A 57,020-nucleotide genomic window follows, 5' to 3' on the forward strand; every position below is an offset into this window, starting at 1 on the left:
TTTTAAATGAGTTGACACGCCCCGATTTTGCCGATTGCCGCCACCGGGCGTGCGAGGGAAACGATTGGGCTGTTGACTTTGATTTCAAAATGCACTGACGCCGTTGGATGCGCTTTCAACGTAAAGTAGAGGGAAATGGAAGAGAGGGACAAAAGCAATGGACGGGGAAACAGAAGCGGGGCCAAAAGCAAAGGGCGGCTTCAGGGCGTCTGCCAGCCTGCCGATGCCGGCACAGACGACGCGGAAGCCGCACGCATCATTCGGCCGGTCCGCCGCCTGCCATTCCGGACAAGCGGGAACGGGCCTCGTCGGCGATTTCGCGCACGATGTGCGCGGCCGGCGTATCGCGGGTGAGCAGACGCAGCGCTTGACCTGCCCAAAGCGACATATATTGGGCATCGTTCCGCTCGGCCGCCGCTTGTCGAATCGGACCGGTGGCGGTATTCTGGCTCGGGAACGGCAGCGGCTCCAGACCAGACTGTTCCGCCGCCTCGATGAAGCGATTGCGAAGACCACGGGCCGGACGGCCGGAAAACCAGCGGGTAATGACCGTGTCGTCCTCGGATGCCGCCAACAGCGCTTCCTTGTATGCGGGATGGGCGCCCGATTCGGCCGCTGTCAGAAAGCGCGTTCCGAGCTGAACGCCTTGCGCGCCGAGCAGCAGCGCGGCCGCGAGGCCGCGGCCGTCCATGACGCCGCCGGCGGCGACGACCGGCGCCTTGACCCGGTCGGCGATCTGCGGCACGAGCGAGAACGTGCCGACAAGCGCGCCGTACGGGCGCCGGCTCGTATCGAACGTGCCCCGATGGCCTCCGGCGTCGCAGCCTTGGGCGACGAGAATCTCGCTGCCCGCCGCTTCGGCGGTCAGCGCTTCCTCGACCGTCGTCACCATCGTGGCGACGATCCGTCCCGCTTCGCGGGCGGCCCGCCCGAGCGGTTCGGGAAGCGGACCGAAGGCCGTGCTGATGACCGGCACGCCTTCTTCCAGCAGTACGGCGAATTGCCGTTCCAGCCTGTCGGGCGTGGCGGGCGGCGAGATGCCGGCCCGCGGCGCCAGATCGAGCTCCGCGCCGATCCGATCGAGTACCGGCTGCACTTCGGCATACCGCGAATAATCATCGCGCATCGGCGCGACAAACAGGTTGGCGGCAAACGGCTTGTCCGTCAGCCGCCTGACCGCGCGCACCGCTTCGCGGATCGCTTCGGGCTCCATGTAGGCCGCGCCAAGCGTACCGAGTCCGCCTGCCGCGGACACGGCGGCGACCAGCGAAGGGGTGGCCGGTCCTCCGGCCATGCCGGCTTGTATGATGGGCAGATCGATTCCGAGAAGCTCGCATAATGGGGTGTGCAGCGGGTCGCGTTTCAATTTGTCCAGTTCCTCCCTTGCCGCCATCGTTTCCTTCTATCGTATAAAACTCCGGCCGATAATGGAAATGTCGGATTCGCATAACGGATCATGCACGGCGGTTATATGTGCGAAACGGCCGTTTTCCGCCGGTACAGCTTGCGGTACCGGCCCGGCGGGATGCCGACTTCGCGCTTGAACGCCACGCTCAAATACTCGGCATGCCGAAAGCCGGCTCTGTCCGCGATCTCGGCAAGGGTCAGGTCGGTGTCGGCCAACAGCCGTTTGACATAGTTCAGCCGGGCGGAAATGATTTTTTTGTGCGGCGTTACGCCAACCGCTTTGCGGAACCGGTGTTCGAGCATTCTGCGGGATAGCGGAATTTCGTTCAGCAAGTCCTTGACCGTTATGCCTTCGCAGGCGTTGTTATGGATGAAGTCAAGCGCTTCCGATACGATTTGGTCTTCTTCGATAGAAGGGTCGGCTGGCGGACGTCCGTCCGGGCCAACCGGGCGGTCGTCATCCCGGAGTTCGCTTTGCCCGGCTATGATTCGGTCGAGCAGCAGCGCGGCGTTGTAACCGGCTTTCACGCTGTCCGGCATGACGGAAGAAGAGGGAGGGACAAGGTTTTCGCGCGCGTTTCGCTCCTGCAGGCCGCCGTCTGGCGCCTCTGTCTCCGGCACCGGAATCCGTGCCAGTTTACAAGCTTCCAGCAGCACGTCCGCAAGCGAAAAGACGAACCAGTGGGGATGCTCCCGTGCATACTGCCGGAGCCCTTGCAGCATTGCGGCATGCTGGTCTTTCGAGGCGTCGATCAACACGGCGACTGCCTTGTCGGAACAGAACGAAGAATCACCTTGCATCATGTGCCCGCGACCACCTTTACTGGATTGGTGTTGCCATACGGCCATTTTTGCCTGCGCGCGGATGAGGAATCGTAGGTGTAAAGTCATTCGTTCGGAGCGGACCGGTTTGGGAACCGGTTTACTAAATCGGTTAACCGAATTCTATCAAATCGGATTCCGGAAATCAAGGCAATTCCGGTTCGCCGTCATCCGGCACCATCACCGGCAGCCGCCGCGGAAAGCGGCGATGTAAAAAAACTCAATTTTTTAAGCGCAAAATCTCATTGACCTTGGAAACCGATTCCCAATATAATCGCGTTACAAATTGCTCCGGCTCTTTTGAGAGAAAACGGGATGCCGATCGAAAGACCCGATTCGAAATGATGCAGGAGAGCGGAGCTTATAACCAATAACGGAGGGATGCCCATGAAGAAAATGAAAGCGCTTATTATGCCGCTCGTTTTCCTTTCGGTTCTCATCGGGTTGCCGGCTTGCAGCGGAGGGGGGACGAAGACGACACCGGCGGGTTCCGCGGAGAATCCGGATCAGGGGGAGAAAATCGCGATCAGCTTCGCCTGGTGGGGAGACGCGAAACGTCATGAGAAGTACAACGCGATTGCGGATATGTACGAGAAAGAGCATCCGAACGTCAAAATCGAAAGGCAGTACGGCAGCTTCAACGACTACTGGGACAAGCTGGCGACCCAGACCGCGGGAGGCAACGCGCCCGACGTGATCGGCATGCACGCGACGTATGTGGCCGACTATGCGCAAAGAGGCGCGCTGCTCGAACTCGATCCGTATCTCGAGAACAAGACGATCGATTTGAGCGATTTTCCCGAAGCGGTACGGGAAGTCGGCAAAGTCGACGGGAAAACGGTCATGGTCGCGCAAGGCGTCACGATGACGGGGTGGGCGTACAATGCCGGAACGCTGGATAAGCTTGGCGTTCAGGCGCCGGATTTCAACTGGACCTGGGATGACTTCCACGCCAAGGCGGCCGAAATTCAAAAGGCGATCGGCGCAAGCGACGACCCGGACCGGTGGGCGGTGGTCGATGCCGGCGGCGATATTACGGGGCTGCAAGTGTTCGCTCGGCAGCGCGGCAAAGAACTGTTCGATGCCGACGGCAAGCTGGGCGTGACGAAAGAGGATGTGGCCGCCTGGTTCGCCATATGGGACCGGCTCCGCAAAGACAAGATGGCTCCGGATGCGGCAACGAGCGAGCAATATGCCAACGTCTCGCTCGATCAAAGTCTGTTCGTCAAAGGAAAAGTGATACTGGCCATATTCCCGTTCAATCAGATTCCGCTATACCAGCATTATGTGGACGGAGACGTTCAGGCGCTGCGCAGACCGGGTGATCCGGCAGGCCGGGAGGGCGAATTTGTGGAAGGCGCTTATCTTGCCGTTTCCGCCCGCTCGAAGCATCCGCAGGAAGCGGCCGATTTTATCAACTTTTTCGTCAACCGCGAAGAAGCGCAGAAGGTTTTCAAGCTGGAGCAAGGCGCGCTCGGTTCGACGAAAGGCAATGAAGCGATCAAATCGGAGCTGTCGCCGGCGGAACAGCGAACCCTCGACGCGATCCAGACCAGTCTGAAGACGGCCGGTACGATTCCGCTGCCGCCCAAAGGGCAGGGCGAGGTTCGCACGCTGCTGAGCGAAACGGCCCAGGAAATCGCCTTCGGGCAAAAGACGGTCGATCAGGGGGCGCAAAATTTCGTCGAGAAGGCCGCGGCCATTTTGAACCGATGACGGCTTTCGGGAGTGAAACGATGCAAACGATCAAAACGTTCTGGAAAAACAATTGGGTCGGTTATCTGTTCTTGTCGCCGTGGCTGCTCGGATTGCTCTGTCTGACCGCTTTTCCCATGGCCTTTTCGTTATATCTTTCCTTTACGAGATATGATTTGCTGACCGCTCCGCAATGGATCGGCTTTCAGAACTTTGCGGAAATGTTTCGCGACGCGAAATATATCAAAAGCGTGACGGTCACGCTGACGTATGTGCTGCTTGCCGTTCCGCTGTCTCTCAGCTTCGCGCTCGCCATCGCGCTGCTTTTAAATAAGGGGATCAGGGGGCTGAACGTTTACCGCGCGATTTATTACGTGCCTTCCCTGTTCGGCGGCAGCGTCGCCATCGGCCTGCTGTGGCGCCAAATTTTCGGCGGGGACGGCTTGATCAACGGCCTTCTCGGGCGGCTCGGCATCGAAGGAACGAACTGGATCGCTTCGCCGGGCACGGCGTTATATACGCTTATTGTGTTGTCGGTATGGCAGTTCGGCTCCTCGATGGTCATTTTTTTGGCCGGTCTGAAGCAAATTCCGTCCGATCTGTACGAGTCGGCGAGAATCGACGGGGCGGGCGCGGCAAGGCAGTTTGCGCATGTGACGTTTCCGCTGTTGACCCCGATCGTTTTTTTCAATCTGGTCATGCAGATCATCCATGCCTTTCAGGCTTTCACCCCGGCCTATGTGGTGAGCGGCGGGAGCGGAGGACCGCTTCATTCCACCTTGTTCTACACGCTCTATTTGTACCAGAAAGGCTTTACGCAGTTCGATATGGGCTACGCCGCCGCCATGGCCTGGGTGCTGCTGCTTGCGATCGCATTTATCACATGCCTGGTCTTCGTGACATCCGGTAAGTGGGTTCACTATCAGGAATAGAGGTGTTGCCAGTTGGTCATGAGCAGGACGTCAAAGCTGCTGCTGCATGTCGTGATTTTGGCCGGTTGTGTGCTTATGGCGTATCCGCTGGTGTGGATGTTCGTCAGCTCGTTCAAGCCGAACGCCGATATTTTCGCCAATCCGTCGCTGATCCCCCGGACCGTCACCTTCGAGCATTACAAGACGGGCTGGGCCGGACTTTCCGGCTATACGTTCGGCACGTTTTTCGTCAATACGTTCATCGTCGTCGCCTTCAGCGTGATCGGCACGCTTCTTTCCTGCTCCATGGCCGCATACGCCTTCGCGAGGCTGGAGTTCGCACTGAAAAAGACGTTTTTCGCGGTCATGCTGATGACGCTTATGCTGCCGTTTCACGTTACCGTCATTCCGCAATACATCATGTTCAACCGGTTCGGCTGGATCAATACCTATTTGCCGCTGACGGTTCCCAAATTTTTCGCCGTCGAAGCGTTCTTTGTTTTTCTCATCGTGCAGTTCATCCGCTCCTTGCCCAAGGAACTGGACCAGGCGGCGAAAATCGACGGCTGCGGACCGATCCGCATGTACGGGTATCTGATCGTCCCGCTTACGTTGCCGGCGCTGATCACGACCGCGATTTTCACGTTCATCTGGACGTGGAACGATTTCTTCAGCCAGCTGCTCTATATAAGCGGAATTCAACTGTATACGGTAGCGCTTGGGCTGCGGATGTTTACCGATTCGTCCGGCGAAAGTTCGTGGGGAGCCTTGTTCGCGATGTCCATTTTGACGCTCGTGCCGGTGTTCGTCATGTTCATCTTCGCCCAGCGGTATTTGATCGAAGGCATCGCCGCAGGAGGAATCAAAGGGTAGCCGCGCTGGAAGCGGCATATTCCGCCAAGGGGGTGAACGCCGATTTCGGTTAACCGTTCATGAAAGTTCGCCTGGCGTCTTGATGCAGTCGTCTTTTCCGAATAACGATGATGAAAAGGAGTCGATGATCGATGGAACGTCAGCAGGATGACCGCAAGCAGCTGCTTGAGCTGTACAAAGATTTGCGCGTAACGGATGTGCGCGACGGGATGGACTGGGTAGGCTACCACGGCTTCGGTACCGTGCATCACGACGTGAAGCCGCTCTGGCGGACGAGAATCGTCGGTATAGCCCGCACGGTGCGCTACCTTCCTTACGAGGGTCCCATGCCGGGAAAAACGCCGGAAGAATATACGGCCTGGGTGAAATGGTATTACCGTGAAGTATGCCACGATCCGTGGCAAGCGGATATTGTGGACGGCGATATTATGGTGATGGATGTCAGCGGTTGCGATGTCGGCATTCTCGGTTCCAATAACACGCTTGCGGCGCTCAAGAAAGGATGCAGAGGCTACATTACGAACGGCGGCGGGATTCGGGATACGGACGAAGTGATCATGCAGAAAATTCCGGTATGGTCGAAATTCGTTTCCCAGGGGATGGATCAGACGCGCATTCGCTTCGATGCCAAGGACGTTCCGGTCGCGATCGGCGGAGTGGCCGTTTATCCGGGTGACATCGTCGTGGCCGATGGCGACGGCGTCGTCGTCGTCCCGCGCAAAATCGCCTACGACGTCGCCAAGTACGCGCATCAGGAGCTGTCCGGCGACAAAGCCGGACGCAGAAGGCTGTACGAGGAGCTGGGCTGGGAACTGGACGCTACCGTGCTGTAAATCGCGGGCAAGCAGCGAGAGCTAATAGCCGTCTATTAGCTCTCATGCTTTGCGCGAAGGGAGAGGCGATGAAATTGAAACGTGTCGGATTTATCGGCTTGGGCGCCATGGGATTGCCGATGGCCCGAAATTTGCTGAAGCATGGTTACGAGGTGCAGGTGGCGGTTCACCGCAATCCGCGTCCGGTCGAAGAGCTGCGAAGCCTGGGCGCCGCGGTTCATCCTCATCTGGAACATGTCGCCTTGAACAGCGAGGCGTTGATCAGTATATTGCCTGCCGACCGGGAAATGGAGCAGGTGCTTCTGGACGAAAGCATCGCGGGCGCGTTGCCGGCGGACTGCATCCTGATCGAAATGACGTCCGGATCTCCGGCGACGATGAAAGCGATCCATGCGGCGTACAGCGAAAGAGGCATCCGCGTGCTCGACGCTCCCGTAAGCGGCGGGACGGCCGGAGCGGAGAACGGTACGCTTACCGTCATGGCCGGCGGCGACGAAGACGTGCTCGACGAGGTCCGTCCGCTGCTGGCAGCGATGGCCGGGAACATTTGGCGGGTCGGTCCCGTCGGCGCCGGCAAGGCGGTCAAAGCGATCAACCAGATGCTGGCCGGCATTCATATGATCGCTTCCGCCGAAGCGCTGGCTCTGGCCGGGAAGCTCGAGATCGACCCGGAAACGCTGGTACGGGTCATCGGCAGCAGCTCGGGCGCGTCCTGGATGCTGCTGAACAAGTGGGAGACGATCGTCAAGCGGGACTTCAAGCCGGGATTCAAACAGCGCTTGATGAAGAAGGATGTGCAAATCGCCGTCGAGGAAGGAAGGGACCTGCCTTTGCCGCTGGCCCATCTCGCCTTGCAGCTGTACAACATGACGGGGAAGCAAATCGGGGAACAGGATTTCTCCGCGATTGCCGGCTATATTCTGGGGGATGAATAAGGCTATGGAAAATCTCGGATTTCGCATTTTTCCGCTGGAAAACCGGCCGCCGGCAACCGTGCTGGAACGGTTCAAGGCTGCCACCGCTTCTCTGATCAGCGATAACATGAACCGCATGCACGGCGCCGGTGCCGATCTGCGTCCTTGCCATGCCGGCGGCATTCTGCTCGGGCCGGCCTTTACCGTCAGGACGCGGTCGGGAGACAATTTGATGGTGCATAAGGCGATCGACATGGCGGAGCCGGGCGATGTCATCGTCGTCGATGCGGGCGGCGATACGACGCAGGCGATTGTCGGGGAAATTATGCTGCGGCTCGCCAGGAAGAAAGGAGTGGCGGGCTTTGTTATCGACGGGGCGATACGCGATTCGAAGGCGTTCCTCTCGCACAATTACCCGTGCTACGCCAGGGGCGTGACGCATCGCGGCCCGTTCAAGGAGGGACCGGGGGAAATCAACGTGCCCGTCACGGTCGGCTGTATGGTCGTGCACCCGGGAGACATTATATTCGGCGACGAGGACGGGGTCGTCGCGGTGCCGCAAGCGCACGCGGAGCGGCTGATGGACAAAGTCGAAGAGCAGCTGCGGCGCGAGCGGGAGACGATGCTCGCGATTGAGAACGGAACGGCGGACCGCGCATGGGTGAACGAAACGATTCGGCGCAAAGGATGCAGGCTGCCATGATCCGCCGTTACGATTGGCAGAAGCTTGCGCAGTATTGCGCCGGTTTGTTCACGGCTGCGGGCGTTTCCCGGGAGCATGCGGACATTATCGCGGAATCGCTCGTGCAAGCGGATCTCCGGGGAATCGATTCCCACGGCGTCGTACGGGCGGATATTTACCTGAAGCGGCTGGAAGCGGGCATGATGAACGCCGACGGGCAGATGTTCGCAAGGACGACGGGCACCGTTACGCTGCTGGACGGGAACAACAATCCGGGAGCCGTCGTCGGAACGAGGGCGCTCGAATTGGCGCTTGAAGGCGCCAGGCGCAACGGCAGCGCGGTCGTCGGCGTCAAGCGGTCCAATCATTTCGGCACCTGCGCCTATTACTTGCTGAAAGCCGTTCAGCGGGATACGATTATGATCATTATGTCGAATGCGTCGCAAACGATGCCGCCGACCGGCGGGCTGCGCCCGTTCATCGGCACCAATCCGTTGGCCGTAGGCGTGCCGGCCGGCCGCCGGCTTCCGTTTATTCTCGACATGGCCACAAGCGTCGTGGCTAGAGGCAAAATTATTGTCGCCGCCCAAAAGGGCGAGAGCATCCCGCCCGGCTGGGCGATTGACAAATACGGCAATCCGACCACCGACGCCAACGCTGCGCTGGAAGGATCGGTTTTGCCGATGGGGGGCGCGAAAGGATACGGCATCTCCCTGTTTATCGATCTGTTGTGCGGCGTATTGACCGGTGCGGGCTTCGGCCGTTATGTGAACAATATGTACGAAAATTGGGACGAGCCGCAAAATGTGGGGCATATGTTCATCGCGTTCGATATCGGCAAGTTTATGCCGACCGAGCTGTTCAAGGAGCGGGTGGACCGCTATATCGAGGAAATCAAGGCCGAGCCGCGGGCGCCGGGCGTTAGCGAAATTTTGATTCCCGGAGAGCTGGAGCACCGCAAGACGCTGGAGCGGAAGAGCTGCGGGATCGCCCTGCCGGCTTCCGTCGAGACGGAACTGCAAGGCTGGGGGGAGCGTTTCGGTCTCGACTTGTCCTCGGCGCTTCTGGAAGAAAGTCCATATTCGCGATAGAGGGAGAAGATGCGGCATGTTGTGGAATCGGATATTCCGGTACGAGCTTCCGACGGCGATCGAATTCGGCAACGGAGCGGTAAGGGAGCTTGCTTCACACGTGAAACGGCTGAACGGGACGAAGGTTCTGCTGGTCAGCGATCCGGGCGTGCAGAAGGCGGGTATGACCGACCGTCTGACGGACGTGCTGGCGGATGCCGGCATTCCCTATACGATCTTTAACGATATCGAAGCGGATCCGGACATTGAGGGGGTGATGCGGGCGAAAGAGGCTGCCGCCGCCACGGGCTGCGACTGCGTCGTCGGGCTCGGTGGCGGCAGCGCTCTCGATACGGCCAAAGCGGCCGCCCTCATGCTCGGCAACCGCGGTCATATCCGCGATTATGTCGGCATCGGCAAGGTGCCGGGGAAGGGCGCGCCGATGATCGCCGTTCCGACGACGGCGGGGACGGGAAGCGAGCTGACCGTCTGGTCGGTGCTTTCCGACAAGCAAGCGAAGGCGAAGCTTAGCGTCGGCAGCACGTACAACTGCCCGGACGTCGCATTGTGCGACCCGGAGCTTACGGTATCGCTGCCCGCCCATATTACGGCGGCCACCGGTATGGACGCCTTGACGCATGCGCTGGAATCGTTCGTCAACAAAGCGACGCAGCCCATATCCGAAGGGCTGTCCATCCAATCGATGAAGCTGATCGCGCGCAGTCTCCGCACCGCGGTCGCGCAAGGGGAAAATCTCGAGGCGCGGTACGACATGCTGATGGCCAGCCTGATCGCGGCGATGGCGTTCAATCCGACGAGGCTCGGTCTGGCTCATGCGCTGGCCATTCCGCTCGGCGCCCATTTTCATATTCCGCACGGGCTGGTCAATGCCATTCTTCTTCCGGTCGTGATGCAGTACAACCTGATCGGCAATCTGGCGAAATTCAAGGAAATCGCGCAAATTTTCGGCATGCCGGTCGAAGGCATGTCGCCGCGGGAAGCGGCCGAGCAGGCGGTCGTCGCCGTACGCGAGCTGAAGCGGGACGTGGGCATTCATCAGACGTTGGCGGATTTCGGCGTGACGGAGCAAGATCTGGACACGATCGCGGCGGAAGCGATGACTTCGGGCAATGTCCCGGTCAACCCGCGCAGGCCGACGCTGGAAGATCTGAAGCAAATTTGCCGCGATGCGATGGCATAACGCGAAGGGGAGGGGAGCCGAAATGAACGGAAATCCGATGAAAAGCTGGCTTGACGCGAATGGCGGCCGCACTTACCGCAATTATATTGACGGCGCCTGGACGGAGAGCGCCGGCGGCCTTACGTATCCGGTATACGAAGCGGCTCGTCCGTCCCGGCGAATCGGCGATTTTCCGGACTCGAACGGGGAGGATGTGAATCGGGCAGTGCTGTCCGCACATCGGGCGTTCGCTTCATGGCGCAATACGCCGGCTCCGGTACGGGCCGGCATTTTGAACCGTTTTGCCGATTTGCTGGAAAGCGACCGGGAGGAGCTCGCCTACAGGATTTCCGCCGAGCAGGGGAAGGCGCTGGCCGAATCGCTCGGCGAGGTGCGGCGGGCCGCGAATGAGGCGCGCTTCTCCGCAGGCGAGGCGTTTCGCGTCGAAGGATACCGTATGCCGAGCGAGGACGGGCAGATCGGCGTCAGCGTCATCCGCTATCCGATCGGTGTCGTGGCGGCGATCGCGCCGTGGAATTTTCCGGTCGTTACGCCGGTCCGCAAAATTGCGCCGGCGCTCGCCTACGGATGCACGGTCGTGTTCAAGCCGGCTTCGGCCACGCCATGGTCCGCCGTGCGCTTGATGGAGCTGCTGGCCGAAGCCGGCCTGCCCGGAGGGGTCGTCAATATGATACTGGGCGCCGGCGGCAAGGTCGGCGATCCGCTCGTCTCCCATCCTCTCGTGAGCGGCATCAGCTTTACCGGCTCGACCGCTCTCGGCCTGCGCATTAACGGCATCGCCGCTTCGCGTCTGGCGAAGACGCAGCTCGAGCTGGGCGGGAAAAATGCGGCGATCGTGCTGGATGACGGCAATCTGGCTTACGCCGCGGAGCAAATCGTCCAGGCCGCATTTGCCTGCTCGGGACAGCGCTGCACGGCGATCAGCCGGGTGATCGCGCTCAAGGACATTGCGGCCAGACTGACCGATTATATTATGGAACGGATGAGGGAGATCCGCGTCGGGCCGGCCTGGAAGGACGGCGTGACGATGGGACCGCTCATCGACCGCCGGCATTTCGAATCGGTCATGCGCTATATCGAAACAGGGAAGCGCGAAGGAGCGGTTCTCGCCTGCGGCGGCGATCGCCTCGCCATCGAGAGTGAAGACGGGGACGAGGCCGGTTATTATGTGGCTCCGACGCTGTTTACCGGCGTGACCGGGCAGATGACGATCGCCAGGGAGGAAATATTCGGTCCCGTGCTGTCCGTCCTGGAAGTCGACGATTGGCAGGAAGCGGTCGATACGGCCAACGGCACCGACTACGGGCTTGCCGCATCCGTCTTTACGAATCGCCCCGACGTTGCGCTGGCGATGACGGAGCTGCTCGAGTGCGGCATGGTTCACCTGAACCACGGTACCGCGAGCCAGGCTCATGTGCCGTTCGGCGGCGTGAAAAAATCGGGGTTCGGTCCGTACTCGATCGGTCATACGAATCAGGAATTTTTCACGAATATGAAAGCCGTATACGCCAAATCGGAACATTTACGTTGACGAAAGCCCGGCGTGAAGTGTAATTTAGTTGTGAAAGCGAAAGTAAACCGTTTTCCAAACGAATGTCGTATCCGCGCGATTCTATCTTGTAGGAATGGTGATGATGAAAGTTACAATTACGGATGTGGCGAAAAAAGCCGGCGTTTCCAAAACGACCGTCTCGAGAATTATTAATCACAACTACGCTCATACGACGGAAGAGACGCGGCAAAGAGTGCTCGACGTCATCAAGGAACTGGACTACCGGCCGAACGCGCTTGCCAAAGGGCTGAAGTCGTCGCAAACGAACGTTATCGGAATGGTACTGTCCAATCTGAAAAATCCGTTCTGGACTTCGGTTCTGGAAGGCGTCGAGGACGCCACCCGCAATCAGGGCTTTCACCTTATGATATGCAATTCGGACGAGGAGCCGGAGAAAGAGGAGCAATATATCCGCGAGTTCCGGATGCGGCAAGTGGACGGCATTGTGATCAACCCTACCGTTCGGAATCCGGATTTTTTCCGGCAGCTGGTCGATTCCCGCTACCCGCTTGTCGTGATCAACCGCAAGCTTCCGGGCCTGAACGTGAACAATGTCGTCATCAATAACGTGAAAGGCGCCTCGATGGCCGTCCGGCATCTGCTGAACAACGGCAAGCGGAACATCGCCGCCGTCACGTACCGGAACGAGCATGTCAGCACCTGGAAGGAACGGATTCAAGGCTACCGGACAGCGCTGCTGGACAGCGGGTATGCCGCCGAAGACCTTCGGATCGTCGAAGCCGAGCAGGACAGCGGCAAGATCAAGGAAGCGACGCTCCGCTTCCTGCGCGAGCATCCGGACACCGATGCCGTATTTTCCACCAACAACATGATTACGCTGGAAGTGATGGATGCGATACGCGAGCTCGGACTCAGCATTCCCGAGCGGATAGCGGTCGTCGGCTACGACGAAACCGTCTGGGCGAAGCATCTGAATCCGCCGCTGACCACCATTCGGCAGCCCGGCTATCAAATGGGGCAAATCGCCACGAACATGCTGATCGAAGCGATCAGGACGAAAAACGAGACGGAACCGAAGCAGATCGTGCTGGAGCCGGAACTCATCGTTCGCCGATCGAGCGGCGCGGCCGAATAAGCCGGAAAGGGGGAGAAGGATGGATACCGGAAAGCAAGGAGCGATCGCGCCGACTGTGCTCGTGGAAGCGGACGGCAGAAAATGGTACCGGAGAAAGCGAAATATCGCGCGGATCGGCATCGTGCTGTTCTGGCTCGCATCGAGCGCCGTCATATTCGCAATGTACGAATCGATCGAACGGACCGTATTGTGGAGCGAGATCAGCATGGCCTGCGCTGCGCTGCTCATCTTCAGTTTCTTCGTGTCCTACGCGTATCGGATCGCCCGAACGACACGACTCGTCAAATCCCGATTCCTCTGGCTGTTGGCCGTCGTTCTCGGCGTCATGGTGCTCTACATATTGCTGATGGCGGGGCAAGCGCTGCTGGACATCGCCGCAGGGCCGGTCGAGAAGCAAATTACGGTGGCCGACCGGTGGGATCCGAGGCGGGGAGGAGACAACATTACGACAACGGACGGCGGCCGCTACGAACTGTTTTCGGAGAAGGTGGAGATGAGAATAGGCGGCACCTACAAGGTGATCATATTCCGTTACAGCCGCAAAATGGTCGGGTTGGAGCAGGTTGCGCCGTAATTTCATAATCGGGTTTTAACCGCAGCGTTTCGGTATGCTGCGGTATTTTTTTTCGGCTTTTCACGTTTTTCATGTAGCGGATTCGGAAATCGGACCGTCTATAGGGTATGGAGGTGGTCAACAGATGGCGAGGCCGGCCGGCCCAACTGACAAAACCCGATTTCCCGCGGAACCCTCCTTGGCGCTTGAGCGAATGATGAACGAATACGGCTCTTCCGTGCTGCGTACGGCCTATTTTTACTTGGGCGACCGGCATCTGGCCGAAGATATCAGCCAGGAAGTTTTCCTCCGGGCTTATCGCAACTGGACGTCATTCCGCGGCGACAGCAGCGTGAAAACATGGCTGACCGCCATTGCGATCAACGCATGCCGGGACAAACTCGGATTGAAAATGACGCGGGAGCAGCCGACGGATCCGGTTTTGATGCCCGGTGCCGCCCTGCGCAGCGTCGAGGAAGAAGCGCTGGAGCGACTGGATCAAACGACCATTTTGAAATATATCGTCAAACTGCCCGCACATTATCACGAGGTCATTTACTTGTACTACTACCTTGACCTGGGAACCCGGGAAATCGCCGAAGCGACCGGCACGCCGGAAGGCACCGTCCGCGGCAGGCTGCACCGGGCAAGGGAGCTTCTGAGCGAATGCCTGGCAAAGGAGGGGCTCGCATAATGACACGACAGGACAGGGAGATCCGGATGCGGGTGAAACTGGAAGCTGACGATATGCTTTTCGCGAATCTCCATTTCGACGAGGAGATGAAGGCGAAGGTGAGGCGTATTGCCGCCCTGGATAAGGAAACGTCCGTTCCGACTCAAGAGCGGCGGCCTTGGAAGCGCAACGCATGGATGGCGGGAGCGATCGCCGCGGCCATCATCGGGTTACTGCTCGTTGTCGCGCCGATGCTCGTCGATGGGCCGGCGGGCGGCAAGACGCCGGGCGAACCGCAGACGCCGGGCACCTTCATCGGCGGTGCGGACGGCGGCGACGGGCCGACAGGCCCTTCCGCAAACGAACCGCGGGTGGTGAATGGCTACGAAGAAGCCGGCCGCGCATTCGGCGAAGGGCTGCTCATCCCTTCCTATATTCCGGACGGGTTCTCTCTTTACGAGATCAGCGTAACGGGACCGGAAGACGGGGAGGCGACGGATGCCGTATTCAGCTACGTGGCGGGAAATCGTTCGTTCGGCGTATTCGCGCAAAAGAACAATGAAGATATGCCGGCTGCCTACGATGAGGAGATCGACGTGAACGGCTCCGCCGGATATTTGATTGCCGGGCCGCCGATGTCGGATGAAGGGCAGTCGGTGCCGAACGTCGAGCTTCACTGGCGCTTGAACGGCGTTCATTACATGCTCTCCGGAAATTTGACCGGCGAAGAAGCCGCCGCGGTAGCCCGATCGATGGAACCGTATGGCGAAAAGCCGGAAAAATAAACCAGAAGAAAAATGAGGAGGTCTATCATCATGAAACAAGAGATGAAGAAACGTTGGGCTAAAGTGATCGTATCGGCGGGCTGCATGTTCGTGTTGGCTGCCGGTTCCGTATGGGCCGTCCCGGAAAACGCCGCTTCCCCGCGAGCTTCGGTCGCGGCGGCGACCGAGGACGAACTTTCGGCGAAGCAAGCCGAGATCGATGCGTACGTTTTTGGAACGGGACAGGAAGACATCGCCGAGCAAGGGTTCTCGATTACGCATACCGGCGTGGTCGGCGGCATGGTGGAGGTCGGCATTACGCCTTACGACGAGACGTATGCGGATTTCCTCTATGAGAAGTTCGGCCGGGAATCGGTCGTAGTCGTAGAAGGAGAGCAGGCGGTTCTGTTCGGAGCGGCCGGCGGTACGGCGCAGGCCGGCGATGCAGGTGCCGCGGGCGCCGCAGGGCAAGCTGCGGCCGGTACGGCGCAGATTGACGATACGGCCGACGCCGTCCAAGCCGCCGCCGCTGCCGACGCCGGCGCCGGCGATTCGGGGCAATCGCCGAACGTCATACTGCTGGCGCTGGTCGCCGCTGCCGCGCTCGTTGCCGGCCTGCTCTTTGCCGCCCGCAAGAAGCTGTTCACGCGCGGCTCTTAACCGGTTCGGCCCGAAACCATAACGGCATCAAGCCTTCTGATCAGTCGGATAACGGCTGATCGAAGGCTTTTCGTTATTTTCACATTCCAGCAGGCAGGAACGGCGTTTATCATGGCGAATGATGAGTACGTTGGGCCATTAGCCATTATGCGAAGGAGGAATTACCGGCATGCTCGTTCATTTTCTCGGTACGGCTGCTTTTGAAGGGATACCGTCCCTGTTCTGCACCTGTGAACTGTGCGTCAAGGCGAAAGCGGCAGGAGGCAAAAATATCCGTACCCGCACCTCCGTCTTGTTCGACAATGAATTGAAGGTCGACTTCCCTCCGGATACGCTGCTGCATATGCTGCGGGACGGGATCGACATGGAGGACATGAAGGATCTCATCATCACGCATACCCACTCCGACCATCTGTATCCGGACGATCTGGTGGCGCGACTTCCGGGTTACGCGCAGGCGAAGGATCATACGATTCATGTGTACGGCAACGATGCGGCGATCCGCATCATTCACGATACGCTCGTCCTGAACGGCGGCGATCACGGCAAATTCGAATTGCACCGCGTCAGGCCGTTCGAACGGACCGAGCTGCGGACGGCCGTCGTGACAGCGCTTCCCGCCTCGCATAATCCGATGGAAACCTGCTACGTTTATTACATAGAGAAAAACGGCAAAACGGTATTTTACGGTCACGACAGCGGAAGATTTCCCGAGGAAACGTGGCGCTGGCTGGAAGGGAAGCCGGTCGATCTGGCCATACTGGAATGTACGATGGGGAATATTCCGTACGATGTCGGCCATATGAACGTCGATGCCGTTTTGGACGCGCAGAAGCGGATGGCGGAGACCGGCATGCTGCGAGCCGGCGCCAAAATTGCCGTGACCCATTTTTCGCATAATGCGCATCTGCTTCATGAGGACCTGACCGATATTTTTGCGCCGCACGGCATCGAAGTCGCCTTCGACGGCATGCGTCTTGAAATTTAGAGCGGCATTTGCGGTGCCGGCGCCCGCTGGTCGGCACCGATTCCGTTCATAAGGAGTGACTAAAAATGAAGCAAGAGATTATCGAGCGGTTTATCCGTTATGTCCGGGTGGATACCCAGTCGGATGACAACAGCCAGACCGTTCCGTCCACACCGGGACAGCTTGAGCTTGGCCGGCTGCTCGCGGAGGAGCTGGCCGCGATCGGCCTGTCGGACGTCACGATGGATGCGAACGGCTATGTCATGGCGACCTTGCCCGCCAATACGGACAAGAATGTGCCGGTCATCGGCTTTCTGGCCCATCTGGATACGTCCCCGGCGATGACCGGCCGCAATGTGAATCCGCAAATTCATCATGATTACGACGGCAAGCCGATTGTGCTGAACGAGCGGCTAGGCGTCGTCCTGTCGCCGGAGCAATTTCCCGAGCTGTCCTCGTATAAAGGCCATACGCTTATTACGACCGACGGCACGACGCTGCTCGGCGCGGACGACAAGGCGGGCATTGCGGAAATTATGACCGCGATGGCGTATTTGCGGAGCCACCCGGAAATCCGGCACGGCACGATCAGAGTGGCGTTCACACCCGACGAGGAAATCGGCCGCGGCCCCGCGCATTTCGACGTGCAAGCTTTCGGCGCGGCCTATGCCTACACGGTCGACGGCGGTCCGCTGGGAGGACTGGAATATGAAAGCTTCAACGCGGCGATCGCCAAATTGACCTTTCAAGGAACGAGCACGCATCCCGGAACGGCCAAAGGGAAGATGGTCAATGCCTGCAAGCTGGCGATGGAATTCCACGGGCAGCTGCCGGAGCTGGAGTCGCCGGAATATACGGAAGGCTACGAAGGCTTCTACCATCTTGTGGCGATGGGCGGCGATGTCGAGCGGGCCGCATCCGAATATATAATCCGCGACTTCGATCATGACAATTTCGAAGCCCGCAAGCGAACGTTCAAGGCGATTGCCGAGAGAATGCGGCAAAAATACGGCGACAACCGGATAAATCTGGAGATGCGGGACCAGTACTACAATATGCTGGCCAAGATCGAGCCGGTCAGGGAAATTGTCGACATCGCCTGCGAGGCGATGGAAAACGTCGGGATCAAGCCGCACATTCAGCCGATACGCGGCGGAACGGACGGCTCGCAGCTGTCCTATATGGGGCTACCGACGCCGAACCTGTTTACCGGCGGCGAAAACTATCACGGGAAGTTCGAATATATTTCGGCGGACAATATGGAGAAAGCGGTCCGGGTCATTGTGGAAATCGCGCGTCTGTTCGAGGAAAAGGCAACCTGAATGCAGCGGCGGCAGGCGGATCGGCGGACACGGTCTTCACCGTAACCTCCGCGGGTTGGGCGGCATACGGTAATAAAAACGCCTATACGCTGGAGGATTTCCAATGTCCATCAAACCGCCGATACTAAGACCCGGCGCCACGGTCGGCATCGTCACGCTGGGAAGCCCGCTTCGCGCGGACATTATCGATGCCCGGATCCGAACGCTCGAGGAGATGGGCTTTCGCGTTGTGCTGGGAAATTATGTGTATGCGGCAGACGGATTTCTGGCCGGGACCGACCGCGAGCGCGCTTCCGATTTTATGATGATGATCGAAGATCCCGATGTGGATCTGATTCTTCCAGTGCGCGGCGGGGTCGGAGTGGCCGGCATATTGCCGTATCTGGACTACAACGCGATTGCCCGGAACCCGAAAATCGTGACGGGCTACAGCGATATTACGGTGCTGCTCAACGCACTTTATCAAATAACCGGCTTGATCACGTTTCACAGCCTGCTGCTTATCAGCTTTACGGCGGCCGAGCCCGCTTACAATTTCAATCAATTTTTCGAGGCGACATCGGTCGAAGCGGCTGTCAGACCGATTACCAATCCGCCCGGAATGCCGCTAATCGGCCGAGTTCCCGGCAATGTGACCGGTCCGATCGTCGGGGGAAATTTGAGGTCGCTGACCGACACGCTCGGCACACCGTACGAAATCGATACGCGCGGCAAAATTTTGCTGCTCGAAGAAACGCATGAACCGATCAACGCGGTGTACCGCATGATCAATCAGCTGAAGCTGGCCGGAAAATTTCGCGACTGCCTCGGCATCGTCATGGGCGAATGCACGGGCTGCGAAGTCGCGTACGGCAAAACGTACGACGATCTGATCACGGAGTTCATCGTTCCGCTCGGCAAGCCGTTATTAACGAATCTCGCTTCGGGACACGGCTACTACAAGGCTGCCATTCCGATCGGAGCGGTCGTGCGGCTGGACGCGGCGGCCGGCGAGCTTACCGTTGTCGAGACTGTCGTGAGCTCGTCGTAACGGGGGAGATAAGGCGCTATGAGTTTACGGATCGTCATGCGCGGTCAGCAGCTTCGCATCGACCATATTTCGACCGACAGGCAGACCGGCCGGAAAGGGATGATCGCGCCGCTTCACCGGCATCCGGTTTTTCATCTGATGTACATTGCCGGAGGGGCGGGCCGCTTCGTCGTCAACGGCCGTGAATCCGAAGCTTCGGAAGGATTGCTCTATATTATTAATCCGAACGAATGGCATCAATTTGTCGGCAGCGAGCAGCAGCCGCTGGACAATCTGGAATGCACGTTCCTGCTCCGGAACGAGGACGACGAGCCGGAGGCGGCGAACTTCTTCGACTGGCTGGAGGAGAAGCGGGGCATTGCGTTTCCCGAAACGATCCGGAACGGCCCGATCCGCGTGCCCGACCGCTATCGGCCGTTTCTGCTCGAAGGGTATCGCAGACTGCTCGATCCGGCGAGCCGGTATATGATGTCGGACGAGCATATGTCGCTTATGGTTGCGGACCTGCTGCTCCGGATCGAGGAAACGGTATGGCAGATCGGCCGCGCGGATCGGCATGAACATGCAGGCGTGCGGGGCGGGAAGGAAGTCGACTTGCTGAAAGGCTATATGCGCGCCCATCTTGCCGACGCCTTGACGCTGGAGCGGCTGGCGCAGCTCGTTCATTGGTCTCCGAACTACTTGTGCCGCGTTTTCAAGGAGCATACCGGCATGGCGCCGATGGCGTATTTGCAATCGCTGCGCATGGCCGAAGCCGAGAAGCTGCTGCTGTATACCGATCTGCCCGTCTATGCCATATCCGACATGCTCGGTTATACGGACGCTTCCTACTTCGCCCGCGTCTTTCGCAGGCATCGCGGACGGCCGCCTGCCTCATATCGGATAAAATAGTCCGCATTTACCGCATGATCCTCCCTTCTGGCTGCGGGCACGCCCTGTTACAATGGGGGCAAATACGGCGAACCGGCCGCAAAGGGGAGGAAGGCAAGGCCATGAAACTGACGGTTGACCAAATTATCCGCTATCAGACGGAAGGCTATCTGATCGTCGAAGACGCGATCCCGCATGACGAGCTTAAGCCGGTTATGAACGAGCTGGCGCAGGAAATCGACAGAAGAAGCCGGATGCTTCACGCCGAAGGAAAATTGGCGAATCTGTACGAGGACGAGCCGTTCGAACGGCGCTATGCGCTCTTGTACGAACAATGCGCCGAGATCGGCCGGGGCTTCGATATTTCCGATTATCTGGGGGAGCAAATATTTCGTTTTATGAGCAGCGACAGTCTGCTCGATCTGGCCGAATGTTTGCTCGGCAGTGAGCTGAGCTGCAATCCGATCCAGCATGTCCGCGCCAAGCTGCCGTGGAAGCCCTCGGCGAACGCGTTCGAGAACGTGCCCTGGCATCAGGATTGCGCCGTGACGTCGGAAGATTCCGAAGCGTCGGACATCATTACATTCTGGGTGCCGCTCGTCGACGCGACGGCGGATACCGGCTGCATGGAGCTGATGCCCGGCGTGTTCAAGCAAGGGTATCTGCGGCACCAGGCGTCGGGCGGAACGACGATCGTTCCCGAGCTGCTGCCGGACGTCGAGCCGGTTCTGGCGGAATGCCGCAAGGGCGGGGTCGTCATCATGAACAAATATACGCCGCACAGAGGCATTCCGAACCGCTCCGGCATCGTGCGCTGGTCGATCGATCTCCGTTATCACAAGACGGGAGCGCGTTCCGGCAGGGACGGCCACCCTTCCTTTGTCGCAAGAAGCCGCGTCCGGCCGGATACGGTGTTAACGGACGTCGGGACATGGCGGACGATGTGGAGGGACGCGAAGCAACAGTCGTCCGAAGCGAAGCTTCATCGGGTATAGTCAGGCGCATCCTTAAGCTTGTCTCCTTGTCGCTGCGGCGGCGGCGGAGACAAGCTTTTTGACATTAAGCTAAATCGCCAGCGCATTCCGCATCATGAGCGCCGCGCCGGTCGCCACGGCGTCCTCCTGCAAAACGCCTTTGGAAAAGGACGGTTGATATTCGGGGTAATAGTACGTGTTGTTCCGGGCAATCCGAATCGCGGTATCATAAAACTGTTCGTGCGAGTTCAGGAGCGCGCCGCCCAAAATAATTTTTTCGGGGTGGAACATATTGATCAGATTCGCCAGCCCGATGCCGAAATAGGCGGCCGACTGCAGGAACAGCTCGCTGACATAGACGTTTCCGTGCGACAATGCGCGAAGCAGCAGATCGTAATTGATCTGTTCGGGCGTGACGTTGTAGGCGCTAAGCAGCTCGTCCCGGCCCATCTTGGCGTGCGAGCGCGCCTGCTTCTCCAGCGCCTGAACGGATACGAACGCTTCCAGCGCTCCGTAATTGCCGCTGTCATGAAGACGCGGTCCGTCCGTCTGAATGATCATCTGGCCGATGGAGCCTTCCATATCGAGCGATCCGTGGACGATCCGTCCGTTCGACATCATCGCGGAACGGAGGCCGACGCCGGCGTGGACATAAAGCATATGCTGCAGATTTTCGCTGCGCATCGCCCAATGCTCGCCCATCAGCGCCGTGTTCGCGCCATTCTCGAGGCGGGACGGGATGCCGGTCGCTTGCTCCAGAAGGCTGCAAATCGGAACGTTCGTCCACCCTTTGGCCGGATAATTGAGCGGGCGAAGAATAACGCCTTTCTCCCGGTCCAGCGGGCCGACGGCGCCGACGCCGATCCCGAGAACCTGCCGTCTTTCGATCTGATGATCGTTCAGAATCGACCGGATGTTGTTCGCCGCATGTTCGACGAACTGGGTCGGCGTCATCGCCTCGTCCATGCGCCAGCGCGTAAACGACATCGGATTGAGGCGCATATCGAAAAAGCCGAGCGCCGAATACCGCCGCGATATTTCCAGTCCGAAAAAATAACCGTAAGCCGGATTAATTTCGTAAAGAATCGGCCGCCGCCCGCCGCTCGAAGGTCCGAGCCCGGACGTAAGCAGCAGCCGGTCCGTCACCATTTCGTCCAGCAGCCGGGAAAGCGTGCTGCTCGTAAAAGAGAAAACCGCCATCAGCTCCGCCTTCGAGACGACGCCCTGCTCCGCTATGCGGTTGTAAATCAGCTTTTTGGCTGAAGGCACCTCGTTCATCCGCTGCTTCTCCATTGCAGAATCCCCATTTAACCGATATTTGGTCGAGCCATATTCGAATGCCCTCATTATATCGCAAACCTGACAGCAGCTGCCACTTGACAGGAAGATCGCCAAGTTAATTTCAATATAGAATAAAGTACATCATTCCGATACCCTAAACAGGATTAATATCCTATAGTCCCGTTGCCAAAATGGCTGGAATTTATATTGATAAGCGGAATAATTGAAGCGTATAAGCAAAAGTAATATAAATTGGACGAAGACATAATTTCAAAATGACAAAAAGGTGGTATAATGGATGTACAACATATAGCAGCGCCCACAGAAGGAGGCGGCGTAATGAAGCTGCATACCGACAATCGGCTCGTACAACTTTTTGTCTCGTTTCTCAAATGGAGTCCGGTATCGTTCGGCGGAGGATACGCCTTGATTCCCGCAATCGAGAAGGAAGTCGTAGATAAAAAGAAATGGCTGTCGGCGGAAGAGTTGGCCGATATTTTCGGGTTGGCCGGTTCGTTTCCGGGCGCGATCGGCATCAATTCGGCCATGCTCATCGGCTACCGGATCGGCGGCGTTGCCGGCGCGATTGCCGCCATGACCGGCATGCTGCTGCCGACGTTCCTCGTCGTCATCATGCTGTCGGTTTTTTACTGGCAATTGCACGACAATCCGAAAATCGAAGCCGCCTTTATGTCGATCCGGGCAACCGTCGTAGCCTTGATCGTCTATGCCGCTTGCAAGATCGGGAAGACGGCGATCGTCGACAAACCGGCGGCGCTGCTGGTCGGCATAACGCTCGCTCTGCTTTATTTCGGCCGAAATATTATACATCCGGCGCTGCTCATTGCAGCCGGCGCGCTGGCGGGCATCGTGATCGGCAAATTCCGCAAACCGGACAGCCGCCATCGGCCCCCGGCAAAGAAGGAAGAACCGGTATACGACTATATGATATAGACGGAGAGAAGCCATGCTTATTCAAATGTTCGTGCTGTTCTTCATCGTCGGTCTCGTCTCGTTCGGCGGCGGCTATGCGATGGTACCGCTCATTCAGCGGGAGGTCGTGGAACGGTACCAGTGGATGGACGTCCGCCACTTCACCGATCTTGTCGCGATGGCCGGCATGTCCCCGGGACCGATCGCGACCAATATCGCCGTATTCGTCGGGTACGATACGGCCGGTCTGACGGGCGCCGTCGTCGCCGCGGCCGCCGTCGTGCTGCCGTCGCTCCTGATCATGATTGCGGCGGGCATGCTGCTTTACCGCATTCGTCATCACAAGCTGGTGCAATCGTCCTTCTACGGATTGCGGGCCGTCGTGACCGGACTGATTATTTACGCGGCCATCATGTTTGCCGGCAATACAGGGGCGCTTAAAGGCTCGACATACTTCATGTGGAGCCAGGCGCTTATTTTTGCCGGATCGCTTATCGCGCTGATGTTCTTTCGCAAACATCCCGTTTCCATTATGATTATATCTGGACTAATCGGCATCGCCTTGTACACGTGATTCGGGACGATGCGGTGAAAGGAGCAATCCGTAGAAGATGGAGAAAGGAAAGTGTTGCTGCTCGGCCGGACGGGAACAGGCGGAGGCCGGCATCGACCGGCCGCATGCCGAACGGCAGATGCGTCAAGCGGCGAAGGCGCGCGATATTCACGAGATGGTCGCCATACCCGGCGGAACGTTCGATATGGGGACGGAGACGGCGGAAGGATTTCCGTCGGACGGAGAAGGCCCGGTGCGGAGGGTGCGGGTCGATTCGTTCTACATGTCGCCCTATGCCGTCACGAATGCGCAATTCAAAAGGTTTGTCGATGAAACGGGATATGTGACGGAAGCGGAACGTTTCGGCTGGTCGTTCGTCTTTCATCTGCTCGTGTCGCCCGAGACCGCGAAGCGGGTCCAATCGGTGCCGCAAGAGGTACCCTGGTGGTACGTCGTGGAAGGCGCCTATTGGGCCAAGCCGGAAGGGCCCGATTCGGATCTGAGCGGACGGATGAATCATCCGGTCGTGCATATTTCCTGGAACGACGCGAAAGCGTACTGCGACTGGGCCGGGGGCAGGCTGCCGACCGAAGCGGAATGGGAATTCGCGGCGCGCGGCGGACTGGAGCGCAAGACGTACCCGTGGGGCGATTTGCTCAAGCCGGACGGGCGGCATCGCTGCAATATCTGGCAGGGCAAATTTCCGATCAAAAACAACGCCAGCGACGGCTATGTCGGAACGGCGCCTGTCGACGCCTACGAGCCCAACGGATACGGATTGTACAATATGTCGGGCAACGTATGGGAATGGTGCGCCGACTGGTTCAGTCCGGGCTATCACCGGGAAACGTCGGATGTGAATCCGTTTTACGACCGTCCGACCGGCCGAAGATCGATGCGCGGCGGATCTTATTTGTGCCACCGGTCTTATTGCAACCGCTACCGGGTGGCGGCCCGAAGCTCGAACACGCCGGACAGCTCGTCGGGCAACATCGGCTTCCGCATCGTCGCAAGCGAATAAAAATTGATAGAAATAAGCGAAATGGCAGAGCCCGCTTGGATCGAGCGGGCTATTCTATTTTGCGTTCCGCAAATCGGGTCAGGTTCAGCTTGACAGCTACAATATATTGAGGTAAATTTGAATTCGACAACTACATATTGTTTCGTTCAGGTGTTCTATCTTCGAAGACAAAGATAGAGCTTAATAGGGAATCCGGTGCGAAACCGGAGCGGTCCCGCCACTGTATGGGCGAGCCGCAATCCGAAAAGCCACTGGTTAAGCTGAACGCGAGCCGGGAAGGCGGATTGCCGGCGATGACCCCGAGCCAGGAGACCTGCCTGAACGTTGATGGACACATCCCTACGGAGGATAGGAAAGTGTCGGATCGAGCCTGACCGGGCATTGCTTTGCCTGCGTGCCAAGGCGCATTCGGCCTTTTTTTATCGCCGGATGCGCTTTTTCATTGATTACATACTGTTGTCAGATTCGGAAAGGAGACTTGCCGCCATGCTTATCGCATACGATTCCAGGACGGGAAATGTCCGCAGATTTATTAACAAACTGAACGTACCGGCCGTTCAAATTGAGGACGGGATGACGCTGGACGAACCGTTCGTCCTTGTAACCTATACGACCGGTTTCGGTCAAGTGCCGCAGAAGGTCCAGTCTTTTCTGAAGCAAAACCACCGTTACTTGCGCGGCGTGTCGGCAAGCGGCAACAAAAACTGGGGAGAGCGCTTCGCGGTGAGCGCTGACGCGATTGCGACGATGTACGGCGTCCCGGTGCTTGGCAAGTTCGAGCTGTCCGGTACGAGCAGGGATGTCGAAAGATTTATGCAAGGGGTGAGCGCAGTTGCGTCATATTGAGCTGAACAATTTGCTGATGCAGCGGGACAAGGACGGCTTCTTCCAACTGGAGAAGGATAAGGAAGCGGTTCGCGCGTTTATGGAAGAGGTCGAACGCAAAAGCATCCGCTTCGCTTCCACGGCGGAGAAGGTCCGCTACATGATCGACAACGATTATTACGAGGATGTCTACCAATACTATACGCCTGAAGAAGTGGAGGAGATTTACGCCACTACGCACAGCTACCGGTTCGAGTTTCCTTCCTACATGGCCGCCTCGAAGTTTTACACCGATTACGCGGTGAAAAGCGACGACCGCGAGCTGTATTTGGAGCATTATCCGGACCGGGTGGCGATCGTGGCGCTGTATCTCGGGCGCGGAAACGCCGCTGTCGCCCGCAGGCTGGCCGTATCGATGATGGAGCAGCGGCTTCAGCCGGCGACGCCGACTTTCCTGAATGCGGGCAAAAGCCGGCGCGGCGAAATGGTTTCCTGCTTCTTGCTGGAGCTGGACGACTCGCTTAATTCGATCAATTACGGTCTCAGCACCTGCATGCAGCTGTCGAAAATCGGAGGCGGCGTCGCCGTCAATCTGTCCAAGCTGCGCGGCCGCGGCGAGCCGATCAAAGGCGTCGAGGGAGCGGCCAAAGGCATTATGCCCGTGCTGAAGCTGCTTGAGGACGCCTTCTCCTATGCCGACCAGATGGGCCAGCGCAAAGGTTCCGGCGCCGCCTATTACAACATTTTCGGCTGGGACGTCATCGAGTTTCTGGACAGCAAAAAGATTAACGCCGACGAAAAATCGCGGCTCAAGACGCTGTCGATCGGGCTGATCGTGCCGGACCGCTTCTACAAGCTGGCGGAAGACAACGAGCCGCTTCACGTTTTCGCCCCGTATTCCGTCTACCGGGCTTACGGCGTTCATATGGACGATATGGACATGGACGAAATGTACGACAAGCTGCTCGCCGACGATCGCGTGCGCAAGAAAGAAGTAATGAGCGCCCGGGACATGCTGATCAAAATCGCCATGACCCAGCTCGAATCCGGCTACCCGTACATGATGAACAAAAGCAATGCGAACCGCGCGCACGCGCTCAAAGGGATCGGCTCGATCAAAATGTCCAACCTGTGCACGGAAATTTTCCAGCTGCAGGAAACGTCCGAAATCGGCGATTACGGCCAGCCCGATACAATACGCCGCGATATCAGCTGCAATCTGGCGTCGCTGAACATTGCCAACGTCATGGAGAAGAAGAAAATCCGGGAATCGGTGCATGAAGGCATGATCGCCCTGACGGCGGTCAGCGACATGACGAATATTTCCAATGCGCCCGGCGTTGCCAAAGCGAACCGCGAGCTGCATTCGGTCGGTCTCGGCGCGATGAATCTGCATGGCTACCTGGCCAAAAACAAAATCGCCTATGAAAGCGAAGAAGCGAAAGATTTCGTCCGCACTTTCTTCATGATGATGAACTATTATTCGCTGGAGAAGAGCATGGAAATCGCACGCGAAACCGGCATCGTCTTCGACGGGTTCGAACGTTCCGACTATGCGACCGGCGTCTATTTCGAACGTTATGAACAGACCGATTACCGTCCCGTAACGGACAAGGTGAAGTCGCTGTTCGAAGGCATTGCGATCCCTTCGCCGGAAGACTGGAAGTCGCTGAAGGAAGCGGTAGGCCGCCACGGCTTGTATCATGCCTACCGGCTGGCGATCGCGCCGACGCAAAGCATCTCGTATATCCAGAACGCGACGTCCAGTGTCATGCCAATCGTCGAGCAGATCGAAACCCGGACGTACGCCAATTCGACGACCTATTATCCGATGCCGTACCTGGATAAAAGCAATTTCTTTTATTACAAGTCGGCTTATCAGATGGATCAGTTCAAGGTGCTCGATCTGATTGCCGAAATTCAGCCTCATATCGATCAAGGAATATCGACGGTCCTGCACGTCAACAGCGACGTGACGACGCGCCAGCTTGCCCGGTACTACATTTATGCCGCCAAGAAAGGTCTGAAGTCGCTTTATTATACCCGGACGAACCGGCTGTCCGTGGAAGAATGCATCAGTTGTTCCGTGTAAGGAAAAGGAGGAATGGGCGAGCATGAGTGCCATCAAGGCCGTCAACTGGAACCGTCCGGACGATGATTTTACGATCACGTTCTGGAATCAAAATATTATGCAGTTTTGGACAGACGAAGAGATCCCGCTTTCCGACGACAAAATGTCGTGGATGACGCTGAACGATGACGAGCGGGAATTGTATATGAAGGTGCTGGGCGGGCTTACGCTGCTGGATACGGTGCAGGGCGGCGTCGGCATGCCGAAAATATTGGACCATGTCGAAGGGCTGCAGCGCAAGGCGGTGCTCGGATTTATGGGCATGATGGAGCAGATTCACGCCAAGTCGTACAGCAGCATTTTCACGACGCTCGCTTCCAGCGAAGAAATCGACAATGTGTTCCGCTGGGTCGAGAACAATCCCCGGCTGCAGACCAAAGCGGAAGTCATCTCGCAATATTATCGCCATATCCATTCGAAAAAAGAGCTGTATTTGGCCATGGCGGCATCGGTTTTGCTGGAAAGCTACTTGTTCTACAGCGGATTTTTCTACCCGCTTTATTTGTCGGGACAAGGGAAGATGACAAGCAGCGGAGAAATTATCGATCTCATTTTGCGCGACGAAAGCATTCACGGCCTTTATGTCGGCGTACTGGCTCAGGAAGTGTTCGCGGAGCTTGAGCCCAACGAACAGGAAGAAGCGCTTGAGACGTTCCGCGGCCTGCTTTCGTTGCTGCACGAGAATGAAGAAAAGTATACCGAGGAACTGTATACCAAGGTCGGCTTGACAGACGAAGTCAAGAAGTTTGTCCGCTATAATGCGAACAAGGCGCTGATGAATCTCGGACTCGATCCGATCTTTCCGGAAGAGGACGTCAATCCGATCGTCTTCAACGGCATCAGCACGCGCACGAAACAGCATGATTTCTTTTCCAAAAAAGGGAACGGATATATCCGGACGATTCATGTCGAGCCGCTGACCGACGACGATTTCCGCTTTTAAATTAAAAAGAACCAGCCGCGTTAGTTCGAACGCGGCTGGTTCTTTTTTCAAGATAAACTGTTAAAAACCTTTATATTGGGGTTCTTCATTTTCCAGCTGCTGTACGCGGCTTTGTACTTGCTGCACGATTTGTTGTGTCTGCTGCGCAGCATTTTCAAACAACGTCTTCGCTTCCTGATTTTGCGTCGACAGCGCGAATTGTTCCAGGCTCGCCTGCGCGCTTTTCAAGGAAGCGACGCAAGTTTTCACATCGGATGCTACCGTCACGTTTTCACCTCCTTTACTTCATACGCAACATCGGGAACATCTTCATTAGCGGTTGAAGCTGTGAAGGCCATTTGTTCTGGTTCATGTGATTTCCCCGGCGCCGGTTGGACATGACGATCGCCCCAGCTCCGGCGCTCACCCCGATAGCCAGCAAAGACATCATCATTCGACGATTTTTCAGCTTACTCCACATTTTTCCACCGCCCTTAACGCAAGAATCTGTTCCTTGGTGAGTGAATGAAGCGATCCTTATTCTGTACGGGCGCTCGAACCGGCATACTGGCGACTTTTTGCCAATCCGTAAGAAGGCTTCCTGAAGTGGCAAAACATTTCGGGATTGAGCTGATCGGGATCGGCGCATCCTTTGGTAAAGCCGACATTGTATGAGCTGAAAGGAGGAATCGAAGCGGTGCCGAATTGGCTGGAAATTGTGTTGCGGACCTTAATCGCCGTTGTCGTCCTGTTCTCCCTTACCAAATTATTGGGGAAACGGCAAGTGTCGCAGCTTTCGCTGTTCGAGTACATTACCGGGATTACAATCGGCAGCCTTGCGGCCTATGTTTCCCTGGATCTGGAGGCAAACTGGTATTTGGGCCTCATTTCCATGGTCGTCTGGACCGCGATTTCGCTCGGGATCGAGTTTCTGCAAATCAAAAGCAAAAAAAGCAGGGATTTTATTGACGGCAAAGCGACAATCCTCATCAAGGACGGCAAAATTTTGGAAGACAATTTGAAAAAAGAGCGTTTGACCGCGGACGAGTTGCTCGAGCAGCTGCGCAAAAAAAATGTGTTCAAAACCGCGGACGTCGAATTTGCCATTATGGAACCGAGCGGCGATATAAGCGTCATGCTTACCCGAGAAAATCAGCCGCTGACGCCCAGTCATCTGGGCATCAAGGTAGGGCCGGAGCAGGAGCCGCAAGCCGTCATTATGGACGGCAAAATTTTGGACGAGCCGCTTTCGACCATCGGTCTCAATCGGGCATGGCTGCGTTCGGAACTGGAGAAGCTCGGCGTAGCGCTGGAAAACGTCTATTTGGGCCAGGTCGATTCTTACGGGCAACTTTATGTCGACCTGTTTGACGACAAAATCAAGGTTCCCGCGCCCCAGCAGAAAGCGGCATTATATGCCACATTGAAAAAATGCGAAGCCGATCTGGAAATGTTCGGTCTGACGACGCGGAATGCGGAAGCGAAAGCGATGTATGAAGAATGCGCCGAAAAGCTGCGCCAAGTCATCGCCGATGTGAAGCCGGTATTGCACCGGTAATCCGATGATAAGGAGGAAACGCGAATGTCTAACAACAAGAAGAAAAAGCTCACGCCCGTGCAGCAGGAATATCAGGACCTGGCCAAGCGGAAGGAACCGCCGAGACCGGTTGTGATTAATTGCATTCGGGCCTTTATTGTCGGCGGCGCGATATGCGTGCTCGGCCAGGCCATTCAGGATATGTTCATACACTGGGGCGGATTCGACAAGAAAGAAGCGAGCAATCCGACGGTTGCCGTTCTGATTCTCATTTCCACCATTTTAACCAGCCTCGGCGTTTACGACAAAATGGCTCAGTGGGCCGGCGCCGGTACGGCGGTTCCCGTCACCGGCTTCGCCAACTCGATGGCGTCGGCGGCGATTGAGCATCGGAGCGAAGGGCTCGTGCTCGGCGTCGGCGGGAAAATGTTCAAACTTGCCGGGCCGGTCATCGTATTCGGCGTCGTGGCCGCCTTTTTCGTCAGCTTATGCCACTTAATTTTCAATCCCGGCGGAGGTCATTGATCATGCTGAAAGGTTATCAAAGCTGGCTGTTTGAGAACAGGCCGTCGATCGCGGCCGTCGGGACGGTGGTCGGACCGTTCGAAGGGCGCGGACCGCTGGCCGACGATTTCGATATTATTCATGGCGATTCGCGGCTCGGGCAGGACAGTTGGGAAAAAGCGGAGCGGACGCTGCTCGAGGAAGCGGCCAAGCTGGCAATCGAGAACGCGGGACTGACGAAGGAACAGATCAATTTTTTTATCGGGGGCGACCTGATCAACCAGATTACAACTACCAGCTTTGCCGCCCGGACGCTGGCCATGCCTTATATCGGCGTATTCGGGGCATGCTCGACCTCGATGGAAAGTTTGGCGCTCGCCGCCAACCTTGTCAATTCCCGGTCGGCGAAATATACGCTGGCCAGCGCCTGCAGCCACAACTCGACAGCGGAGAAGCAGTTCCGCTATCCGACCGAATACGGCTCCCAGAAGCCGCCAACCGCGCAATACACCGTGACCGGAGCGGGCGCCTGCGTTGTATCGCATAAAGGCGACGGGCCTTTTGTGACGAAAGCGACGATCGGCCGCATCGTCGACATGGGGCTTACCGATCCGTTCAATATGGGAGCGGCGATGGCGCCTGCGGCAGTGGATACGATCGAAGCGCATCTTCGCGATTTTCAGATCGAGCCGGGCCATTACGACTTGATCGTGACGGGGGACTTGTCCAAAGTCGGATATGAAATTGCCCGGGAGCTGTTCCGAAAACATAATATCCCGATTCAGCAGACCGAATATAAGGATTGCGGCATGATGATATACGATTACAAAAACCAGATGGTGCAGGCCGGAGCGAGCGGCTGCGCCTGCTCGGCGGTCGTCACCTACGGCCATCTGCTGCGGCGGATGCGCAAGGGCGAGCTGAAGCGGATGCTGGTCGTCGCCACGGGCGCGCTGTTGTCGCCGATTTCGTACCAGCAAGGTGAGAGCATCCCGTGCATTGCGCATGCGGTCGCGATCGAAAGCGGGGTGGAGTAAGGTGATTTATTTATGGGCATTTATCGTGGGCGGATTGATATGCATGTTCGGTCAAATCTGCTTTGACGTGTTCAAGCTGACGCCGGCGCATACGATGACGCTGCTCGTCGTCCTCGGGGCGATAGCTGACGGCGTGGGCATCTATGACCCGCTGGTCGAATTTGCCGGCGCCGGCGCATCGGTGCCGATTACGAGCTTCGGCAATTCGCTCGTCCACGGCGCCTTGGAAGAACTGCAGAAGAACGGCTGGATCGGGGTTATTACCGGCATTTTCAAGGTGACGAGCGCGGGCGTTTCCGCCGCCATTATTTTCTCCTTTCTGGCCAGCCTGTTCGTGAAGCCTAAAGGATAACCGGACGGATAGAAACTGCGCAAGTCGGCATACTAAGGAAAAACAGGTCTAAGGAGTGAAAATGTGTGAAACGAAGCTATACACGGATCGCATCCGCCCTCATGATCGCAAGCTTGCTTCTGGCTGCAGGCTGTGCGACAAATCGTCCTAACGGTCAAAATCCGGTCAATCCGAACAATACCGGCAACCGAGCGGTTCAGCCCCTGTCAAGGGACAATGCGGGGACTGACGGTTACCGCGCGAATCGCGACGCGGGGGATGATAACCGGTGGAATAACGGACCGAACGATGCGGAAGAGCGGATCGAAATTGCCGACAAGGCTGCGGAAAACATTACGAAGATTAAAGGCGTCCATACCGCCAATGTGCTCGTAACGAGACGAAACGCATACGTCGCAGCCGCGCTCGACCCGAACCAAAAGAAGCTGACGCGCGAAATCGAAGATCAGATCGCCGATAAAGTGCGGGCGGTCGATCCCGATATCCGAAACGTATACGTATCGACAAACCCGCAGTTCGTGGACCGGGTCAACAACTTCGTCAAGGACGTGCAGCAAGGCCATCCGGTTGCCGGATTTGTCGCCGAATTTAACGAGATCGTACAGCGTCTGTTCCCGAATCCGCGATAGGAAATACCACTTAAAAAACGCCCAATACCACCGGGCGTTTTTCTTGCGAAAAATTGAAACCGAATATGCCCGTTTCTCGTATACAATATGAATAACAGCTAGCTGCATGCATTCGATCGCAGAAACCGGATAGGAGCTTGTAAATGTTTCAAAACATCATCGATATTTTAATGGATTTCGGAGCTTGGGGCATGTTTATCCACGCGTTTGCCGATGCGATCATTTTCCCCGTACCGGCTTTCTTCCTCCAGGTCTCGCTAAGTCTGATTACCCCTTCCAATGCATTGTGGCTGGCGACCGTTGGCTATATCGCTTGTCTTCTCGGCACTCCTTTCGGCTTTCTAATCGGCCGGCTGCTCGGAAAATCCGTCCTTTATAAGCTTCTTAAACCTGAATGGATCGATTCGGCCACCCGGCTGTTTCAGAAGAACGGGGAGGCGGCTATTATGATCGGCTCCTTTACCCCGATTCCGTTCAAAGTGTTTACGATACTGTCGGGATGTCTTCATTTTCCGCTTTGGCGGCTCATCGCATACGCGGCGCTCGGCCGAGCCGTGAAATTTTACGCCATCGGCGTGTTGTTTTATTTGTACGGCCGGGCTGCGGAAGGGATGGTCAAGGACGTCTCCCTCTACATTTTCATCTTCAGCGTCCCGATTTTGCTTGTTTTTTTTCTGGTCAGAAAAAAAATGGCCAAACGAAAGCAGCGCGAACTGCCGGCGGAAGAAACCAACAAATCCGCCTTTTGACCGGTTCGGCATACCGGCGTAGATAGTTCATTCGAACCTATGGTATCATATAACATATTCGTAGAAGTTGATATGATGGAGGGAGTACCATTTCGAACGTCATCCTGAACGATGCCATGACGATGTTGCAAAAAACGAGCCGAACGTTCTACATTCCGATCAGCGGACTTGTCAGCGGTTTGCGGGAAGCCGTTTCATCCGGCTATCTGTGCATGAGAGCCATCGACGAAATCGAGGATCATCCGGAGCTGTCCGAGCCGTTGAAAGTGAAGCTGCTGCGGGGCGTTGATGCCGCATTCCGGTCGAATAATCTGGCCGCAGAAACGGAAACATTGTTCGCGCCGTACCGTGACAAGCTGCCCGAGGTCACGCTGCGGCTCCATGAATGGGCGGCGCTGTGCCCGGTCTCGATCGCGCCGACGGTATTTCGCTATACGGCCATGATGGCCGACCAGATGGCCGATTGGGCCGAACGGCAGTGGATCATCCGGACGGAAAGCGATTTGGACCGTTATACCTACAGCGTGGCGGGCATGGTCGGCGAGATGCTGTCCGAGCTATGGCTCTGGTTTGACGGGACGAAGACTGACCGGAATAAGGCGATCGCCTTCGGGAGAGGTCTGCAAGCCGTCAATATTTTGCGGAACAGGGCGGAAGATCTGGACCGGGGCGTAGATTTCTTTCCGAAAGGATGGGAATTCAAGGACATGCTTCAATATACGAAGCGAAATTTAAAAATTGCCGACGATTATATTGCGGATTTGAAGCAAGGTCCGGCCCTGAAATTTTGCAAAATTCCGTTGGCGCTCGCGCACGCGACAACGAAGCTGCTGTCTGCGGGAGGAAGCAAGCTGTCAAGGGATGCCGTTATGAAGATCGTGAGCCAGATCCGTTAATCCGAGGGAATGCAAGCCGCTGCTTCCGAAGCGCGGCTGTTTTTCATTTTATCAGCTTGTCAATCTCCCGCTCTTTTCATTATAATAAGTCAGTATTGATGAGAGAGCAGATGGCGCAGATATATAAATGCCATCATTAAGGGAGGGTGAACCATCTTGAATACGGCAACTGCGGCTGCGAGTCCGCAGGCAAAAGATTTGGGCAATGTCAAACGTCTGCCGATATTGATCTCGCTCGTTATCGGCGCTTTCTTCTCCATCTTGAACGAAACGCTGCTCAATATCGCGTTCGTCGATCTCACGATCGATCTGAATGTTTCGTACTCGACCATTCAGTGGCTGTCTACGGGATATATGCTCGTTGTCGGCATTCTGATCCCGGTGTCCGCGCTGCTCGTTCAATGGTTTACGACGAGGCAAATGTTTATCGGCGCGATGGTGCTGTTCACGATCGGCACACTCGTTTGCAGCGTCGCCCCGGCGTTTCCGGTGCTGCTGATCGGACGGCTCATTCAGGCGTTCAGCGCCGGACTGATGCTTCCGGTCATGATGAATACGATACTGGTTCTGTACCCGCCGGAGAAGCGGGGGGCTGCGATGGGCAGCATCGGGCTTGTCATCATGTTTGCGCCGACAATCGGTCCGACGCTCTCCGGTCTCATTCTCGATTCGCTCAACTGGCGCTGGCTGTTTTTGCTTGTGCTGCCTTTCGCGATTTTCTCGGTCGTGTTTTCGTTCATCTTTCTGAAAAATGTGACCGAGGTGACGAAACCGAAGGTTGACATATTATCGGTCGTCCTGTCCACGCTCGGATTCGGGGGTATCGTATTCGGTTTCAGCAATGCCGGCGAAGAACATGGCGGCTGGTCAAGCCCGCAAGTCTACCTGTCGCTGATCGTCGGCTCGGTCGCCCTGCTGCTGTTTATTTGGCGGCAGCTGAAATCGAAAAGCCCGATGCTTGATATGCGCGCGTTCAAGTCGCCGATGTTTACCTTGTCGACCGTTCTGATCATCATCGTGATGATGGCGCTGTTCTCTACGATGATGCTGCTGCCGATTCTGCTGCAGCAAGGCATGATGATGACGGCCTTCGCTGCCGGTCTTGTCATGCTGCCCGGCGGCGCGCTCAACGGTTTGCTGTCGCCTGTTACGGGCAAGTTGTTCGACCGGTTCGGCCCCCGGGCGCTCGTTATCCCGGGCACGATCGTACTGATCGTTGTCATGTGGCTCTTTACCCGCATCACCTTGACGACGCCGACGTCCACGATCATATTGCTGCACTGCCTGATGAGCGTCGGGTTGTCGATGATTATGATGCCGGCCCAAACGAACGGACTCAATCAGCTGCCGCCGAAATATTATCCGCACGGAACGGCGATTCTCAACACGCTGCAGCAAGTGTCCGGCGCGATCGGCGTCGCCTTCTTTATCAGCATCATGTCTGCGGGAACGAAAGACTATCTGGCCGGCTCTTCCGATCCGACGTCGCCGGCCGAAGCGGCTAACGCCCTGAATGCCGGAATCCACACTTCCTTCTTCGTCGGTCTGATCTTTGCCGTCGCCGCGTTCGTTCTCGCTCTCTTCATCCGCCGCGCGAAAGCGCCCCAACCGTAATCATCATGCAAAGCCGGAGCGGCTCTCCAGAACTTTCCAGCGAAGGTTCGGGAGAGCCGTTTTTATTCGGTCGCCGCTTGAGCCTGCCGGGACAGGAACAGACGCAGCCGCATTTTCATATTAATATCCAGGCTTGATATTAGGCTCAAAACCTAAATGGAGGCTTGCAGCATGGATGACTTTAAGAAAGATCTTGAACATTTGTATGTTGGCGATTTCAATGCCGGCGCGATGACGCCGCCGGAATGGCAGCCGTATCCCGAGGCCGCGGACTCGCGTCTTTGTATTGGCGTTTGTTTCTTTTGCGGCGGTTTCTGCGGCGGATGCGGCGGTTTCTGCGGCGGATGCGGCGGTTGTGCGCGCTGCGGCGGTTGTGCGCGCTGCGGAGGCTGTGCCCGTTGCGGCGGCTGCGCCCGCTGTGCCCGTTGCGGCGGCTGCGCGCACTGCCGTTAAGAATGCTTGTTGCGGCCTTTGCCCGGTTATCCGGCAAAGGCCTCTTACTTTTTCGCAAGTTGGACAATTTTCGTTACATACAGATGATAGAGGAATCATGCGTCATTAACGGCATTCGCCAAACGGGAGGGGTACGGTTTGGAACCCGAAGCGCGTCTGAAAGTAAAAGGAGATACGTTTTTTTTGCCTTTGTCGGACGGCGGCGTATATTTTCGCAACAATACCGGTTCGTTTCGCCTGGACGGCGATATGATCGACCGGTGGGTCGAGAAGCTGCTCCCGGTCCTGAACGGCCAATTTACGATGGAGGAGCTGACCGACGGGCTGCCGGAGCCGCACCGGAAGCGGATCTATGAAATTGCCGAGGTGCTGTGCAACAACGGATTCGCGCGAGACATCAGCCGGGACCGCCCGCATGCGCTGTCGGAGGCGGTCATGCGCAAGTACGCATCCCAGATCGAATTTCTCGACAGCTTCGGCGGATCGGGCGCCTACCGGTTTCAGAAGTTCCGGCAGGCCGGCGTGTTGGCCGCCGGCGCCGGAACGTTGCTGCAGTCGCTTGCAGCCGCTTTGCTGGAAGCGGGTTTGCCGCGGTTTCAATTGCTCGCGACGGATGGCGCAGCGGCGCATGTTGGCCGGATCGCCGAGTTGGAGGCGCGCGCCCGAAGCTCGGACGAAGAGGCTGTGGCCGTAAAGCTGGCGACGGCCGGCGCAGCGGAGCCGGACTGGCGGGAGCTTATCCGGCCGTTTGACTTTGTCATCTATGCAGCGGGCGGCGAAGACATCGAGCGGTTGCGGGCCGTCCATGCGGCATGCAAAGAGACGGGCAAGACGCTGCTTCCCGCTCTTTATTCGCGGCGCTCGGCTATGGCCGGACCGCTCGTCCGTCCTGGGACGGACGGCTGTTTCGAATCGGCCTGGCGCCGCGTGCACCGATCAGCATGGAACGCCGGGACCGGCCGGGAAACGGCTTCATCCGCCGCGGAAGCGGTGCTTGCGAACGTGCTCGCATTCGAGCTGCTCAAGTCCGCGGCGGAAGCGGACATACCGGAGCCCGTCGACCGCGTCTATTTGTTGAACGCGGAAACGCTGGAGGGCGGCTGGCATTCGTTCCTGCCGCATCCGCTTGCAAGCGGACCGCTGCCTGCGATCGAATGGACGGAGCCGCCGGAATTGCGGCCGGAATCGGGCGCCGGCGCAAGGGAAGCGGATGCGCTGATGACATTTTTCAGCGGCTTGACCTCGCCGAAGACGGGCATTTTCCATCGCTGGGAGGAAGGCGACTTGCCGCAGCTTCCGTTGGCGTTGTGCCGCGTTCAGGCGGCAGATCCGCTGGCGGAGGGGCCGGCCGCGCTGCTTGCCGAAGCGATCCGCTCCGGTCTCACCCATGAAGAAGCGCGCAGGGAGGCCGGACTGGCCGGCATCGAAGCGTACGTATCGCGCCTGGCCGAACCGTTCGTGCGGGCAAGGCCGGAGCATGCGGCGCAAGCCGGGCAGCGGCCCGGCACAGTCGGCGTCGGGGCGGGGGAGACGGCGGCGGAAGCGGTCTGCCGCGGGCTTCGCGCTTGTCTCGCCGAGCGGCTGCGCGGCCGGTTGGCGGACGGTCAGGCAGCCGTCCGTCCGGTCGAGCCCGGGAAGCTCGAAGACGGGCGGTGCCGGTTTTATTGGCGGGCCTTGACGACCATGCAGGGAACGCCAGTTATCGGTTTGGGCGAAGAGGAAGCCGGGTTTCCGGTCGTATGGATCGGCGCGCACCGAGGCTGGTATGCCGGCGTCGGTCTGAACCGGACGCTTGCGCTGCGCAGCGCCTTGCAGCAAGCGCTGCTCGAGGCGCAGCTCGGCGAGGACGCCGGTATAAGCCCGGCCTTGAACGCCGACGCCGTCCGGCTGACGGAAGCGGCGCCGCAGCAGATCGACATTGCTCCGTTCGATGAGGCGGAATACGGACAGCTTTTGCCGGAGGTCAGGCGGACGCTTGAACGGAATCGTATACAATGGCATGCCGCCGATCTGGCTGTCGAGCCGTTCCTGAAGGAAAGTCTGGGCGGCGTGTACGGCGTCTGGCTGCGAGAGGAGGGAGAACGTTGAACGCTTCCGTCGTCATTGCCGGCAATGGCTTGCTGGCCGATTATACGGCCGAAGAGCTGGAAAGCCGGTCCGGCTTCCATATCGTTCGGCTGACCGGCTTTGCCGAAGGCACAGACATGCCGGATGCGGCCGATCTGCTGCTCGTTCTGCATGACGGCTGGGCTCCGGCCGATCATCTTGCCGCGGAGGAGGCGAGCGTCAGGACAGGGACGCCCTGGCTGCGCGCCTTCGCCGCTTTCGGTGAAGGGATAGTCGGCCCGTTCGTGCGCCCCGGCAAGCCGGGATGCTCGCAATGCGCCGACAGCCGCCGTCTGCTGGCCGGTAGAGACCGCATGGAGATGTGGGAACTGCAACGGCGGGTAACGGCGGACCGCGGCGAAATTCCGAACGGCTGGGCATCCCGTCCCGCGCTGCGGCTGATGTCCGCCTTTCTGGCGGACGAAGCCGAAGCGGCCGTGCGGGGCCACAAGCCGCGGACGGAAGAGCGGATCGGTCTGTTCCAATTGCTGACCTTGCAGAACTCGTTTCACCGTTTCCTGCCCGATCCGCTTTGTCCGGTGTGCGGCAATCTGCCCGAAGACAGCGCCGACGGCGCCCGCATTGCGCTGAAGTCCAATCCGAAAGCAAGTCCGGACGTTTATCGCGTTCGGCCGATGGAAGAGCTGAAAGCCGTGCTAGCCGATCGGTACCTCGATCCGCGGACGGGATTTCTGAACGGAAGGGCGCTCGATCTCGTTTCGCCGTTTGCCGATGCGAGCGTCAATTTGCCGTTGCTGTCGGGCGACGAAGGGTGCGCCGGACGGACGCACAATTACGCGGACAGCGTGGTGACGGCCATACTCGAAGGAATCGAGCGCTATTGCGGGATGTCGCCCCGCGGCAAGCGGACGGCGGTGTATGCCAGCTACCGCGAGCTCAAGTCGGATGCGCTCGATCCGCTGCGGGTCGGCGTACACGCGAAGGAACAGTACGATCAGCCGGATTTCCCGTTCCAACCGTTCGATCCCGAGCAGCCGATCGACTGGGTATGGGGCTATTCTTTTTTGCAGGAGCGTCCCATACTCGTTCCCGAGCTGCTCGCCTATTACAGCACCGGCTGCGGCCATGGCTTTGTCTATGAGACGTCGAACGGATGCGCCTTGGGCGGAAGCCTCGAAGAAGCGATATTTTACGGCATACTGGAAGTGGTGGAACGGGATTCGTTTCTGATGACCTGGTACGGGCGGCTGCCGCTCCCGCGGCTTGATCCGGCTACCGCAGGCCCGGAGCTGGCGCTGATGGTTGAACGGGTAAAGGCCGTGGCGGGATTCGACATCCATTTGTTCGATTCGACGATGGAACACGGCATTCCGAGCGTATGGGCGCTCGCGAAGAACGCCGCCGGACGGGGGATCAACCTGATTTGCGCGGCAGGCGCGCACCCGGACCCGGTGCGGGCGGCCAAAGGAGCCGTTCATGAAATTGCGGGCATGCTGCTGACGCTGAACGACAAATTCGAGGCGCAGCGCGAGCGGTATGAACGGATGCTTGACGATCCGTTTCTCGTTGCCCAGATGGAGGATCATTCGATGCTGTACGGCCTGCCGCAAGCGGAGGAGCGGCTCGGCTTTCTGCTCGGCGGGAGCCGCCCGCAGCAACCGTTCTTCGAGCGGTATGCGCCAAGGGCCCGGCACGCCGATCTGACCGACGATCTGAACGATATGCTGAAAGCGCTCCGGCGGTTGCAGCTGGATGTCATCGTCGTCGATCAGACGACAGAGGAGACGAGAAGAAGCGGACTGCATTGCGTCAAAGTGCTCATTCCGGGTATGCTGCCGATGACGTTCGGCCATCGGCTCGTGCGGCTGGAAGGGCTGGACCGGGCGCTGCGGGTGCCGGCGGAGCTCGGCTATGTCCGGCAGCCGCTGACGGCTGCGCAGCTTAACCCTTATCCGCATCCGTTTCCGTAAATGGGATGCGGACGGTTCAGGGTCATGAAGGAGGTATCCGATGAATCCGGACGTTTTCCTCTACCGGCTGCAATATGAACCGCACAACGTGAAGCCGGCCGATTGGGAGCCGGATTGGGAGGATGCGCCGCTGCCCTACAAGCTGTATCGCGGGGCGCCCGCGTTTCCGCTGGACCGGCAGATGCCGGCGGCGCTGAATGCCGGCATCCGGTCCGCCAAGCCGGATTTGGCCACGATCGGCCGGCTTCTGTACTTCACATACGGGGTTGCGCAGCTGACGGAAAGCCCCGTCGCTTCCGTCTTCGCGGGGGATGCGCCGGCGACGATGGTGCAGCTTCGCCGTTACGTTCCTTCCGGCGGCGGGCTGTATTCGTGCGAGCTTTATATATATTTGAAGCTGGATGGATTGCCGGACGGCGTCTATCATTACGATGCGGCGCATCATCGGCTCATCCTGCTGCGGGAAGGAAATTTCGACGATTATGCGGGAAGGGCGCTGGGCGGCCGTATCCGCTTGGATTCCTGCTTCGGTGCGGTGTTCATATCGCCCGTCTATTGGAAAAACTTCTTTAAGTACCATAATTTCGCCTATCGGCTGCACGGATTGGACGCCGGCTTCCTGACCGGCCAGCTGCTGGAAGTATCGAAGCGGCTCGGCTTGTCGGCGCTCGTCTGCTTTCAGTTTCTGGACCTCGCCGTTAACCGGCTGCTTGGGCTGGATGCGGGGGAAGAAAGCGTGTATGCGGTCGTTCCGTTGTCGGCCGCGCCGATTGTCGTCCGGAACGGGGAAGAGAGCGAATATGTGACGGCGCCGGAATTGTGCCGCGAGCTGCCGGAAATTCGCCACGAGCAATATATCCGCTCGAGGCGCGTCGTCGCGTCGCCCGTGCTGGCCGCCCTTAACGCGGCATCCCGCATCGATTCCGCAGCGGCGTTCCGCCAGCCCGCAAGGGAGGCGAATGCCGGCCCCCATGACGCTGCTCCGGCCATCCCGCTTCCGCATGCGGCACGGCTCGGTTATGATTTGGCTGAAGTCAGCCGGAAGCGGTATTCGCCGGAGACGGAATTTACGCTGCAGCGGGTCGAGGCGTCCGCGCTCGCGGCGATTCTCCGGGAGACGGCCGTCTCCTATCCGTACCGGAACGATCTGAACGGAACGGAATGGCGCTTCGAGCCCCGCGTCTTCCTGTACGGCTGTTTCTACGGCGTGGAAGGGATACCGGACGGGGCTTATCGTTACGACAGCGCCATCCATGCGCTGAGGTGCGTACGGCCCGGGGATCATCGCATGCGATTGCAGAGCGGGATGAGCCTGCACAATCTCAATTTGCTGCAGGTGCCGTTATGCTTCCATGTCGCCGGGGAGCGGAACGGTCTGCGTATGCGGCTCGGCTTGCGAGGCTACCGCGTCCAGCAGATGGAAGCCGGCATGCTCGGGCAGCGCCTGCTGCTTGCGGCGACCGCGGCCGGCATGGCCGGACGACCGCTTCTCGGCTACGATGCGAAGCGCATCGACGCGCTTTACGGTATGGAAGCCGCCGGCGCGACCGGCCTCGTCCAGATTCCGGTCGGCCCGTGCCGCCGTAGCGCCCGGCTGACGGGGAGCCTGATCCGTTAACGGTGCGCGCGCACGATGCGCACATATTCCCGCGGCAGAAAGCGGGAGAGGCCGTCTTCCGCCCGGTCGCGATGATAGGAGTAGACCGTATGCCGGCCTACGGACGGCTGCGGCTGCAAGCTTTGCAGCCGCTCGTCCCGGTAATGCGCGTGAAGCAATCCGGCCCCGAACAGAAGGGTCAGAAACAATAGGACGCAAACGGCTGTTTTCAGTTTCAACAAGGGGATCGCTCCTTTCATTCAGAGTGATCTCCTATTTTTCCGCACTTTATGCCGCGAAGGGGAAATATGCTTTCGGATCTGAAAACATTTTGACAGCGACGCCGGTATCGCGATATAATCTTCATGTTGCTGCAAAATAGAATAGGTTTGAAATGGAGGAGTCTGCCAAAAGCGGGCTCCTTTTGTCTTTTTTCGGAATCCGGGCCGAAAATGATGCGGAGAATTACATGAAATTGGAAAAACTATTAGAAAAAAGGTGTCGGTTAAGGGGGAAAAAGGGTTGTCTGTTTTGCATGCCGCAATTATCGTTCCATTCATCTTTGCCGCCGTCGTGCCGTTATTGTCCCGGTTGCTGCGCGGCATACATGCCGGCTGGCTCGTGCTGCCGGCGCCGGCGGGATTGTTCGCCTTTATGGTCAGCCGGGTTCCGTCCGTGCAAAACGGGGAAACGGTCGAGCGGACGGTATCCTGGATTCCGTCGCTCGGCATTGACTTCACCGTTTACCTGGACGGGCTCAGTCTGCTGTTCTCCCTGCTCATAACCGGAATCGGTTCGCTTGTCGTGCTGTATTCCGTCTTTTATATGGACCGGCACAAGGAGCCGACCCGCCACTTCTACTTCTACTTGCTGATGTTCATGGGCGCCATGCTCGGCGTCGTCCTGTCCGACAATGCGATCGTGCTGTACGGCTTCTGGGAACTGACGAGCGTTTCCTCGTTTCTGCTGATCGCCTTCTGGCATTATCGCGAACGGTCGCGGTACGGCGCGCTGAAATCGATGCTGATTACCGTGTTCGGCGGATTGTCGATGCTTGCCGGCTTTATTCTGCTTGCCGTAATGACCGGCTCGTTCAGCATCCGCGACATGATCGGCGGCGCGGGTCAGCTTGCCGACCATGCCTTGTTCGTTCCGGCGATGATTTTGCTGCTGCTGGGCGCCGTGACGAAATCGGCCCAATTCCCGTTCCATATCTGGTTGCCGGACGCGATGGAAGCGCCCACCCCGGTCAGCGCTTACTTGCATTCGGCCACGATGGTGAAGGCCGGCCTGTATCTCGTCGCCCGCTTCAGCCCGGTATTTGCCGGCCATGCCGCATGGTTCTGGCTTGTCACCGCGATCGGACTGGCGACGCTGCTGTACGCTTCCTTCCGGGCGATCAAGCAGACGGATCTGAAAGCGATGCTCGCATACTCGACGGTCAGCCAGCTCGGGCTGATCATGAGCTTGCTCGGACTCGGCTCGGCGTCCGGCTATGCCGCCGGAACGCACGACTCGCTGCTGTATACGTATGCCATCACAGCCGCCGTCTTTCATCTGTTCAATCATGCGGTGTTCAAAGGCGCGCTCTTTATGGTCGTCGGCATTGTCGATCACGAGACCGGGACGCGCGATATCCGCAGGCTGGGCGGCTTGATGCCGGTCATGCCGATCACGTTCTCCGTCGCGCTCATCGGTACGTTCTCGATGGCGGGACTTCCGCCGTTAAGCGGCTTCCTGAGCAAGGAAATGTTCTTCACCGCCGTGCTGAACGTGACGAAGATGGACTTCTGGAACGTCGGCGCCTGGAGCGCTCTCATTCCGGCATTGGCGTGGATCGCGAGCATTTTTACATTCGTCTACAGCATGCTGCTGCTGTTCAGGACGTTCTCGGGCAGGCGCAAGCCCGAACCGTTGCCGAAACAACCGCATGAAGCGCCGCTTGGCATGCTCGTTCCGCCGGTCGTTCTCGCTTCGCTGGCTGTCGCGTTCGGCCTGTTCCCGAACCTGTTATCCTATACGTTGATCGAGCCCGCGATGGCCGCCATTTTGCCGGAATTGCTGGAGCCCGGAGACCGGTTCGCCGTATCGATTTCGTTCTGGCACGGCTGGACGACCGAATTGTTCATGACGATCGGCGTCGTAGCGCTCGGCATTGCCGTCTACATGCTGCACGGCCGTGTCCCTGCGCTGCACGGCGCCGTCATCCGGCGCATATCGCTCAACGGGATCTACGACGGGATGATTCGTTCGATGGAGAATGGGGCCCGCCGTCTGACCGGCGCATACATGACCGGATCGGCGCGGCATTACGTCATCTATATTTTCGCTTTCTTCATCGCGGCGCTGGCGGCCGCACTGGCCGGGGCGGGGGAGATCCGCTTCGACATGTCGGGATTTGCGCCGATGTCGCTGTACGAAGCGGTCATTATGGCCGCGCTCGTCATCTCGGTTCTGGCCATACCGTTCGCAGGTTCGCGCATGACGGCGATCATTTTGACGGGGATGTCCGGCTATATGGTGACGCTGTTCTTCGTCATCTTTCGCGCTCCGGACCTGGCGCTGACCCAGATGATCGTCGAAACGGTGTCGGTCGCGCTGTTTCTGCTCTGCTTCTATCATTTGCCGAAATTGAAAAAGGAACGCTTGCCGCTTCGTTTCAAGCTGTCCAACGCCGTCATTTCCATCGGCGTCGGCGTTGTCGTGACGCTGGTTGCGCTGGCCTCCCTCGGCGGACGGTCGTTCGATACGATCGCCGATTATTATACCGACGCAAGCTATAAGCTCGCCGGCGGCAAAAACGTCGTCAACGTCATCCTCGTCGACTTCCGCGGTTTCGATACGCTGCTGGAAATTACCGTGCTCGGCATCGCTTCGCTCGGCATCTATTCGCTGATCAAGCTGACAGCCGCAAACGGCGGCGGCGGGAAAGCGCAAAGGGACAGGGCATCGGTCAGGCACAACCTGTATCTGCCGAGCGGCAACGACGTCATTTTGCGGACGATCTCGAAGGCGGTCATGTTCGTCATTCTGATTTTCTCGTTCTTCCTGCTGCTGGCGGGACACAACCATCCGGGGGGCGGGTTCATCGGCGCCCTGATGAGCGCCTCCGCGCTCGTCCTGCTGGCGATGGCTTTCGGCATGGAGGCGACGGAGCGGACCGTACCGGTCAATTTCCGCAAGGTAACGGCCGTCGGCCTGACGGTGGCGCTGCTGACGGGCATCGGCTCGTTCTTCTTCGGCGCGCCGTTCCTCAGCCACGCATTCGGCCATTTCCAGCTTCCGCTGCTTGGCGATACCGAGCTGGCGACCGCCATGCTGTTCGACTTCGGCGTCTATCTCGCCGTTCTTGGCGTGACGATGACGATCATCTTTTCGATTGGGAGGGATAAATAGCCGTGGAACTGTTTATGGCCGTGACGATTGGCGTGCTGTTCGCCGTCGGCGTCTACCTCATGCTGTCCAAAAGTTTGCTGCGCATCATCCTGGGCACGTCGCTCCTGACCCACGGCGTCCATCTGCTGCTGCTCACGATGTCCCGATTGAAGACGGGGGCGGCGCCGCTGCTCGGCGAGCAAGCGGACCGCTACACCGATCCGCTGCCGCATGCGCTCATTCTGACGTCGATCGTCATCAGCTTTGGCGTGACATCCTTCTTCTTCGTGCTGGCATACAAGGCTTATCAGAAGCTGGGCACCGACAACATGGAGGAGCTCAAGGGGGAAGACCATGAATAATGCGCTCGTTGTCCCGCTGATCGTTCCGCTTGTGACGGCGATCGTCCTGATCTTTCTGAAAAACCGCATTCCCGCACAGCGCGCGGTCAGCGCCGCAAGCGTCGCGGCGAATGCGTTGGCCGCGGCCTTCATCGTCTATCAGGTAAACGACCGGGGAATTCAAACGCTGCATATGGGGGGCTGGATACCGCCCTACGGCATCGTATTCGTGGCCGATATGCTGGCCGCCTTGCTCGTTCTCGCGACGACGGTGATCGCCGGCGCCTGTCTGCTGTACGCCTTCCGGACGATCGGCGAGCAGCGGGAGCGCCATTACTTTTATCCGTTGTTCCAATTTCAGCTGACCGGCGTCATCGGCTCGTTTCTGACCGGCGATATATTCAATCTGTTCGTCTGCTTCGAGGTCATGCTCATTTCGTCGTACGCGCTGCTCGTGCTCGGCGGCACGAAGCGGCAGCTGCGGGAAACGTTGAAGTATATGCTGATCAATATCATTTCGTCCAGCTTGTTCGTCGTGGCCGTCGCTTATTTGTACGGCGCCGTCGGGACGCTCAATATGGCGCATTTGGCGGTTCGAGTCGCCGAGGCGGGACAGGGCGGCGTCCTGTCCGTGATCGCGCTCCTGTTCATGATCGTATTCGCCCTGAAGGCCGGGCTGCTGCTGTTCTTCTGGCTGCCCGGTTCCTACAGCGCGCCGCCGGCGGCGATCGCCGCGCTGTTCGGCGCCCTGCTGACCAAGGTCGGCCTGTATGCGCTGCTTCGCACCTTCACGCTTATCTTCTACCACGATCCCGGCATGACGCATGCCTGGATCGCCTGGATGGCGGGGGCGACGATGGTGCTGGGCGCGATCGGAGCGGTCGCTTACACCGACCTCCGCAAGGTGCTGAATTACAATGTTATCATCAGCGTCGGATTTATCGCCTTCGGCATCGCGGTGTCCAACGAAAATGCCCTGGATGGCGTCGTCTTCTACCTGCTGCACGATATGATCGGGAAGGCGCTTATGTTTTTCCTCGGCGGCATGATCATCGCTTTCGCCGGGACGGCGCAATTGAAAGATATGGGCGGCTTTATAAAGCGTTATCCGGCCGTCGGCTGGATGTTCTTCGTGATGGCGCTGGCGCTCGCCGGCATTCCGCCGCTGAGCGGCTTCACCGGCAAGCTGCTGATCGTGCGGGGCGGGCTGGAGGAAGGCGGAGGCGGTTATGCGCTGGCGGCGATCGGCCTGGCGACCAGCCTGATCGTGCTGTACTCGCTGATCAAGGCGTTCATGAGCGTTTTCTGGGGGGAAGAGAAAATCGTATCCGCGGATACGGTCTCTCCGCCGAAAACGGCTTACGCGGCGGCCGCCTCGATGCTCCTCCTCGTCATCCTGATCGGACTCGGCTCCGAATGGGTGTATGCGTTCGTGGCGCAGGCGGGAGACGTGCTCGCACAGCCGGGGCTTTACATTGATGCCGTATTGAAGGAGCAATGATCATGGCGCTGCAAATTTTATTGAATTTCATTCTCGCTTTCGTATGGATGTTTCTGAATGACGACTGGTCGTTCCCGCGGTTCGCGGCAGGGTATCTGATCGGCCTTACGTTCATCGCCATCTTGCGCCGGTTCTGGCCGCATGATTTTTATGTCCGCAAGCTGTGGGCCGTCGTAAAGCTGCTGGCGCTGTTCGCGAAGGAACTGTTCATTTCCAGCATCGCGGTGCTCCGCCATATCGTCAGCCCGAAGCTGAATATCCGGCCGGGCATCTTCGCCTTCCGGACGGAGCTGAGGTCGGATTGGGAAGTTACGGTGCTGTCATGCCTGATCTGCCTGACGCCGGGAACGCTGACGCTGGAGGTGTCCGGGGAAGGGGATGTGCTGTACATTCATGCGATGGACATCGACGATGCGGAGAAGCTCGGCGAACAAATCAAAGGGACGTTCGAAAAGGCGATTATGGAGGTGACGCGGTCATGATCAACCATCTGCTGACAGCGGCGCTCGTCATTTTGTCGCTGGCCGTCTTCGGCTGCATGTACCGTCTGGTCAAAGGGCCTTCCATGGCCGACCGCATTGCCGCGATCGATACGATCGGCATCAATCTGCTGTCGATGATCGCGGTGATCTGCATGCTGTTCAGGACGAGCGTCTATTTCGATATCATTTTGATGATCGGCATTTTGACGTTTATCGGAACGACCGCGTTCGCAAGATTCATCGAAAGGGGCGATGTCATTGAGCACGGAAACGATGAGCGCAATCGGTGAGCTGCTGCTCGGCATGCTCGTATTGGCCGGGGCGGCGCTCAGCGCTCTTAGCGCATTCGGAATGATCCGGCTGCCGGACGTATACTTGCGATCGCATGCCGCGACGAAAAGCGCGACGCTCGGAGTGCTGTTCATTCTGCTTGGCGCGTTCCTCTATTTTGCGTTCTATCTGGATCATATCAGCGCCAAGCTGCTGCTCGGCATCGCGTTCGTATTCGCGACGGCGCCGGTGGCAGGCCATCTGAACGGCCGCGCGGCCTATCGTTCGGGCGTCTCCTTGTGGGAACGAAGCGTACAGGACGACCTGAAGGCGGCGCTGAAGAAGGAGAAGCGGGAGGCGGGAAGGTAGCGGAATAGATTGCCGGCATGCGAGGCCGCCAGGAAGCCGCTGAAATCCGAACGAAAGACGGCCGATCCGGATTCGGAAGGAAAGGTCGTCTTTTTGCTGTTGCAAAAGGACTGATCTTCATCGTTTGACGCTCGGGCGGTACGCAAATCTTCTTGACGAATACTGGAAATCGGTATAAATTGACGCAGTAGACATCGAACGACCGATTGGGAGGGAGTGAGCGCGGATGCTTCGCCGATTTTTTTCCTATTACCGTCCGTACAAAGGGCTGTTCCTGCTGGATTTCAGCTGTGCGGTGATTGCCGGGCTGCTGGAGCTGGCCTTTCCGATCGCCGTCAGCAAGTTTATCGACGAGCTGCTGCCGAGCCAGAACTGGACGATTATTGTGCTGGCCTGCATCGCACTGCTGGCCGTCTATGCATTGAATACGGTTTTGAACTACGTGGTCACGTACTGGGGGCATATGCTCGGCATCAACATCGAGACGAATATGCGGGAGAAAATGTTCGCTCATATTCAGAAGCTGTCGTTCCGCTTTTTCGACAACAACAAGACGGGCCACCTGATCGGCCGGATTACAAACGATTTGAACGACATCGGTGAAATGGCCCATCACGGACCGGAAGACGTGTTCATTGCCGTGATGACGCTCGTCGGCTCCTTCACGCTCATGGCCTATATCAATTGGGAGCTGGCGCTGCTGACGTTTCTGATCGTCCCGCTGATGGCCTGGCTCATCATCGTGTACGGCGGCCGCATGACCAAAACGTACCGGCGGCTGTTCGGCGATGTCGGCAATTTCAACGCGCGGATCGAAGATAACGTCGGCGGCATGCGCGTCGTTCAGTCGTTCGCCAACGAACAACACGAGAAGAAGCTGTTCGCGATCGACAATCAGCGTTACCGCGAGACGAAGCTGCTGGCCTACAAGACGATGGCGAAGAGCATCTCGGTCACCTATATGATGATGCGCCTCATTACGGTATTCGTCATGATTTGCGGCGCCTGGTTTTTCATTCGGGGGAAAATCGCGATGGGCGAATTTATGGCGTTCTTGCTGCTGTCGAACATCTTCTTCCGGCCGATCGAAAAGATCAACGCCGTCATCGAAAGCTATCCGAAAGGGATCGCCGGCTTCAAGCGCTACCTGGAAATTATGGATACGGAGCCGGAAATCGCGGATGCGCCGGACGCGATCAAGCTCGATTCGGTGCGGGGAGATATCCGGTTCGAAAATGTGTCGTTCGGGTACGACGCCAACCGCAAAGTATTGCGCAATATCAACCTGTCGGTGAAGGCGGGGGAGACTGTCGCGTTCGTGGGCCCTTCCGGCGCGGGCAAGACGACGATCTGCAGTTTGCTGCCGCGGTTTTACGAAGTGGATGAGGGCAGGATCACCATCGACGGCATCGATATCCGCCGCATTCAGCTGCAATCGCTGCGAAAGCACATCGGCATCGTTCAACAGGACGTCTTCCTTTTCTCCGGCACGATACGCGACAATATTGCGTACGGGGATCTGAACGCGACGGATGAACAGATATGGGAGGCGGCACGCCGGGCGTCGCTGGATTCATTTATCCGGCAGCTACCGGACGGCATGGACACCGTGATCGGCGAACGGGGCGTCAAGCTGTCGGGCGGTCAGAAGCAGCGGCTGTCGATCGCCCGCATGTTTCTGAAAAACCCGCCGATCCTCATTCTCGACGAGGCGACTTCCGCGCTGGATACCGAAACCGAGGCGATGATCCAGCAGTCGCTCGCCGAGCTGTCGGCAGGCCGTACGACGCTCGTCATAGCGCACCGGCTTGCCACGATCAAAAATGCGGACCGGATCATCGTGGTCGGCGAGAACGGCATCGCGGAGCAGGGCAGCCATAAGGAGCTTGTCGCTTCCGGCGGCGTATATAGCAGGCTTCACGAAGCCCAATACAGCCATTGACCGGCGTCAGGCCGGCTAAACGGGCTACGGGGCTGCGATACCATCGCCATCCTGATATTCTCGACAGCATCGCGCCTGATGGAAAACTCGACTATTTGCAGGTATCGAAGTGAAAATTTTTGTTATTTTTCGTCGAAGGAACAGGAAAAGAACGGTACGCGGCGAACAAAAATAGTGTGAAGCGGTTTGAGACTGTATAGGAGGGATCAGGAGAAGATGAGAGTAGCCATTGTGGGCTGCGGGACGATGGGAACGGTCCATACCCGAAATCTGGCGCGGATGCCGGACGTTCAGGCGGCCGGCGTTTGCGACCAGGACGCCGAACGGGCGGCGGCAGCAGCCGCGATCGCGGGAACTGCGGCTTATACCGAGCTGGACGAATTGCTGGACAAGGAACGACCGGAAGCGGTGATCGTTTGCCTTCCGACATACTTGCACAAGGAGACGGTAATCCGGCTCGCCGAACGGGGCATTCACGTCATTTGCGAAAAGCCGGCGGCGTCGACGCTGGAAGACGCACGCGACATGGAGGCGGCTTGCCGAAAGCACGGCGTTCGCCTGTTTATCGGTCATGTCGTCCGTTTCTTCCCGAACTACCGGAATGCCGCCGAACATGTACAAGCCGGAGCGATCGGCAAAGTCCGAATGGGCCACTTCAAGCGGCACGGCAGTTTCCCGCGCGGATGGGATTTATGGTACCACGACCGGGAGAGGAGCGGCGGTGTCATTATGGACTTGATGATTCACGACATCGATTTCGCCCGCTCCGTATTCGGCGAGGTGGAATCGGTATATGCGCGCATTACGCCGCCGTCTGTCTCGAAGCTGGAATACGCGCAAGTGACGCTGAAATTTGCCGGAGGAGCGGCGGCCAACCTGACCGCCTTCTGGGGCTACAACGGTCCGTTCACGACCCAGTTCGAAATTGCCGGCGACGACGGAATTATCCGGTTCGACAGCAATCAGGTGCAATCGTTCGATCTCAAAACGAGCGCCGAGACCGGAGAGCAAGCGGCGGTGCAAGTTCCACAAAGCCCGATGCTGCGGGATCCGTATTATGATGAGGTGCAGCATTTCATTCAATGCATCCGGACCGGAACGGAGCCGCTCGTCACGATCGACGACGCCTGCAAGGCGGTCGAAATTGCGCTGGCCGCCGAACGTTCCGCCAAACTCGGGCAACCCGTCGCATTGGAGGTGGCGCCGCGATGAACAAGGTTAAAATCGGATTTATCAGCTTCGCACATATGCATGCCGCAAGCTATTTGCATGCCATGCTGCAGCGCGACGACGTCGAGATCGTCGGCATTGCCGACGAGGATGCCGAGCGCGTCCGGCCATTTACAGAGCCGAACGGCATTGCGTATTATGCCGATTACGATCAGCTGCTGGCGCAGCCGCTGGATGCGGTCGTTATCTGCTCGGAGAATGCGCGCCATGCCGAAATGACGCGCAAAGCGGCCGAAGCCGGCAAGCATGTGCTGTGCGAGAAGCCGCTCGGCATCTCCGAAGAGGAGATGCTCGGCATGATCGAGGTATGCGAGGCTAACGGGGTGCAACTGATGACGGCGTTCCCTTGCCGCTTCCTTACTTCCGTCATCGAAGCCAAACAGGCGATCGACGAAGGCCGCATCGGCGAAATTCTCGCCATGAAAGGGACGAATCGGGGCACGATGCCCGGCGGCTGGTTCATAGACCCGGCAAAATCCGGCGGTGGCGCGGTGCTCGATCATACCGTTCACGTCATGGACCTGATGCACTGGTTCACCGGAAGCGAAGCGGAGGAAGTGTACGCATTTGCCGAAACATGGTTCCACGATACCGACATCGACGATGCCGGCCTGGTCCATGTCAAGTTCCGCAACGGGGTGTTTGCCGTCCTCGATCCGAGCTGGTCGCGAACGCGCAGCTTCCCGACCTGGGGCGATGTGACGCTGGAAGTGATCGGCACGAAAGGGACGATCGCGATCGACGCTTTCGCCCAGAAAATCGACGTCTACAGCAACAAGAGCGGCAAAGGGCAGTGGAGCTACTGGGGAGACAGCATGGACCAGGAGATGGTCGACAGCTTCGTCGAATCGATCAAGAACGGCAAACCCGTGGCCGTAACGGGTAGAGACGGCTATTTGTCCGCCCGCGTCGCGCTGGCCGCATACGAATCCGCCCGCGCCGGCGCTCCGGTCAAGCTGTAGCAGCGGACGGCAGGAGCGATAAGCGGCAGTTAAAAAGGAACCTGCAAAGGCCCGAATCGGCATAAAGGCCCCGCATCGGCAACAAAAGTCGGTGCGGGGCTTTGCGTTTCGTTCCTGTTCGCTATATTTCGACGAAATTTTACTTCATTTATAGTTAATAAGGTTAAATATAAATATAATTAAATTAAAGTGTCGAGAAAGGGCGATGAATGCGGAGAACGTTGTATTCGAATAGCGGACATGACGTTACAGATAAGGACGTTTTGCTTGAATCCTGTCGCCACAAGATGCGTATAACCGAGTGTATCATTCAATTCTAACAAAAGGGGGGGGGGCGTTCATCGTGTCTCTTATCGGATTGGCCGGATTGTTTTTCATTATGATTCCACTGTTGATTCATATTTCGCTCGGGGTATGGGTTTACCGGGACGCGCGGCGGAGAGGGAGGAGCGCGGAATATGCCATCGTTGCCCTGTTGGCCGTCCTGATGTTTCCCGTCGTCGGCATTATCGTCTATTTGTTCATTCGTTACGATTAGTCTCTGCGCGGGACGAAATCGTCAAGCACCGTTGGCGTTCTGTCGATGCGATGCGGCCGGTCGCGCCGTCATGCCCGGAAAGAAAGTCGGGCACTAGCCCCGGGCCGCGCTCAGACCGGCGATTTCGCGCAATATCCGGCGCTTCATCCGTTCGACGGCGCCGAAGTCGGTCGCTGCCGCATAAATGCGCTTCAGCTCGTCATGGAGCGACTTGGCTTCGGCGAGGCAAGCGATCGAAGCCTTCATTCTGGCGCTGTACCGCTCCTTGATATCGTCAAGCGCTTCGGCATACGCTTCGTCCGTTCCCGGTTCGATGCAGCGCTCGTACATATCGACAATTTCATCGGTCGGGCGGTCCGGGAAGTATTCATGCGGCGCCGTACTGTCGAACACCGCGATGCCGAGCTCACGCAGGACGACCATGTCGAGGCTGTTCGGATCGAAGCCGCAATGGTAGATTTCGACGTCGAACCCCCGGTCGACCGCTTCGGCGGCGAGCTTCTTCAGCAGCGTAGACTTCCCGGAACCGGCCCGGCCTTTGATAAAATAGCGTTTGGCAAGCCCTTCCGTTAAATTCGGAACGAAGTCGACGGCGCCGAGCGGCGTGGCCGCTCCCAGAAACCGGCGGTCGACCCGGCTTTTTCGGTCCCGCTTCCGATCGCCGAAGAGCTCGCGGGAAAACGCTGCGGTCAGTTCATCGGCCGCCTGAAAATTCATTTTGCCTATATAAATCGCTTCCCACTCGTCATGAATGCGGAGCGCCTCGGCGAAGCCGTCGTATGCGCGTTCATAGGCGTTGCGGATTCCGGCGTACAAGCTCGCGATCTCCGATTTCCGTTCCCCGAGCCGGGCGGTATCCCAGGCTTCGCCCAGGTTGACGTATTGTTCGACAACGCCCGGCAACCGCGGCTCGATGACGCGCGGCGCCGTCCCGTCGACGATGGCGACCGACAGGGCGGGAACGATGACGCCGTCAAGCGAACCGTTATCGGAAGCGCAATGGATAGACCATATGTCGTGCCCGGCACTCGCCAGCTCATCTCCGATTTCCTGAATGATGCCCGATTTCCCGGTTCCCGGCCCGCCTATTAAAATGTATACCCGGTCCAGCCCTTGCAGCGATGAATCGAACAGGCTGACAAAACCGCGAGCGGTATTGCCGCCTGCATAGAAGTTCAGGACGTTTCCAGCCATCTCACTCTCACACCTTTCCAGGCATTTGTCACGGTTGTTTCTTTCATCCTATTATGGCCTGCTTGAAATGGTGCATGGCACATTCGGGAGCGGCAACGATCATCGTACAGCTTACGCCATGCAACTTTGCGACGCGCCAATGCGCCAATGCCGATCCCGTACGCCCCGAACAGATCTTTGGTATAATGAACGTACACTTTTTCACTGTAAGGAGGGCGTCATGACTTGGTTGGCTGCACAGCCTTATTACAAGGTGCAAAGGGAAGTCAGCGGCTTGAAGCAGAAGACGGTCGTCCATGATCGCACCATGTACCTGTATCCGGATAAAATTGCGACGGAGCGGCGGCAATTTCCGATCGGAGACGTATTCGACATGTCCTACCGCAAAATGGGAGGGGAGGGGGGCATGCTCTATTTTCACACGAAACAGGGCGTATACTCCTACATGGTGAAGGACGACCCGCGGAATTTTATCGGAGCGTTCAAGGAACTGGTTGCCGGAAAATAGGGGCCGAGCGGCAAACAGAAGCTGGACGGCGCTCACCAGCAGCCATACGCCGATCACTTCGATTGCCTGAAGCTTGCCTCCGAGACCGAGGCCCCAACCATAGAAGACGATATAACACGATGTATTAAAAAATCAAAGAAGAAGTTTATAATAGAGCTATGCCCAAAATCGTAGATCATGAAAAACAAAGACGGCGTGTCGCCGAAGCGGCGATGCGGATTATACGTCGGGGCGGACTCGAACAGGCGAGCGTCCGCAACATTGCAGAGGAAGCAGGCTTGTCCGTCGGATCGATGCGCCATTATTTCGCCAGCCAGGCCGAGCTGTTCGCGTATTGCATGAATCTGTTTCTGGTTCAGATCGAAGAGCGGATCAAAGCGATGAAATTCGACGGTCCGTTATTAACCGTATTGAAGCAGCTCATTTTTCAATTTTTGCCGGTGGACGAAGAGCGGAGAACGGAAATGGAGGTGTGGTTTACTTTTAACGCCAAGACGCTTGTCTATCCGGAGTTGAAAGAGCTGAGCGACGACATATACAAAAACTTGTTGAACATTTCCGGAATGGTGATCGATCAGCTGATTGCCCATAAATTGGCCAAGCCCGGGCTCGATGCCGACATCGAGCGGGAGAAGCTGTATGCGCTGATCGACGGGTTGGCGATTCACAGCATGCTGCGGCCCGATGTGCTGACGCCCGACCGGCTTGAAACCATTATCGACCAGCATCTGCAATCGCTGTGCGGGGAAGCTCCGGAGTCCCCGGCCTGAATCGGATGATCGCGCCGTTCAGGCGAGATGCGGCAAAATTCGCGAGACGGGAGTGAAGATCAGTATGGCTGTTTATATCGCGCTGTTGCGCGGCATCAACGTAGGCGGAAAACATGTCGTCAAGATGGCCGAGTTGAAGCGTCTGTTCGAAGAGCTGGGTTGCAAACGGGTGGAAACCTATATCCAAAGCGGAAACGTTCTGTTCGAGTCCGATGAAGCGGAAGCCGAATTGCGCCGGAAGCTGGAACGCGGCTTCGAGGCGGCGTTCGGCTTCTTCTCGAGCATCATTCTCCGGACATCGGCGGAATGGAAGGCGATTATCGCCGGCTGCCCGTTCACGGAACAGGAGATCGCGGAGGCGGAAGCATCCTCGGACGTTGAATGCCAGTACGCCGCAATGCTGCCGGAACCGCCAGGATCGGACGACATCGCGCGTCTCGAGACGCACCGAAGCGAAAACGAGACATATCGAATCGCGGGACGAGACGTGTATCTGCTCTTCCGCAACAACGGCATCCGCAATTCGAAGCTTGCGAACCAATTGCAAAAGCTGAGCGTTCCGGCGACGGTGCGCAACTGGAAAACGATGAACAAGCTGGCCGCTCTTGCGGAAGCGCTGGAAAGGTGACGGACCCGCAGGTGTGGGGCCATCCGTCGGACAGCGGCCCGGCGATCAAGGCGAATGAACGGAACCGCATCGCCGATTTATACCGATTGAGTTTACAAAACAAAAATTATGTAAACTCACTCACACCAAAATAGATTTAAAATTTCTGATCGGTTGACATATCAACAATCTCGGTGCTATTGGACCGAGTTTGAACACGGCGGCCATCTTGCCGCAATGGAGGTGCCGGATTTGCTGGTGCAGGACCTGCGTACCTTCTTCAGAAGATTCCGAAATGGGGAGTTAAAATAGAACGGTTTGCTTTGTGCTGTGCCAATCGAAAAGCTGCTGTAAATCCGAAGGCAAGGGGCTGCTTTCTCCGGCATGCCTCTTGCCTTTCAATTGGCTTAAAAGTTAACATAACATAAATGATGTAAACCGAATGGAAAAACCGACCTCACAGCAGTTCATTGCACGCTGTTCAACATCTTTAAGCCATAGTCGGGGTCCTCGAGCAGCGGCCGTCCGATCGCAACGGCATCGGCCAGGCCGTCGCGGAGAATGCGGTCAGCCAAGCTGCGGGTGCGGATGCCGCCGACGGCGATGACGGGGACCCGCAAATGCTGCTTGATGATCGCCGCGTCAGGCAACTGATAGACGGGATGAACATCAGCCGGCTCTACGGGAAGCAGTCCGCCGGACGAGACGTCGACTGCATCGATAAGTCCTTCCGCTTCGAGCGGCTGCAGCATAAGCGCCAGCTCGCGAGGCGTCAGACCTCCGACCACGTAATCGGTCGAAGAGACGCGTATCATAACCGGGTAGCCGCTGCCGGTTTCGGAGCGGATGGCGGCGAGTACGTCGCGCAAAAATTTCGTTCGGGCAAGAGGCGTTCCGCCGTATGGATCGTTGCGGCGATTGGAGAGCGGCGACAGAAACTGATGAATGAGGAAACCGTGCGCCGCATGTACTTCAATTTAGTCGAAGCCCG

56 protein-coding genes, 2 pseudogenes and 1 riboswitch (1 of these 59 running past the window's edge) are annotated in these 57,020 nt (G+C 57.9%); of the genes and pseudogenes, 50 read left to right on the forward strand and 8 right to left on the reverse strand.

Annotated features, from left to right (window positions below):
* Positions 1 to 256: 256 nt before the first annotated feature.
* Together ABEV74_RS11920 and ABEV74_RS11925 are read right to left on the reverse strand one after the other, a co-directional pair.
* Positions 257 to 1,393 (reverse strand): NAD(P)H-dependent flavin oxidoreductase, encoded by a 1,137-nt coding sequence (locus ABEV74_RS11920; protein WP_430146261.1) that lies wholly within the window; start codon positions 1,391 to 1,393, stop codon positions 257 to 259.
* Positions 1,394 to 1,467: 74 nt separating this feature from the next.
* Entirely contained in the window at positions 1,468 to 2,211 is a 744-nt protein-coding gene (locus ABEV74_RS11925; RefSeq protein ID WP_430146262.1) for a helix-turn-helix domain-containing protein, read from the reverse strand.
* A gap of 405 nt (positions 2,212 to 2,616) precedes the next feature.
* Between ABEV74_RS11925 and ABEV74_RS11930 the strand changes: the two genes are divergently transcribed.
* The 19 genes from ABEV74_RS11930 to ABEV74_RS12020 all read left to right on the forward strand — a co-directional run bounded on the left by ABEV74_RS11930 (position 2,617) and on the right by ABEV74_RS12020 (position 20,890).
* The gene (locus ABEV74_RS11930) at positions 2,617 to 3,945 is read left to right on the forward strand and encodes an ABC transporter substrate-binding protein (RefSeq protein WP_430146264.1); all 1,329 of its coding nucleotides are present in this window, start codon (positions 2,617 to 2,619) and stop codon (positions 3,943 to 3,945) included.
* Positions 3,946 to 3,965: 20 nt separating this feature from the next.
* A complete protein-coding gene (locus ABEV74_RS11935) occupies positions 3,966 to 4,856 on the forward strand; it encodes a carbohydrate ABC transporter permease (protein ID WP_430146266.1) in 891 nt (296 codons plus the stop codon).
* Positions 4,857 to 4,874: 18 nt separating this feature from the next.
* Positions 4,875 to 5,708 (forward strand): carbohydrate ABC transporter permease, encoded by an 834-nt coding sequence (locus ABEV74_RS11940; RefSeq protein WP_062496882.1) that lies wholly within the window; start codon positions 4,875 to 4,877, stop codon positions 5,706 to 5,708.
* 131 nt (positions 5,709 to 5,839) lie between these two features.
* The gene (locus ABEV74_RS11945; RefSeq protein WP_430146268.1) at positions 5,840 to 6,541 is read left to right on the forward strand and encodes an RraA family protein; all 702 of its coding nucleotides are present in this window, start codon (positions 5,840 to 5,842) and stop codon (positions 6,539 to 6,541) included.
* Positions 6,542 to 6,609: 68 nt separating this feature from the next.
* Complete coding sequence (locus tag ABEV74_RS11950) at positions 6,610 to 7,476, forward strand: NAD(P)-dependent oxidoreductase (protein ID WP_062493132.1); 867 nt, start codon at positions 6,610 to 6,612, stop codon at positions 7,474 to 7,476.
* A 4-nt stretch (positions 7,477 to 7,480) separates the two neighbouring features.
* Complete coding sequence (locus ABEV74_RS11955) at positions 7,481 to 8,158, forward strand: RraA family protein (protein WP_430146270.1); 678 nt, start codon at positions 7,481 to 7,483, stop codon at positions 8,156 to 8,158.
* Positions 8,155 to 9,228, forward strand: coding sequence for an Ldh family oxidoreductase (locus ABEV74_RS11960; protein ID WP_430146272.1), 1,074 nt, complete (start codon positions 8,155 to 8,157; stop codon positions 9,226 to 9,228). The genes ABEV74_RS11955 and ABEV74_RS11960 overlap by 4 nt, the downstream gene beginning before the upstream one ends.
* Before the next feature lie 16 nt (positions 9,229 to 9,244).
* Positions 9,245 to 10,408 (forward strand): iron-containing alcohol dehydrogenase, encoded by a 1,164-nt coding sequence (locus ABEV74_RS11965; protein ID WP_430146273.1) that lies wholly within the window; start codon positions 9,245 to 9,247, stop codon positions 10,406 to 10,408.
* Positions 10,409 to 10,430: 22 nt separating this feature from the next.
* Entirely contained in the window at positions 10,431 to 11,939 is a 1,509-nt protein-coding gene (locus ABEV74_RS11970) for an aldehyde dehydrogenase family protein (RefSeq protein ID WP_430146275.1), read from the forward strand.
* 100 nt (positions 11,940 to 12,039) lie between these two features.
* A complete protein-coding gene (locus ABEV74_RS11975) occupies positions 12,040 to 13,056 on the forward strand; it encodes a LacI family DNA-binding transcriptional regulator (RefSeq protein ID WP_430146277.1) in 1,017 nt (338 codons plus the stop codon).
* A gap of 19 nt (positions 13,057 to 13,075) precedes the next feature.
* Positions 13,076 to 13,630, forward strand: a complete 555-nt coding sequence (locus ABEV74_RS11980) for a hypothetical protein (RefSeq protein ID WP_430146279.1) — start codon at positions 13,076 to 13,078, stop codon at positions 13,628 to 13,630.
* A gap of 193 nt (positions 13,631 to 13,823) precedes the next feature.
* Positions 13,824 to 14,303 (forward strand): sigma-70 family RNA polymerase sigma factor, encoded by a 480-nt coding sequence (locus ABEV74_RS11985; protein ID WP_430146281.1) that lies wholly within the window; start codon positions 13,824 to 13,826, stop codon positions 14,301 to 14,303.
* Positions 14,303 to 15,067, forward strand: a complete 765-nt coding sequence (locus ABEV74_RS11990; protein WP_430146283.1) for a DUF4367 domain-containing protein — start codon at positions 14,303 to 14,305, stop codon at positions 15,065 to 15,067. The genes ABEV74_RS11985 and ABEV74_RS11990 overlap by 1 nt, the downstream gene beginning before the upstream one ends.
* A gap of 30 nt (positions 15,068 to 15,097) precedes the next feature.
* Positions 15,098 to 15,706 carry a hypothetical protein gene (locus ABEV74_RS11995; protein ID WP_430146285.1) on the forward strand — a complete coding sequence of 203 codons (609 nt, stop codon included), beginning with the start codon at positions 15,098 to 15,100 and terminating at the stop codon, positions 15,704 to 15,706.
* A gap of 169 nt (positions 15,707 to 15,875) precedes the next feature.
* Positions 15,876 to 16,694 carry an MBL fold metallo-hydrolase gene (locus ABEV74_RS12000; protein WP_430146287.1) on the forward strand — a complete coding sequence of 273 codons (819 nt, stop codon included), beginning with the start codon at positions 15,876 to 15,878 and terminating at the stop codon, positions 16,692 to 16,694.
* 65 nt (positions 16,695 to 16,759) lie between these two features.
* A complete protein-coding gene (gene pepT / locus ABEV74_RS12005) occupies positions 16,760 to 17,995 on the forward strand; it encodes a peptidase T (RefSeq protein ID WP_213529138.1) in 1,236 nt (411 codons plus the stop codon).
* 103 nt (positions 17,996 to 18,098) lie between these two features.
* A complete protein-coding gene (locus ABEV74_RS12010; RefSeq protein ID WP_430146289.1) occupies positions 18,099 to 19,025 on the forward strand; it encodes a S66 peptidase family protein in 927 nt (308 codons plus the stop codon).
* A gap of 18 nt (positions 19,026 to 19,043) precedes the next feature.
* Complete coding sequence (locus tag ABEV74_RS12015; RefSeq protein WP_430146290.1) at positions 19,044 to 19,916, forward strand: AraC family transcriptional regulator; 873 nt, start codon at positions 19,044 to 19,046, stop codon at positions 19,914 to 19,916.
* 101 nt (positions 19,917 to 20,017) lie between these two features.
* Positions 20,018 to 20,890, forward strand: coding sequence for a phytanoyl-CoA dioxygenase family protein (locus ABEV74_RS12020; protein WP_430146292.1), 873 nt, complete (start codon positions 20,018 to 20,020; stop codon positions 20,888 to 20,890).
* A gap of 69 nt (positions 20,891 to 20,959) precedes the next feature.
* Here the strand turns inward: ABEV74_RS12020 and ABEV74_RS12025 are convergent, their stop codons facing one another.
* Positions 20,960 to 22,162: an ROK family protein gene (locus ABEV74_RS12025; protein ID WP_082655226.1), complete on the reverse strand. Its 1,203-nt coding sequence runs from the start codon at positions 22,160 to 22,162 to the stop codon at positions 20,960 to 20,962.
* A 327-nt stretch (positions 22,163 to 22,489) separates the two neighbouring features.
* On the opposite strand from ABEV74_RS12025, the gene ABEV74_RS12030 reads away from it, so the two are divergent.
* The 6 genes from ABEV74_RS12030 to nrdF all read left to right on the forward strand — a co-directional run bounded on the left by ABEV74_RS12030 (position 22,490) and on the right by nrdF (position 28,556).
* On the forward strand, positions 22,490 to 23,104 hold the full coding sequence (locus tag ABEV74_RS12030; protein ID WP_430146294.1) for a chromate transporter: 615 nt from the start codon (positions 22,490 to 22,492) through the stop codon (positions 23,102 to 23,104).
* A gap of 13 nt (positions 23,105 to 23,117) precedes the next feature.
* On the forward strand, positions 23,118 to 23,657 hold the full coding sequence (locus ABEV74_RS12035; RefSeq protein WP_062493116.1) for a chromate transporter: 540 nt from the start codon (positions 23,118 to 23,120) through the stop codon (positions 23,655 to 23,657).
* A gap of 118 nt (positions 23,658 to 23,775) precedes the next feature.
* On the forward strand, positions 23,776 to 24,657 hold the full coding sequence (locus ABEV74_RS12040; protein WP_488168583.1) for a formylglycine-generating enzyme family protein: 882 nt from the start codon (positions 23,776 to 23,778) through the stop codon (positions 24,655 to 24,657).
* A 131-nt stretch (positions 24,658 to 24,788) separates the two neighbouring features.
* Positions 24,789 to 24,992: riboswitch (cobalamin riboswitch) on the forward strand.
* A gap of 151 nt (positions 24,993 to 25,143) precedes the next feature.
* Positions 25,144 to 25,503 carry a class Ib ribonucleoside-diphosphate reductase assembly flavoprotein NrdI gene (gene nrdI, locus ABEV74_RS12045; protein WP_062496874.1) on the forward strand — a complete coding sequence of 120 codons (360 nt, stop codon included), beginning with the start codon at positions 25,144 to 25,146 and terminating at the stop codon, positions 25,501 to 25,503.
* Complete coding sequence (gene nrdE, locus ABEV74_RS12050; RefSeq protein WP_062493115.1) at positions 25,490 to 27,574, forward strand: class 1b ribonucleoside-diphosphate reductase subunit alpha; 2,085 nt, start codon at positions 25,490 to 25,492, stop codon at positions 27,572 to 27,574. Before nrdI ends, nrdE begins: the two co-directional genes overlap by 14 nt.
* Before the next feature lie 22 nt (positions 27,575 to 27,596).
* Complete coding sequence (nrdF, locus tag ABEV74_RS12055; protein ID WP_062493114.1) at positions 27,597 to 28,556, forward strand: class 1b ribonucleoside-diphosphate reductase subunit beta; 960 nt, start codon at positions 27,597 to 27,599, stop codon at positions 28,554 to 28,556.
* A 60-nt stretch (positions 28,557 to 28,616) separates the two neighbouring features.
* Here the strand turns inward: nrdF and ABEV74_RS12060 are convergent, their stop codons facing one another.
* Positions 28,617 to 28,823, reverse strand: coding sequence for a DUF1657 domain-containing protein (locus ABEV74_RS12060; protein WP_062493113.1), 207 nt, complete (start codon positions 28,821 to 28,823; stop codon positions 28,617 to 28,619).
* A 409-nt stretch (positions 28,824 to 29,232) separates the two neighbouring features.
* Here ABEV74_RS12060 and ABEV74_RS12065 point away from each other — a divergent pair, with 409 nt between their 5' ends.
* The 12 genes from ABEV74_RS12065 to ABEV74_RS12120 all read left to right on the forward strand — a co-directional run bounded on the left by ABEV74_RS12065 (position 29,233) and on the right by ABEV74_RS12120 (position 41,961).
* Positions 29,233 to 30,093 carry a DUF421 domain-containing protein gene (locus tag ABEV74_RS12065; protein ID WP_430146336.1) on the forward strand — a complete coding sequence of 287 codons (861 nt, stop codon included), beginning with the start codon at positions 29,233 to 29,235 and terminating at the stop codon, positions 30,091 to 30,093.
* 24 nt (positions 30,094 to 30,117) lie between these two features.
* Positions 30,118 to 30,597 (forward strand): stage V sporulation protein AC, encoded by a 480-nt coding sequence (spoVAC, locus tag ABEV74_RS12070; RefSeq protein ID WP_430146297.1) that lies wholly within the window; start codon positions 30,118 to 30,120, stop codon positions 30,595 to 30,597.
* A 2-nt stretch (positions 30,598 to 30,599) separates the two neighbouring features.
* Entirely contained in the window at positions 30,600 to 31,613 is a 1,014-nt protein-coding gene (gene spoVAD / locus ABEV74_RS12075; protein ID WP_430146299.1) for a stage V sporulation protein AD, read from the forward strand.
* A gap of 1 nt (position 31,614) precedes the next feature.
* On the forward strand, positions 31,615 to 31,965 hold the full coding sequence (gene spoVAE, locus ABEV74_RS12080; protein ID WP_213529146.1) for a stage V sporulation protein AE: 351 nt from the start codon (positions 31,615 to 31,617) through the stop codon (positions 31,963 to 31,965).
* 65 nt (positions 31,966 to 32,030) lie between these two features.
* Positions 32,031 to 32,594, forward strand: a complete 564-nt coding sequence (locus ABEV74_RS12085) for a YhcN/YlaJ family sporulation lipoprotein (protein WP_430146301.1) — start codon at positions 32,031 to 32,033, stop codon at positions 32,592 to 32,594.
* A gap of 143 nt (positions 32,595 to 32,737) precedes the next feature.
* On the forward strand, positions 32,738 to 33,343 hold the full coding sequence (locus ABEV74_RS12090) for a YqaA family protein (protein WP_062493106.1): 606 nt from the start codon (positions 32,738 to 32,740) through the stop codon (positions 33,341 to 33,343).
* 116 nt (positions 33,344 to 33,459) lie between these two features.
* Positions 33,460 to 34,239 (forward strand): squalene/phytoene synthase family protein, encoded by a 780-nt coding sequence (locus ABEV74_RS12095; protein ID WP_430146303.1) that lies wholly within the window; start codon positions 33,460 to 33,462, stop codon positions 34,237 to 34,239.
* Between the two features lie 156 nt (positions 34,240 to 34,395).
* A complete protein-coding gene (locus ABEV74_RS12100; protein WP_430146305.1) occupies positions 34,396 to 35,853 on the forward strand; it encodes an MDR family MFS transporter in 1,458 nt (485 codons plus the stop codon).
* Positions 35,854 to 36,024: 171 nt separating this feature from the next.
* Positions 36,025 to 36,306 carry a hypothetical protein gene (locus tag ABEV74_RS12105; protein WP_430146306.1) on the forward strand — a complete coding sequence of 94 codons (282 nt, stop codon included), beginning with the start codon at positions 36,025 to 36,027 and terminating at the stop codon, positions 36,304 to 36,306.
* 138 nt (positions 36,307 to 36,444) lie between these two features.
* Positions 36,445 to 38,394 (forward strand): putative thiazole-containing bacteriocin maturation protein, encoded by a 1,950-nt coding sequence (locus ABEV74_RS12110; protein WP_430146308.1) that lies wholly within the window; start codon positions 36,445 to 36,447, stop codon positions 38,392 to 38,394.
* A complete protein-coding gene (locus ABEV74_RS12115; protein ID WP_430146309.1) occupies positions 38,391 to 40,343 on the forward strand; it encodes a TOMM precursor leader peptide-binding protein in 1,953 nt (650 codons plus the stop codon). Before ABEV74_RS12110 ends, ABEV74_RS12115 begins: the two co-directional genes overlap by 4 nt.
* A gap of 40 nt (positions 40,344 to 40,383) precedes the next feature.
* Entirely contained in the window at positions 40,384 to 41,961 is a 1,578-nt protein-coding gene (locus tag ABEV74_RS12120) for a SagB family peptide dehydrogenase (RefSeq protein ID WP_430146310.1), read from the forward strand.
* Here ABEV74_RS12120 and ABEV74_RS12125 read toward each other — a convergent pair.
* On the reverse strand, positions 41,958 to 42,200 hold the full coding sequence (locus tag ABEV74_RS12125; protein ID WP_430146311.1) for a hypothetical protein: 243 nt from the start codon (positions 42,198 to 42,200) through the stop codon (positions 41,958 to 41,960). The genes ABEV74_RS12120 and ABEV74_RS12125 overlap by 4 nt on opposite strands.
* Before the next feature lie 262 nt (positions 42,201 to 42,462).
* Here ABEV74_RS12125 and ABEV74_RS12130 point away from each other — a divergent pair, with 262 nt between their 5' ends.
* The 10 genes from ABEV74_RS12130 (at position 42,463) to ABEV74_RS12175 (ending at position 52,950) form a co-directional block, all read left to right on the forward strand.
* The gene (locus ABEV74_RS12130; RefSeq protein ID WP_430146313.1) at positions 42,463 to 45,336 is read left to right on the forward strand and encodes a Na+/H+ antiporter subunit A; all 2,874 of its coding nucleotides are present in this window, start codon (positions 42,463 to 42,465) and stop codon (positions 45,334 to 45,336) included.
* Between the two features lie 2 nt (positions 45,337 to 45,338).
* Complete coding sequence (locus ABEV74_RS12135; RefSeq protein ID WP_280515281.1) at positions 45,339 to 45,677, forward strand: Na(+)/H(+) antiporter subunit C; 339 nt, start codon at positions 45,339 to 45,341, stop codon at positions 45,675 to 45,677.
* A complete protein-coding gene (locus ABEV74_RS12140; protein ID WP_430146314.1) occupies positions 45,670 to 47,157 on the forward strand; it encodes a Na+/H+ antiporter subunit D in 1,488 nt (495 codons plus the stop codon). Before ABEV74_RS12135 ends, ABEV74_RS12140 begins: the two co-directional genes overlap by 8 nt.
* A gap of 2 nt (positions 47,158 to 47,159) precedes the next feature.
* Positions 47,160 to 47,639 (forward strand): Na+/H+ antiporter subunit E, encoded by a 480-nt coding sequence (locus tag ABEV74_RS12145; RefSeq protein WP_062493095.1) that lies wholly within the window; start codon positions 47,160 to 47,162, stop codon positions 47,637 to 47,639.
* Positions 47,636 to 47,929 carry a Na(+)/H(+) antiporter subunit F1 gene (locus ABEV74_RS12150; protein WP_430146316.1) on the forward strand — a complete coding sequence of 98 codons (294 nt, stop codon included), beginning with the start codon at positions 47,636 to 47,638 and terminating at the stop codon, positions 47,927 to 47,929. Before ABEV74_RS12145 ends, ABEV74_RS12150 begins: the two co-directional genes overlap by 4 nt.
* Complete coding sequence (mnhG, locus tag ABEV74_RS12155; RefSeq protein WP_430146338.1) at positions 47,913 to 48,278, forward strand: monovalent cation/H(+) antiporter subunit G; 366 nt, start codon at positions 47,913 to 47,915, stop codon at positions 48,276 to 48,278. Before ABEV74_RS12150 ends, mnhG begins: the two co-directional genes overlap by 17 nt.
* 226 nt (positions 48,279 to 48,504) lie before the next feature.
* On the forward strand, positions 48,505 to 50,220 hold the full coding sequence (locus tag ABEV74_RS12160; RefSeq protein ID WP_430146318.1) for an ABC transporter ATP-binding protein: 1,716 nt from the start codon (positions 48,505 to 48,507) through the stop codon (positions 50,218 to 50,220).
* Positions 50,221 to 50,436: 216 nt separating this feature from the next.
* A complete protein-coding gene (locus ABEV74_RS12165; protein WP_430146320.1) occupies positions 50,437 to 51,432 on the forward strand; it encodes a Gfo/Idh/MocA family protein in 996 nt (331 codons plus the stop codon).
* On the forward strand, positions 51,429 to 52,412 hold the full coding sequence (locus ABEV74_RS12170) for a Gfo/Idh/MocA family protein (protein WP_062493091.1): 984 nt from the start codon (positions 51,429 to 51,431) through the stop codon (positions 52,410 to 52,412). Before ABEV74_RS12165 ends, ABEV74_RS12170 begins: the two co-directional genes overlap by 4 nt.
* A 343-nt stretch (positions 52,413 to 52,755) precedes the next feature.
* On the forward strand, positions 52,756 to 52,950 hold the full coding sequence (locus ABEV74_RS12175) for a hypothetical protein (RefSeq protein ID WP_430146322.1): 195 nt from the start codon (positions 52,756 to 52,758) through the stop codon (positions 52,948 to 52,950).
* A gap of 93 nt (positions 52,951 to 53,043) precedes the next feature.
* On the opposite strand, the gene ABEV74_RS12180 is transcribed toward ABEV74_RS12175, so the two are convergent.
* The gene (locus tag ABEV74_RS12180; RefSeq protein ID WP_430146324.1) at positions 53,044 to 54,144 is read right to left on the reverse strand and encodes a PRK06851 family protein; all 1,101 of its coding nucleotides are present in this window, start codon (positions 54,142 to 54,144) and stop codon (positions 53,044 to 53,046) included.
* A gap of 220 nt (positions 54,145 to 54,364) precedes the next feature.
* On the opposite strand from ABEV74_RS12180, the gene ABEV74_RS12185 reads away from it, so the two are divergent.
* Positions 54,365 to 54,652 (forward strand): hypothetical protein, encoded by a 288-nt coding sequence (locus ABEV74_RS12185; RefSeq protein WP_430146325.1) that lies wholly within the window; start codon positions 54,365 to 54,367, stop codon positions 54,650 to 54,652.
* Between the two features lie 21 nt (positions 54,653 to 54,673).
* Here the strand turns inward: ABEV74_RS12185 and ABEV74_RS12190 are convergent.
* Positions 54,674 to 54,763 (reverse strand): annotated as a pseudogene (locus ABEV74_RS12190) (hypothetical protein); the annotation flags it as partial.
* A 47-nt stretch (positions 54,764 to 54,810) separates the two neighbouring features.
* Between ABEV74_RS12190 and ABEV74_RS12195 the strand changes: the two are divergent.
* Together ABEV74_RS12195 and ABEV74_RS12200 are read left to right on the forward strand one after the other, a co-directional pair.
* Positions 54,811 to 55,422 carry a TetR/AcrR family transcriptional regulator gene (locus tag ABEV74_RS12195; protein WP_430146326.1) on the forward strand — a complete coding sequence of 204 codons (612 nt, stop codon included), beginning with the start codon at positions 54,811 to 54,813 and terminating at the stop codon, positions 55,420 to 55,422.
* 64 nt (positions 55,423 to 55,486) lie between these two features.
* Positions 55,487 to 56,050 (forward strand): DUF1697 domain-containing protein, encoded by a 564-nt coding sequence (locus tag ABEV74_RS12200; protein ID WP_430146328.1) that lies wholly within the window; start codon positions 55,487 to 55,489, stop codon positions 56,048 to 56,050.
* A gap of 446 nt (positions 56,051 to 56,496) precedes the next feature.
* On the opposite strand, the pseudogene ABEV74_RS12205 reads toward ABEV74_RS12200, so the two are convergent.
* Positions 56,497 to 57,020 (reverse strand): annotated as a pseudogene (locus tag ABEV74_RS12205) (oxidoreductase); it runs 487 nt beyond the window's last position.

It is taken from the genome of Paenibacillus cisolokensis, assembly GCF_050481165.1.
Lineage (GTDB): Bacteria > Bacillota > Bacilli > Paenibacillales > Paenibacillaceae > Paenibacillus_AH > Paenibacillus_AH cisolokensis.

Bases quoted from the DNA above. Each gene is read 5' to 3' on its own strand.
- ABEV74_RS11920 (WP_430146261.1), bottom strand. From the start codon at position 1,393: ATGGCGGCAAGGGAGGAACTGGACAAATTGAAACGCGACCCGCTGCAC.
- ABEV74_RS11925 (WP_430146262.1), bottom strand. From the start codon at position 2,211: ATGATGCAAGGTGATTCTTCGTTCTGTTCCGACAAGGCAGTCGCCGTG.
- ABEV74_RS11930 (WP_430146264.1), top strand. From the start codon at position 2,617: ATGAAGAAAATGAAAGCGCTTATTATGCCGCTCGTTTTCCTTTCGGTT.
- ABEV74_RS11935 (WP_430146266.1), top strand. From the start codon at position 3,966: ATGCAAACGATCAAAACGTTCTGGAAAAACAATTGGGTCGGTTATCTG.
- ABEV74_RS11940 (WP_062496882.1), top strand. From the start codon at position 4,875: ATGAGCAGGACGTCAAAGCTGCTGCTGCATGTCGTGATTTTGGCCGGT.
- ABEV74_RS11945 (WP_430146268.1), top strand. From the start codon at position 5,840: ATGGAACGTCAGCAGGATGACCGCAAGCAGCTGCTTGAGCTGTACAAA.
- ABEV74_RS11950 (WP_062493132.1), top strand. From the start codon at position 6,610: ATGAAATTGAAACGTGTCGGATTTATCGGCTTGGGCGCCATGGGATTG.
- ABEV74_RS11955 (WP_430146270.1), top strand. From the start codon at position 7,481: ATGGAAAATCTCGGATTTCGCATTTTTCCGCTGGAAAACCGGCCGCCG.
- ABEV74_RS11960 (WP_430146272.1), top strand. From the start codon at position 8,155: ATGATCCGCCGTTACGATTGGCAGAAGCTTGCGCAGTATTGCGCCGGT.
- ABEV74_RS11965 (WP_430146273.1), top strand. From the start codon at position 9,245: ATGTTGTGGAATCGGATATTCCGGTACGAGCTTCCGACGGCGATCGAA.
- ABEV74_RS11970 (WP_430146275.1), top strand. From the start codon at position 10,431: ATGAACGGAAATCCGATGAAAAGCTGGCTTGACGCGAATGGCGGCCGC.
- ABEV74_RS11975 (WP_430146277.1), top strand. From the start codon at position 12,040: ATGATGAAAGTTACAATTACGGATGTGGCGAAAAAAGCCGGCGTTTCC.
- ABEV74_RS11980 (WP_430146279.1), top strand. From the start codon at position 13,076: ATGGATACCGGAAAGCAAGGAGCGATCGCGCCGACTGTGCTCGTGGAA.
- ABEV74_RS11985 (WP_430146281.1), top strand. From the start codon at position 13,824: ATGATGAACGAATACGGCTCTTCCGTGCTGCGTACGGCCTATTTTTAC.
- ABEV74_RS11990 (WP_430146283.1), top strand. From the start codon at position 14,303: ATGACACGACAGGACAGGGAGATCCGGATGCGGGTGAAACTGGAAGCT.
- ABEV74_RS11995 (WP_430146285.1), top strand. From the start codon at position 15,098: ATGAAACAAGAGATGAAGAAACGTTGGGCTAAAGTGATCGTATCGGCG.
- ABEV74_RS12000 (WP_430146287.1), top strand. From the start codon at position 15,876: ATGCTCGTTCATTTTCTCGGTACGGCTGCTTTTGAAGGGATACCGTCC.
- pepT (WP_213529138.1), top strand. From the start codon at position 16,760: ATGAAGCAAGAGATTATCGAGCGGTTTATCCGTTATGTCCGGGTGGAT.
- ABEV74_RS12010 (WP_430146289.1), top strand. From the start codon at position 18,099: ATGTCCATCAAACCGCCGATACTAAGACCCGGCGCCACGGTCGGCATC.
- ABEV74_RS12015 (WP_430146290.1), top strand. From the start codon at position 19,044: ATGAGTTTACGGATCGTCATGCGCGGTCAGCAGCTTCGCATCGACCAT.
- ABEV74_RS12020 (WP_430146292.1), top strand. From the start codon at position 20,018: ATGAAACTGACGGTTGACCAAATTATCCGCTATCAGACGGAAGGCTAT.
- ABEV74_RS12025 (WP_082655226.1), bottom strand. From the start codon at position 22,162: ATGGAGAAGCAGCGGATGAACGAGGTGCCTTCAGCCAAAAAGCTGATT.
- ABEV74_RS12030 (WP_430146294.1), top strand. From the start codon at position 22,490: ATGAAGCTGCATACCGACAATCGGCTCGTACAACTTTTTGTCTCGTTT.
- ABEV74_RS12035 (WP_062493116.1), top strand. From the start codon at position 23,118: ATGCTTATTCAAATGTTCGTGCTGTTCTTCATCGTCGGTCTCGTCTCG.
- ABEV74_RS12040 (WP_488168583.1), top strand. From the start codon at position 23,776: ATGCGTCAAGCGGCGAAGGCGCGCGATATTCACGAGATGGTCGCCATA.
- nrdI (WP_062496874.1), top strand. From the start codon at position 25,144: ATGCTTATCGCATACGATTCCAGGACGGGAAATGTCCGCAGATTTATT.
- nrdF (WP_062493114.1), top strand. From the start codon at position 27,597: ATGAGTGCCATCAAGGCCGTCAACTGGAACCGTCCGGACGATGATTTT.
- spoVAC (WP_430146297.1), top strand. From the start codon at position 30,118: ATGTCTAACAACAAGAAGAAAAAGCTCACGCCCGTGCAGCAGGAATAT.
- spoVAD (WP_430146299.1), top strand. From the start codon at position 30,600: ATGCTGAAAGGTTATCAAAGCTGGCTGTTTGAGAACAGGCCGTCGATC.
- ABEV74_RS12090 (WP_062493106.1), top strand. From the start codon at position 32,738: ATGTTTCAAAACATCATCGATATTTTAATGGATTTCGGAGCTTGGGGC.
- ABEV74_RS12095 (WP_430146303.1), top strand. From the start codon at position 33,460: ATGACGATGTTGCAAAAAACGAGCCGAACGTTCTACATTCCGATCAGC.
- ABEV74_RS12105 (WP_430146306.1), top strand. From the start codon at position 36,025: ATGGATGACTTTAAGAAAGATCTTGAACATTTGTATGTTGGCGATTTC.
- ABEV74_RS12120 (WP_430146310.1), top strand. From the start codon at position 40,384: ATGAATCCGGACGTTTTCCTCTACCGGCTGCAATATGAACCGCACAAC.
- ABEV74_RS12125 (WP_430146311.1), bottom strand. From the start codon at position 42,200: ATGAAAGGAGCGATCCCCTTGTTGAAACTGAAAACAGCCGTTTGCGTC.
- ABEV74_RS12140 (WP_430146314.1), top strand. From the start codon at position 45,670: ATGAATAATGCGCTCGTTGTCCCGCTGATCGTTCCGCTTGTGACGGCG.
- ABEV74_RS12145 (WP_062493095.1), top strand. From the start codon at position 47,160: ATGGCGCTGCAAATTTTATTGAATTTCATTCTCGCTTTCGTATGGATG.
- ABEV74_RS12150 (WP_430146316.1), top strand. From the start codon at position 47,636: ATGATCAACCATCTGCTGACAGCGGCGCTCGTCATTTTGTCGCTGGCC.
- mnhG (WP_430146338.1), top strand. From the start codon at position 47,913: ATGAGCGCAATCGGTGAGCTGCTGCTCGGCATGCTCGTATTGGCCGGG.
- ABEV74_RS12160 (WP_430146318.1), top strand. From the start codon at position 48,505: ATGCTTCGCCGATTTTTTTCCTATTACCGTCCGTACAAAGGGCTGTTC.
- ABEV74_RS12165 (WP_430146320.1), top strand. From the start codon at position 50,437: ATGAGAGTAGCCATTGTGGGCTGCGGGACGATGGGAACGGTCCATACC.
- ABEV74_RS12170 (WP_062493091.1), top strand. From the start codon at position 51,429: ATGAACAAGGTTAAAATCGGATTTATCAGCTTCGCACATATGCATGCC.
- ABEV74_RS12180 (WP_430146324.1), bottom strand. From the start codon at position 54,144: ATGGCTGGAAACGTCCTGAACTTCTATGCAGGCGGCAATACCGCTCGC.
- ABEV74_RS12185 (WP_430146325.1), top strand. From the start codon at position 54,365: ATGACTTGGTTGGCTGCACAGCCTTATTACAAGGTGCAAAGGGAAGTC.
- ABEV74_RS12195 (WP_430146326.1), top strand. From the start codon at position 54,811: ATGCCCAAAATCGTAGATCATGAAAAACAAAGACGGCGTGTCGCCGAA.
- ABEV74_RS12200 (WP_430146328.1), top strand. From the start codon at position 55,487: ATGGCTGTTTATATCGCGCTGTTGCGCGGCATCAACGTAGGCGGAAAA.